We start from the raw sequence: 57,671 nt of genomic DNA, 5'->3' as shown, positions 1-57,671 counted from the left end.
TGATAGCCATTATCGTGCTGCAATTTGCCGGCGCGAATTTGGGTGCGCATCAGTTACATGCGGGCAATGGCGCGGAAGAAGCTGAGAATCATCCCCATCTGCAATTTAGTGCTCAAGTGACCACTTTGGCCCAATGTGTTGATTGCGTTTGTCCAAGCGAGCAAGCCTTAGGTTTTGCGGACTCCACGGGTGTCACCAGTAATCACGCGGGTGAAAACCAAAGCAGCGGATTTCATTCCCACTTAGTTAAAACCACTGAAATACAAGATTTTGACCTATGCCTCGACTGCCAATGCCATGGCGGTCATGTGGCGTTGTTATCTCAGGCAGTGAGTCAGCCTGTACAGGCGTTAGAAAGCGTCTATCTGCCTACCGATGTATCCTATTTTCCGCCTGAAAATTTACCTAAATACCGCCCTCCTATCGCTTAATTCTCCAATATTCGGCTTATTTCTCGGCTTAGGACGATTGATTCATCTGATTGGATCTCATTCTATTTTGCCGCGTGATAAGCCCGTTATGTTCATCCCCCAAAAGATACGCTTGAACTGATGCTCGCAGCGTTAACTGTTGGAGCCGTCATTGGCTTTTTAGCCGTTACTGTATTGCTTGGCGGGATGATTCGATCGGCGCTTATTTGCCATGCCCAGAACGATATGATTGCTTTGCATTGAGCTATTTAAATGAAGCTCACATTTAGCCGTTTCGCTTTGGGCGCAAAAGTCAGCCGATCCACATTCGATATTGTTAGGATTTGCGATGAAAAAAACGATTCTCGCCCGTACTTTAGTTTGTCTGTTTAGATCGGGCTTGTTTAGCTGCGGATTAGTATTGGCCGCCGGATTGCTAGCCTTTGCCCTCGCGGCAGAAAATGACTCTCTTGAAGTTAATGTCCTTGAAACCAAAGCCTCTGAAGCTAATGCCTCTGAAGTTGAGGCATTTAAGGCGCAATCACTGGGTTTACCCGCCAAAGAAACCGACACGGCACATGTCAACTTTGGCCAATGGTTGCCTGAGTTACTCACACAGTTCAATCAGTTACCTGAAGTTCAGGCACAGCTTGTAAGGCAGCAACAGGCCAAACTGGCCATTCAGGCGGCAGATCGCGCTGTGTATAACCCAGAACTTGGGCTTAATTATCAAAATGCTGATACAGATGCTTATAGCTTAGGGCTGAGTCAAACCCTCGATTGGGGTGACAAGCGCGGCGTGGCGACACAGCGTGCCGAGCTTGAAGCGCAAATCCTTTTAGCGGACATAGGGTTAGAGCGTAGCCAAATGTTAGCCGAACGCTTGCTGGCCTTGGCAGAACAGGCGCAAAGCCGTAAGGCGCTGACCTTTGCCGAGCAGCAATTAAGGTTCACCAAGGCGCAGCTCAATATTGCTGAGCAGCGATTGGCGGCGGGGGACTTATCCAACGTCGAGCTGCAATTGATACAACTCGAAGTCGCCTCTAATACTGCCGACTACGCCTTAGCCGAGCAGGTGGCCTTAGTGGCCGATGGCAAAGTAATTGAATTACTTGGGGATAATAATTTCGCTTTTAGTGAATTTATCAAGGAGATCCATTTCTTTGTGACTCAGGCTAAGCAAGCGCCAGCGGCCGAGTTGGGCACTTCTAAATCAGCCTTGCCAGCCCTGGCGAGTGCTTATCAGCAAGTGCTGCTCGCCAGAGTTAATGTCATGCAAGTCAAAGCGGAAGCTTCAGCTGACCCGACTATTAGCCTAGGCGCTGAAAAGGAGGGCACGGACAATAAGCTCGGTGTCGGCGTGTCGATTCCTCTACAAGTTCGCAATAACTACAGTGAGTTGCAAGCCGTAGCCGATAAGGGCATCGCTATCGCGGAGCAAGGCTATCTTGCCCGTGAGCGAGTGCTTACCGCTAAGCAGAAACAATTCCTCTATGCGTTACCGCGTTTACTCGAACGTTACCAAGACTGGCGTGAGTTAGTGCAAGTGTCAGGTGCTAAAGCCGCTAAATCCTTAAGCCAACAATGGCAGGCGGGGGATGTGAGTACTAGCGAGTACTTACAGAGCCGTCGTCAGTTAGCCGCCAGTTATTTGGTGGGCTTAAACCTAGAAACGGCTATCTATCAAAGTTGGTTAACTTGGATGGGCGAAAGCGGCCAGCTTATGCCTTTTATCGAAAAGCTCATTATAGAAAAGCTAAATGCAGCCCCTTCGATAACATCTAATGCCGCCGTACGCACAGTAAACCCATGAGGTCACAATAATGAATTCAAATACTCACCACGAAAATATCCTTCAACTGGATGCTGTAACGACGTCTGAAAAGCGTCGGTTTAACCTATCAAAAATTGCGCTCGCATTATTCGTGCTGAGCACGCTGGCATTTCTCGCTCAGCCTGTATTGGCTGGCGGTGATCACGCACCCGTCGTTAAGGAAAGCGGCGATTCGGTAACGCAAACGGCGCCGACGGATGAACACGGCGAACAGGCGTTGAAATTGACCGAAGCGCAGCAAGCCTTGGCGGGGATTAGCTTGTTACCTCTGTCGAGCGATAGCTTGAACCTCGCCAATTTAAATCTCGATATTAGGGCGACGGCGACCTTAGTGGTGGATCGCGATCGAACCGCGACCCTTGCGCCGCAGCTCGATGTGCGTGTGTTGGCGCGCCATGTGGTGCCGGGACAAGAAGTGAAAAAAGGTGAGCCTTTACTTACCTTGGGTGGCGCCGCCGTTGCGCAGGCACAGGCGGACTACATTAATGCCGCTGCCGAATGGAGCCGAGTCAAACGCATGAGTGAAGGTGCGGTTAGCGTCAGTCGGCGGATGCAGGCGCAGGTGGATGCCGAACTTAAACGGGCGATTTTAGAGGCAATTAAGATGACGCCTGCGCAAATTCGTGCACTGGAATTGACGCCCGAAGCCATAGGCAGTTATCAACTCTTAGCGCCAATTGACGGTCGAGTGCAGCAGGATATCGCCATGCTAGGTCAAGTTTTTAGCGCGGGCACACCCTTAATGCAACTGACCGATGAATCCTATTTATGGGTTGAGGCGCAGTTAACCCCAACTCAAACTACGTATATCCAGGTTGGCAGTTCAGCTTTAGTGCAAGTAGGGGATAAGACGTTGGCAGGTAAGATAATCGGTCGCTCCCATGAACTCGACAGCGTAACGCGCACCGAGCAAGTGCTGGTGAGTATGCCCAATCCTGATCATGTGTTGCATGCGGGGCAATTTGCTGAATTGTACTTTGCTGGCTCTACTACCGATCCAAACGGCAGTGGCATAGTGCTGCCCGATGCGGCGTTGACCCGTGGCGGCGATGGCGATTGGCAGATTTTTATTCAAGATGAGGATGGCTTTGAGTCCATTGAGGTAGAAGTGGTGCAACGTCAACGCGGCTTGAGTCTAGTGCGTGGACCTGAGCTTGAAAAAGCCCAACAGGCACAGCTCAAGGTTGTGGTGGCTGGCGCGTTCTTCTTGGCATCCGAGCAGGCGAAAGCGGGCTTTGATATTCACGCCCACTAATATGAGCGCCCTCATTTTGGAGATTTTCTATGTTGCAAAAGTTAATCGAAGCCGCGATTAAAAATCGGCTGTTAGTGGTATTGGCTCTGCTCGCCGTGATTGTGGGCTGTGTGGCCATGCTGCCAAAGTTGAATCTCGATGCCTTTCCTGATGTGACTAACGTGCAAGTGACCATCAATACTGCGGCCGAAGGCTTAGCCGCTGAAGAGGTGGAAAAACTTATCAGTTATCCGGTGGAATCGGCCATGTACGCCTTGCCAGCAGTGACTGAGGTGCGCTCGTTATCGCGTACTGGCTTGTCGATTGTGACTGTGGTATTTGCTGAGGGGACGGATATTTACTTCGCTCGTCAGCAAGTGTTTGAACAGTTGCAGGCGGCGCGGGAGATGATCCCAAGCGGCGTCGGAGTGCCTGAAATCGGCCCCAATACCTCGGGATTAGGGCAGATTTATCAGTATATTCTGCGTGCAGAACCTAACTCTGGCATTAATGCCGCCGAGCTGCGTAGCTTAAATGATTATCTGGTGAAGTTGATATTGATGCCCGTGGGCGGCGTGACTGAAGTCTTGTCTTTTGGTGGCGATGTGCGCCAATACCAAGTGCAGGTCGACCCGAATAAACTGCGTGCCTATGGCTTGTCTATGGCGCAGGTGACAGAAGCGCTAGAGAGCAATAACCGCAACGCTGGCGGTTGGTTTATGGACCAAGGCCAAGAGCAACTTGTGGTGCGCGGCTATGGCATGTTGCCCGCAGGAGACGCGGGATTAACGGCGATCGCGCAGATCCCTCTGACCGAAGCCAGCGGCACGCCAGTGCGTATTGGCGATATCGCTCAGGTGGATTTCGGCAGCGAGATCCGTGTCGGGGCTGTGACTATGACGCGCCGCGATGAATCAGGCCAAGTGCAAAATCTCGGTGAAGTGGTGGCTGGTGTCGTGCTCAAACGCATGGGGGCAAACACTAAGGCGACGATTGACGATATTGGTGCACGGGTGAGCCTTATTGAGCAGGCCTTGCCCGATGGCGTGTCCTTTGAGGTGTTTTACGACCAAGCGGATCTGGTCGATAAGGCTGTGACCACAGTGCGCGATGCGCTGCTAATGGCCTTTGTGTTTATCGTGGTGATCTTGGCGTTGTTCCTCGTCAATATCCGTGCGACCTTGTTGGTGTTGCTGTCGATTCCAGTGTCTATCGGGCTCGCGCTTATGGTGATGTCCTATTATGGTCTGTCGGCAAACCTGATGTCGCTCGGCGGCTTAGCAGTGGCGATTGGTATGTTAGTCGATGGCTCTGTGGTGATGGTAGAGAATATTTTCAAACACTTAACCCAACCGGATCGCCGCCATTTACCTGAGGCGAGGGCGCGTGCCGATGGTGAGGACGATCCCTATCACAGTGAGGAGGATGGCGCTAAAGCCAGTGGTGATGTCAGCGAATCGAATATGGTTATTCGGATAATGCTCGCGGCAAAAGAGGTGTGTAGTCCAATCTTCTTCGCCACCGCCATTATTATCGTCGTATTTGCGCCGCTGTTTGCACTCGAAGGCGTTGAAGGCAAGCTGTTCCAGCCGATGGCGGTCAGTATTATTTTGGCTATGATGTCGGCGCTGCTGGTGGCGCTGATCGCCGTGCCAGCCCTTGCCGTGTATCTGTTTAAGCGCGGTGTGATGCTTAAACAAAGTGTTATTTTAGCGCCACTGGATGCCGCTTATCGCAAGTTACTGACGGCAACGCTTGCTAGGCCAAAGGTGGTGATGCTCAGCGCCTTGGTGATGTTCGGCTTGAGTCTATTATTGCTACCAAGGCTGGGTACCGAATTTGTGCCTGAACTGGAGGAAGGCACGATTAACTTGAGGGTGACGCTGGCACCAACGGCGAGTTTAGGCACTTCGCTCCAAGTCGCACCTAAGCTTGAGGCTATTTTGCTAGCATTTCCCGAGGTGGAATATGCCCTGAGCCGCATTGGTGCGCCTGAACTGGGCGGCGATCCTGAGCCTGTGAGTAATATTGAAGTCTATATTGGCTTGAAACCGATAGCAGAGTGGCAGTCGGCAAGCTCGCGCTTGGAACTGCAACGCTTGATGGAGGAAAAGCTCAGCGTGTTCCCTGGACTCTTGTTGACCTTTTCGCAGCCGATTGCGACTCGGGTAGATGAATTGCTCTCGGGGGTAAAAGCCCAGCTAGCGATCAAAATCTTCGGCCCAGATTTAGCGGTATTGTCACAGAAAGGCCAAGCGCTTACCGATCTCGTCGCGAAAATCCCCGGCGCCGTGGATGTGTCGCTTGAGCAAGTGAGCGGCGAGGCGCAATTGGTCGTGCGCCCCAAACGCGAGCTATTGGCGCGTTACGGCATCAGTGTCGATCAAGTGATGAGCCTCGTCAGCCAAGGTATTGGCGGCGCGAGTGCAGGGCAAGTGATCGATGGCAATGCCAGATACGACATCAATGTGCGACTCGCGGCCGAGTTTCGCCAAAGCCCTGATGCGATTAAAGACTTATTACTCAGTGGTACAAATGGCGCCACAGTGCGCTTAGGGGAAGTCGCCAGCGTCGAAGTGGAAATGGCGCCGCCGAATATTCGCCGTGACGATGTGCAGCGCCGTGTTGTAGTGCAGGCCAACGTGGCGGGGCGCGATATGGGCTCGGTTGTAAAAGATATTTATGCCCTAGTGCCAAAGGCGGATTTGCCTGCGGGATATACAGTGATCATTGGCGGCCAATATGAGAATCAGCAGCGGGCGCAGCAAAAGTTGATGCTAGTGGTGCCGATTTCTATCGCTTTGATTGCCTTGTTGTTGTACTTCTCCTTTGGTTCATTCAAGCAAGTGTTGCTCATCATGGCGAACGTGCCCTTAGCTTTAATTGGCGGCATAGTGGCCCTGTATGTCAGTGGTACTTATTTATCTGTGCCTAGCTCTATTGGCTTTATCACTCTATTTGGGGTTGCGGTGCTCAACGGTGTGGTGCTGGTGGATTCGATTAATCAGCGCAGGCAAAGCGGCGAAGCACTCTATGATTGTGTTTATGAGGGCACGGTTGGGCGTTTACGGCCGGTATTGATGACGGCACTGACCTCGGCCTTAGGCTTGATCCCGATTTTATTATCATCGGGTGTTGGCAGTGAGATCCAAAAGCCGCTGGCAGTGGTGATTATCGGTGGCTTGTTTAGCTCGACGGCGCTGACCTTACTCGTCTTGCCGACCTTGTATCGCTGGTTATATCGCGGCGATAAGCGCATTGATGAGCTTAGTTAACCTCAAGTAAGCCGTCATCGTGGGCAATAATTTGTTATGTTTCGGGTTATTGCCTTCGTTGTAGGCAGGGTTATCACATTGACTAAAAGGCTTAAAATCAGTGAGCTAAAGAGTGATAGATGGGCTAGTCTTAGAGTCGACATTAAGGACATTCATTTCTGGAGAACATTATGATTGCGGTAATTTTTGAAGTCATCCCGACAAAGGAAGGGAAGGAAGAGTATCTGCACGTGGCGGCTGAAATGCGCCAATATTTAGAAGGCCGCAAGGGATTGATTTCGATCGAACGTTTTCAGAGCTTAACCGACGATGGCAAAGTACTGAGCCTGTCGTTCTGGGAGGATCAAGCTTCTATCACCCAATGGCGCAATCAGATGGCCCACAGCATTGCTGAGCAAACGGGTATAGTGCCCTGTTTGTTTAACTCTTATCGCATTCGGGTGGCAGAAGTAGTGCAAGATTACAGTGAAACTGTGCATGTTGAAGCTGAGTAATCACTTATCTCGCTGATGTAAAAAACAAAACCCATCTCTAGAGATGGGTTTTTTATGCGTGACACTTAAGTTTGAGATTATTTTTCTTGTTGAGCTTTCAATAGATCGCGGATTTCAGACAGCAATTCTTCTTCTTTGGTCGGTGCTGGTGGCGCTTTAGGCGCATCTTCTTCCTTGCGTTTTAGGGTGTTAATGGCTTTTAAACCCATAAAAATGGCGAAGGCGATAATCGTAAAGTCGATAATAGTTTGAATGAATTTGCCATAGGCAATGACCACAGAAGGCGCATCGCCTTGAGCTGCCTGTAGCACTATGCTCAAATCACTAAAATTCACACCACCTAGGATGATACCTATCGGTGGCATGATGACATCAGCCACGAAGGACGAGACGATTTTGCCGAATGCGGCACCTATAATAATACCAACGGCCATGTCGATCACATTGCCACGGGACGCAAAAGCCTTGAACTCTTTAATTAAGCTCATTAGGTTTCCTCCAAAATTGAGATTAAATGTTAAATTTTATTGTGCAAACTGTATCAGGAAAACCTAAGGTCTTTTGCAGCCTGTTACCTTGCCAAGCTTATAGGGGCTTATGGATTAAGGCAATTCTGACATAGAGGATTTTCCTTAAGGCAATGATTTACACTTTACAAAGTAACAATTGTTACTGTTTGGGGTATTCGATTTATTCATCTAGATCGGCATGGCCGATAAAATCAGGGACTTCTAAGACTTGCGATCCCCAACGTTTAAATAGGGAGCTATAGATGAATTCGATAAAGACGCGGTATTTTCGCGGTAGATACGCCCGCTGTGGATAGCTAAGCACTACCTTAGTTTGCACCATTGGATAGTCATCTAGTAGCGGGATTAAATCGCCTTTTTCTAATGCGACTTGGGCTATGATGGACGGCACCGCAGTGATCCCAAGCCCCGCAATGGCGGCCTCGCGAGCGAGGGTGACATTGTTTACCGTCAGTTGAGTCTTGGGCTCGGCGACAATCCAAGTTTTGCCATCGAATAATTTCCACGCACCTTCAATATGCGCCGACTGCAAGCGAATCGCTTTATGTTTGGCTAAGTCCTGTGGCACCTTGGGCGTTCCATGGGCAGCTAAATAAGCTGGGCTTGCCATAAGCGATTTATGGGCGTTGACTAAGGCATAGCTTTGCAAGCGAGTGTCGCCAGAATCGGCAATTTGAAATAACAGATCTATGCCTTCTTCTATCACATCAACCTTTCGATTGGTGAGTTCAGCCTCTATGGTGATTTCGGGATAAAGCGTTAAAAACTGCGCGAAAATCGGCCCTAAAAACAATTGGCCTAATTCAATTGGGCAGACAATTTTTAGATTGCCTTTAATCAATTGTTGTTGGGCGCTGAGCTGATTTTCGGCGCTCTGCAGATCGCAGAGGATCTTATTGATCCTGTTGTAATAACTTGATCCTGCTTCGGTGAGTTTTAGGGCTCTTGTGGTGCGAAACAGCAGTTGTGTGCCGGTATCGGCTTCGAGCTCGGCTATCTTGCGACTGACGGTTGCCTTAGTGAGCCCAAGGGCTTTAGCTGCGCCAGTAAAGCTACCTTGCTCGACCACTTGAGCGAAAATTTGCACGCGATTGAGATCCATCATTGTTACACCTGTGAAACAGTGGGTTGATTTTTTACTGACTAATAAACTTAGTGAGACAGTAGTACACTAGATATCACTAATCAAGGAGTCATTCATGTCCAAAAGTAAACTCATTATCGCCGTTCCACTGTTACTCGCTGCAGTTGCAGGAGGCGGTTATTACTGGTGGACACAGGTACGTTTTATCGAAACCACGGATAACGCTTATGTTGAGGCCGATATTTCCCATATCAGCGTGAAAGTGCCTGGCTACGTTGTGTTAAGCGATGTAACCGATAACCAGCATGTGCAAAAGGGTGAGTTATTAGCTCAGCTAGAAGATAACCAGTTTAGTGCCAAAGTGAGTCAAGCCGAAGCCTCACAGGCGAGTGCGAAGGCGGACTTGCAAACCTTAGCCGCAAAGGTTGAGTTGCAACGGGCGTTAATCACTCAAGCCAGCGCAGGCGTGGTAGCGGCAAAGGCCGATAAAATACGGGCACAACAACAATTGAGCCGTTCAAAAAAGCTTAAAGTCAGTAATTACAGCTCCCAAGATGATGTCGACCAACTACAGGCAGGATTTGATTCTGCCGCCGCCCGCCTCGATGAAGCTCAAGCCGTGTTAGTGGCAAAGCAACGGGAGTTAGCGGTTTTTAATGCCCAATTAGATCAGGCGGGTTCAGTAGTAGAGCAGGCCGATGCGACTTTAGAACTGGCGAAAATTCAGTTAAATGATACCCGTGTGACCGCACCTTTTTCTGGGGTGATTGGTAAACGTGGCGCTATGGTGGGGCAGTACGTGCAGCCCGGCCAAGCACTCTACAGTTTGGTTCCGGATGGGGCTGTGTGGATCACGGCGAACTTTAAAGAGACCCAGATCCAACATATGCAACCAGGACAGTCGGTGCAGGTCAGTCTCGATGCGTTTCCCGACAAAACCTTTATAGGTGTTATCGATAGTCTGTCACCGGCGTCCGGAGCCAAATTCAGTCTACTGCCTGCGGAAAACGCCACAGGTAATTTCACTAAAATCGTGCAGCGTATTCCCGTGCGTATTCGCTTAGATTTATCTGAGGAAGAAGCACACATGCTACCGGGCTTAAGTGCGGTCGTAAAAGTGGATACGGCGTCGGGTACTGCAATATCGGCAATCGCTGCAAATACAGGTCGTTAGTATGAGCGCAACTGGCTCTATCACTGCGTCTGCCGATATGGAGGCGCAGGGCATCAGTGTACCTAGAAAGCCTACCGATTATGAACGTGGCAGTCGCCGTTCATGGATTGCGGTATTTGGTGGTTTGATCGGCGCCTTTATGGCGATCCTCGATATTCAAATCACCAATGCATCGATGAAGGAGATTCAAGGCAGCCTTGGGGCAACGCTCGAAGAAGGCAGCTGGATTTCAACCGCGTATCTGGTTGCTGAGATGATCGCGATCCCGCTCTCTGGCTGGCTCAGTACGGGATTGTCGGTCAGGCGTTATCTGTTATGGACCACGGCTGCTTTTATCTTTGCTTCTGTGCTTTGCTCAATCGCGTGGAACTTAGAGGCCATGATCGCCTTTCGGGCGCTACAGGGTTTCTTTGGTGGCGCACTAATTCCGCTGGCCTTTAGGCTTATTCTTGAGTTTTTACCCGATAACAAACGTGCCGTCGGCATGGCGTTATTTGGCGTGACGGCGACTTTTGCGCCTTCAATCGGCCCGACCTTAGGCGGTTGGCTGACCGAGCAATTTAGCTGGCATTATCTGTTTTATATCAATGTGCCACCGGGTTTGTTGGTGATGGCCATGTTGGCCTACGGTTTAGAGAAGCAGTCGGTCGTTTGGGATAAGCTGAAGAATGTCGATCTGGCGGGCATAGTCACTATGGCGCTGGGGATGGGTTGCCTTGAAGTGGTGCTCGAAGAAGGTAACCGCAAGGACTGGTTTGGCTCGGAACTCATTCGTAATCTGGCCATTATTGCCGTCGTGAATCTGGTGTTATTTGTTTGGATCCAGTTAAGGCGTAAAGAGCCGTTAGTGAATTTGCGCCTGCTCGGTAAGCGTGATTTTGTGCTCTCCACCGTGGCGTACTTTTTACTGGGCATGGCATTATTCGGCGCTATTTATTTGATCCCGCTTTATCTATCACAAGTCCATGATTACACACCGTTAGAAATTGGTGGTGTGATTATGTGGATGGGATTTCCGCAGTTATTAGTCTTGCCCTTAGTGCCTAAATTGATGGAGCGCTTCGATGGCCGTTATCTCGCTGCCTTTGGCTTTTTAATGTTCGCCATTAGCTATTACATGAATAGCCAGATGACCGCAGATTATGCGGGGCAGCAGATGATCGCCTCGCAAGTAGTACGGGCATTAGGTCAGCCCTTTATTCTGGTGCCAATTGGAATGCTTGCGACCATGCATTTAAAACCCCATGAAAATGCCTCGGCATCGACGGTATTAAACGTGATGCGTAACTTAGGTGGTGCTTTTGGTATCGCACTGGTGGCGACCCTGACTGACACTTTGTCGCGCGGGCATTTGGCTCATATTAAGGAATCTTTACCCGCAGTGAGCACGCAGGCGCAGGACTATTTAGCCCAAAGCGCAAGTATGTTGCAGGCGGGAGGTTCAGATCCCTATGCCGCCGCCGCGCAGGCGAAAGCTTTACTGGGCAAAACCATGAGTCAGCAAGCTTATATTCAGGCCTATAACGATGTGTTTTACATCATGGGCGCTCTGCTACTCATCGCCGTATTCGCTGTGCTGCTGATCCGTAAACCGACAGGGCCTGTGGCCCACGATGCCATGGTCGAGTAATAACGTTTTTCGTTATCCTGTTGTCGCCATAGATTTCCCCAGATCTATTGGTTTGCGCAACAGCTTTGCGCCTTAGTCCTCGCGGATTAAGGCGCTTTTTTATGGTCTTTATGCTGTGGTAGACTCAAAGCTCTTTTTCGATGATTTGCAGAGGGATATCGTTTGCAGTGGCAAAATCTTACATTTAATCAATTAAATGCCAATAGGCTATACGACATATTGAAGCTAAGAGTCGATGTGTTTGTGGTAGAGCAGGCCTGTGCGTATCCAGAGCTTGACGATAAGGATAGGCACCCAGAAACCCAGCATTTATTCGGCTTATCGTCAGACGGGAAACTGCTTGCCTACGCGCGTATTTTGCCGCCGGGATTGAGTTATCCAGAGGCGAGTATCGGTCGTGTGGTGGTATCGCCAGCGGGACGAGGCAAAGGGCTAGCCATGCCTTTAATGCAGCACGCCATTGAATCGGCACTGACGACTTGGCCCGATGCGGGGATCCAAATCGGTGCTCAAGATTACCTCAAAGCTTTCTATCAAAAACTCGGCTTTGTCGCCTGCTCTGAGATGTACTTAGAAGATGGTATTCCCCATTTAGATATGCGCTACCAATCAGCATAAGCGGCTATCAATATGAGTTATCTACATCAATTATCAACATAAGCGATCAACAAAATCTTGGCACATAAACATTCAATATTAAGCCAATAAGGAACTGAGATGTCGACTTCAACGGACTATAGAATCAATCAACAACAAATTGCCTGCGTGGCGAGTTTTCTGGCTAAAGAGGGCAAAACCGAAGCGCTAATCGCTGCGCTCGCGAGCCTTATTCCTGATACGCGCCGTGAAGCGGGTTGTATTCGTTACGAACTCAATGTGAGCCGTGATGAACCACGTCGCGTGACGTTTGTAGAGAAGTTTGTCGATATTGCCGCCTTTGATGAGCACTGCGCTAAAGATGCAATTCAACACTATTTCCACCAAGTGATGCCCGAATTAGTCGAGTCATACCATGTGGAAACCTATCATCAAGTGATTGTTTAGCCATGAGATAAACGATTAGGAGCTTGCAGTGTTGATTAATGCTATCGAGCCAGTATTTAGATCTCTATCCGAATGGATCTCATTGATACTGCAAGTGACTAATGGCCGCAGCTGGAACCATTGCACTTTAACTCTTTAGTGCTAAAAGGCGTATTAGGTAAGGATAAGGCAAAGTTGCTGGCTTAAGTTGCATTTGTCATCAATGTACCGAGTAGTTATCTACGACAAGAATGACAACCTAGACTTTGATTGTATGACTTCACTGGGATTAATAAAGCTGCCTTGCTACTTTGCTTAATTGAACCCATTCGAATTTCATCGCAGAGTGAGTTTTATATCCATTCCAATCTAAAAAGCCGAGTGGTTTATCACTCGGCTTTTAATATATCTTAGATATCGCTTTATTTAGTGAAAAACACTAATGTCCAAGGGACTACGTATGCTTGGAGTACTGTGATCACGCCAATGAAAGTACAGAAAAATAGACTGTGCTTTAGCGTAAAGCGGAAAAGATCTGATTCTTTACCCGCCAATCCCGTTGCAGCGCAAGCAACGGCAATAGATTGTGGCGAAATCATTTTGCCCGTTACTCCTCCCGTAGTGTTTGCGGCGACTAATAACTCCGGTGTTACACCTATTTGGTTTGCTGTATTGGCTTGCAGCGCGCCAAATAGGGCATTTGATGAGGTGTCTGAACCTGTTAAAAACACACCTAACCAACCTAAGAATGGTGAGAAGAAGGGGAATGCTACGCCAGTGCCAGCGAGCACGAGTGCTAAGGTTGAAGATAGACCTGAATAGTTTGCGACAAAGGCAAATGCTAATACTAATCCAATCGACAATATCGGGAATTTTAATTCAATTAAAGTGTCTTTAAAGGATGTCAGTGCATTACTTACTGACATTTTAAGGACCACAATTGAGATCATTGCTGCGATTAAAATGGCTGTTCCAACAGCGCCTAATAAATTAAGTTTATATATTGCTGCATAAGGGGTTTCCTTAGCGACAATAGGTGCACTTTTGATAACGAGATTATGTAAGTAAGGTACTTCAATACTGATAGTGGCAAAACTTAATGCCAGTTGTACATCTTTAAGACTCCACAGGGTTACAATCGCTGTGAGAATAATAAAGGGAGACCATGCTTTAAATATCTGGCTATTAGAAAAAGTAGATTTAGGGGTAGTAACTCTTTGTTTCATTCCTGAGAAAGTGAATATTTCTTTTGGTTGCCAGACTTTTAAAAATAACGTTAAACAAATTAGACTGACTAACGCTGAAGTAATATCGGGTAATTCGGGGCCGATAAAGTTTGAGGTTAAAAATTGGGTAATCGCAAATGAAACGGCTGCTACTAATGTTGCGGGCCAAGTTTGACGTATTCCCCTGATGCCATCCATCATTGCGATGAGCCAGAAGGGGACAATAATCGATAAAATTGGCAACTGACGGCCAGCGAGTTGTCCAATATGGAATGGGTCTAGTGATGAAACCTGACCTGCTACGATAATTGGGATACCCATAGCTCCAAAGGCGACGGGTGCCGTGTTTGCGATTAAACAAAGTCCTGCTGCATACAATGGATTGAATCCAAGCCCGACAAGTAACGCAGCTGTAATAGCAACAGGTGCACCAAAACCAGCAGCACCTTCGAGGAAGGCTCCAAATGAAAAGCCAACCAATAGCATTTGTAATCGTTGATCTTCCGTGACTGAGATGACTGACGAGCGAATAACCTCAAATTGACCTGTTTTAACGGTGATTTTATATAAAAATACTGCGGTAATAATAATCCAAGCAATTGGCCATAGCCCATAACTAAAACCATATATAGCAGAAGCAAGCGCGATACTAATAGGCATTTTGTAGGCGAGTATCGCGACTGCTAAGGCAATTAATAAGGTTAATGCCCCAGCGATATAGCCTTTAAGTTTTAACACAGTTAAGGCTAGGAAGAAAAACACAATAGGCAGTAAAGCAACCATTGCGGTTAGCCACAAGCTACCGAGTGGCGTGTATGTTTGGGTCCAGGTCATAGGGAAGTTTCCGTATTGTTATAATATGTTGATAAATCGTGTCTCAGCCGCAACATAGCAGATACTAGTGTTTAGTGATGTAGGATCAATCTTAAATGTTGCAATAAGTGATGTGGGTCACGAGATGTGTGGATAAATGATGACGGGGAAATACCTAAATAATAATCAAGTAAAATATTGACTGTTTTAGCTATATTCACCAAGCATCTAATTTAGGTTTTATTAATATTTGTTATGTTATCAATATTATTTTTTGTGAGTCGTGAAATTAACTAGAGTATTGTGATTTTATGAAAAACTAGGCTGTACTGGTTTGGTTTTTTTGTAGTGTTTATAACAGAGCGTTTATAAATATTTGTTTATCTTTAGATATAGAAATTAATAGCAATCAATGCAATGCAACTAATAATGCAGTTATCTTATTGTGGCATGAATTGAGCTATAGATGTTGCCATACTCTTGTCTATGAGTTTGCTTGGCTGGAAATTTACCTTGCTATATGTGGCTGTGAGTATGACAGTAGGTTGAAATTTTTAATTTTGCAGCACAGTTCGTTGAGGAAGTAACATGAAACAAGTCAAAGTATTAGGCAGTGGTTGCGCTAAATGTAGCAAAACCGCTGAGATGATTGCGGACATATCAGAAGAAATGGGTGTGGATGTGATTGTAAAAAAGGACACAGATCCTCAAAGCCTATTGAAATTTAAAGTGATGAAAACCCCTGCGGTAGTGATCGATGGTGAGCTCATACATAGCGGCTCAGTACCGACGCGCGATGAAGTTGAGGGGTGGTTAAGGGACTAGCTGTTGTAAATATAGGCTCATATTAGTGAGTTCGCTGAATAGTTGCACGGATTATGCTCGTTAGAAAGCGCTTAAGCTAAAAATGCACACCATTGTCATCCTGAATCCTTGGCAATGGTGGTGTAATATCATCAGTATACGATTAATGATATTAAATATAATGTGTTTAAAAACAATGCATTGATGCTTTGCGTAGTCATTTTATTATGGGGTTTTATTGGCAACGGTTTAGTCGGCATTGCATTATCTGGGCGAGTTTATTAAGTCTATGTCGTAGGAGATTGTTTGCAGATTTCGACTTCTTTTATCAGTATCACTGCTATGATTTTGATTCAGTAACCTCGTCAAGTTGCGGGATGAGTGCCAATGCAAAAGTGGCTTAGGGTATTAACACGTTTCTACAGTTGGTTATTTTTTACTGCACGTCTGTTTCGTTTAGGGCTTTTTCTAACGCTAAGTTTATTAGCTTTACCTTTATTTGCTGCTCAAACATCTCCCAGATTAACCCAAGTATTAACGCCCACTACGGATTGGAAAAACTCCGCTTATATCACCCAAGCATTTAGTGAAGTCGCCCTAAAAAATGAGTATGACCTTGCTAAACATAGCGTGCGTAAGTGGCGCATACCGGTACGAGTGTTTATTGAGCATCAAGTGGGTGATAAGGCGCTGCACACTCAATTAGTGTTGATGCACTTAACACACTTAGGCCAGATCACCGGCCTCGATATTCAACGGGTAGATACGCTCTCAGAGGCGAATCTGCACTTAGTGTTTACCCGTCAATCTCTATGGGCAAGTGAGGTGATGCGCTTAATGGGACCGAGCTCGGTGAAAAATGTCCATGGCTCTGTGTGTATGGCAAAGTTTGCTCTCAATTCACGGCAAGAGATTGAACGTGCTTGGATTATTATTCCTGTAGATCAAGCCAAAATGCACGGTAAGTTAGTGGCTTGCGTAGTGGAAGAGATTACCCAAGTGCTTGGTTTACCTAATGATTCAGAGAAAGTATTTCCCTCCATCTTTAACGACAAAACCCCGCAGGACTTACTCACCGGGCTCGATTTCATTTTGCTTAAATTACTCTATAGCCCAAGTATTAGCGCTGGAATGACGGCGGCAGAAGTCAAACAGCCTTTGCAGAGCTTGCTCGAACAATGGCTGCGCGATGGCACTATTGCTAACGCTGGCAAAACGGTACGTCAAGGTCAGTTGTACCCATTGTTAGGTTATTGATGACTAAGCATTACAGCTAAAGTTGACATTGCTCGAACGTGACTAATTAATCCTTTTTGTTTTAGGAATAAGGGCATAGTCTATCTTTATATGAGATAAACACCTTGGAGGGACACCATGCGAATGACATTGCAGTTTTTAGGGGCGACAGAGGAAGTGACGGGTTCGTGTCATTTACTCTCGGTTGATCATGAACACTTATTGCTCGACTGTGGTTTGATCCAAGGCGGTAAATCTGATGAGTTGCGTAATCATGATCCCTTCGCATTTGATCCTGAGTCTATTTCTGCTGTCGTGCTTAGCCATGCCCATATCGATCATTCTGGGCGTTTACCACTCTTAGTCAAAGCGGGTTTTGATGGGCCTATTTACACCCATAAAGCCACGGCAGAGCTGTGCGCCATCATGCTCAAAGATGCGGCTATGCTGCAGACCCGCGATACCGAAAGAGTCAATAAAAAGCGTGCTAAACATGATCTTGACCCCCTAGAACCGCTATTCACCGTTGAAGATGCTGAACTTGCGATAACCCAATTTGTACCATTGGAATACGGTCAAGTGACTCGGGTTATTCCCCATGTGGATATTTGCCTCTCAGATGCAGGGCATATTTTAGGTTCCGCCTTAGTCGAGTTGTGGTTAGGTGAGGGCAAATCACAGAAGAAAATCGTCTTCAGTGGCGATCTTGGCCGTGCAGGTATGCCGATTTTACGTAATCCTACCTTAGTGGATACGGCAGATTTAGTCTTAATGGAAAGCACCTATGGCAATCGTTTTCACCGTAGCTGGACGGATACCTTAGCCGAATTGAAAGCCATTTTTGCTAAGACAGTCAACGAGAGCCAAGGCAATATATTGCTCCCCGCTTTTTCGGTTGGACGAGCACAGGAGTTATTATATCTATTTCATTTATATGCTAAAGAATGGGATCTCGGCCGTTGGAAAATCTGCCTAGACAGCCCGATGGCAATTGAGGCGACCCGCGTCTACGTTAATAATTATCCGCTGATGGATGAGGACTTTAAACGCTTTACCCGCCAACATCCTGGGCAGCATCCGCTGTTGTCGAATGTCGAATTTATCCAAACGACCGAAGAGTCGATAGCGCTGAACGACGTGCATAAGGGATTGATCATTATCGCAGGGAGCGGCATGTGTAACGGTGGACGTATTCGTAGCCACTTAGAGCATAATTTATGGCGCCCAGAATGTGATGTGATTATTTGTGGTTATCAAGCGCTTGGAACACCAGGGCGTGCCCTCGTCGATGGCGCTGAGGAACTGTCTATTCATGGTAACAGCATTAAAGTCGCGGCTAAGTTACACACAGTGGGTGGACTTTCAGCCCATGCGGATCAAGCAGAGTTATTACGTTGGTATCACCATTTTGAAGGCCAGCCGCCGTTAATTTTAGTCCATGGAGAACCCGAGGCGCAGCATGGATTAGTCGATGTGATTAACCAAGATCCTCAGACTAAACCAAAGGCTATAGCAATTGCGACCCAGGGTGATCGATTGGATTTAAATGCACTGCCGCAGTTAGTGTGGAAGCCTTAAAAGATTTGAAAGTGCAAGTTCAAAAGTTGGGTGGAAATGCCATTATCTTCTACACGTGTGGCAAAGCGAGCTCGCGATGAGTTGTATTTTGAATGTAATGGTGAAGGTTTTTCTATCGAAGATTAGCGTTTAGTTTTATAAAAAAGCTCACATAGTTGTGAGCTTTTTTATTTTAAATCAATCAGGTTACTGTATTAGTCCGAGTTGTTGTCAAATTCAGTATCATCGAGTAACTCAAAGGCGGGGACGACATTCGGTACGTCTTTAAATAAGCGTGTGAAATGGCGCTGTACACCTTTCAAATCGATTCCTGCTAAACCTGATGCAAAACCAAACCAAGCATAAAGGCCACTAAAGTTATCAAACATGGGCGGTAGATATTTAGGCGTAGTCAGAATGCCCTCTTGGCAAGCTTGGTATAACACGGGGATATCTTCGATCGCCAATTTACCGAGGAATAGCATAGGGATGAGTTCAGGAAGGCCTGAGGTTATGGCGCTGCGGATAAAGTTAATGTTTTCCACATAGCCACGCACATAGGAAATATCCTTAGTGAAGAAACTGCCGCCTTCCACCATACCCCCACGGAAAACCCTTTGGGTGACACGGTAACTGTCTGTCGCACTTAGATTCAATCCTCTGAAATAATTGAATACCTCTATAAAGTCAGCACCATTTTCAGCCATATCGACCGCGGCAACACGGTCACTAATTCGCCGAGCCCGTCCTGGATTTGAGCTTAGCGTCAGCATTTCCAGTAAAACGGCTAGACCTTCTTGGGTTGCTGCTACGCGCGGAGAACCGACACTGAGCCAAGTGGCGTGGGGTTGAGCTCGGCCGTTTAGTGTTGTGCCGACATGCACCCAACCTTCGTGAACTTCATATACATTAAGATCCGATTCGCTGAACATTGCTTTGCTATTGAGCTTAACGGTATCGCCACCGACTGCAGCGTCAGAGACGATACCGTCACTAAGGCGTACACGCATATCATCGCTATGGAAGTATTTTTCTAAACGTTGGCTGAGCACGTTAACCGCTTCTGGCGCGCTAATAATTTTAGGGTGATGTTTATTCATGTGCCTCGCCGCGGGCAACGAGAAAATGTAGCTGAGTTTATCACCTAACTGGCGCAAGGTATGGCGATCGCCATGCAGTTTATGGCTAGCACTGCCGTACAATTCTTGGCTGAGCTTACCAAAGGTTGGCGTGCCTCTGTTCCCCAACATATCGATGACAAGGCGATACTGATCGACGTTTGCCACTAATATTTTGCCGAGTTTGTCTCGTTTACCCAAACGTCTATGGATGTCCTGCTTTAGGGAGGCTAGCTCAGCTTGGGTTTTAACAGGATCAAAAGGTAAAGCAATGTTTTGATAGAACTCTTGCTTGATAGCCGGAAGTACCGTGCCCTTATTGGAGAGAAAACGTTCCTCCATTTCCCGCGGCCATTTAATGGCATCTAAGATTTTTATTGGCGTTTGAATGCGAATTAATTCATCGGAAAAACGGCGTAGATCTTGTTGATATTGGGCTAACGACTCAGACATTCCCGTATATCCTGTAGGTAATTTCAGCGAGAGAGATGTGGCTAATCATAGCCTTAAACCTCATTTATTCATATTGATTCGCAGGCTAGCGGAGGAAATATACCGATTAAATAAATTAGCTGTTATCGATTTTGTGAATCATTTTGGTGTACTTGTTACAATTCTAGCGCTATGTCTATGGGACATAAATAAGTAACCATCTGTTTAATAATATTTTATTGATATGACATTCAAGCTGCTTTGTTCTTGATATAGAAATAGATTGATTGGAGCAAAACATGACAGCGATGAGTTATTTGAGTGTGCTAAGGCTGAATGCTTGTTAATCAAAACTCAAGCTGACAAGAGTGGTAAAAATGACCGTGATGACGCGATATTAAATCTGGAGGTTAGTGAGCTAAAGCAGAGTAACACCCAGCATTATTGACTGGGTGAGATATTCGATTTTAGTGGGCCAAAACTCAGTGAGTTCGAAACAAATGATCACCGACTGAGATCATCATCCCATCATTTTGACCACGAGATAGCGAGATAGAATTGGCTAGAAAAAATCGTCATCTCCTAATGCACGTTTTAACTCCGCCCGCTCGAGGTAGTCTTCTAAACGCTTTTTGACTTCGCGTCTATGCTGCATTGCCTCGGCGGCTTTGCTGTTTCTTGGTGTGGTCATTGCCTCAAGTTCAGTATCGTTGGGCACGACTTCAGTAATATGAGCCATAACGAATTCCTCTTGTTGTTCCTAACGACTTTCTAACTAAAAAGAGTATGGTAGAAAAGCAAATAATTTTGTGAGTTAGGGTGAAAAATTCTTCCCGTGAGTCGGATGATTCAGCTTACTGCTGTTTGGCGTAGGCACTAGACTGCAATTGAATATTTGATTAATTTAGTTTTTGCTTATTTTGTGATTAAGAGCACGGTATAGTCATAGATATATTCGCGTTAATTCCGAGTTAAATAGTAGGATAAACTTGAATTTAGTCATAATTACAACAACACTTGTACCTGTGTTTGTTGTTAATCGTTTGCTAGGGAATTGGCTTACATGGACAAGGATCAGTTTTCTAAATCACTCCCCCCATCTAATAATATCTACTTTAGCGTGCTGAGCTCTAGCTGGCTGATGATAGTGGCTGCCTTACTTTTCATGGGGATCTCTTGGTATGTGCTTGAGCAATATCTTAGGGATAGAGGTGAAGAGCGTTTCGAAAATAGCGTTCAAGAATTAACAGAAGCTGTGAATCGCAGAATGCTTGCCTATGAGCAAGTCTTACGTGGTGGCGTTGGCTTATTGTTATCGTCGAGTAATGTGACACGTCAGGAATGGCAAACTTATGTCATCAATGCTCATTTATCTGAGTATTACCCAGGTTTTCAAGGTTTTGGCTATGCTCAGTTACTTCAACCTGAAGCATTAAGTGCGCACATCCAACAAGTTCAAGCTGAAGGTTTTAAAGACTATAAAGTTTACCCAGAAGGAACGCGTGATCAGTATTGCGTGATTGTGTACTTAGAACCCTTTGATTGGCGTAATCAAAGAGCCTTGGGTTATGACATGTGCTCCGAGTCTAATCGATATAAAGCCATCACTCGCGCTATTACCACTGGACTGCCGACAGTTTCTGGCAAAGTCGTATTAGTTCAAGATACATCTGATGATGCTAAAGCGGGATTTTTAATGTATTTACCGCTTTATCAAGGCACTACAACAACAGAAGCTGAGCGTAAACAGCACGTGTTTGGACTTGTGTATGCAGCGTTTAGGATGGATGACCTCATGCAAGGGATTATGGGGGAGCGATTCTCAGGCTTGAAACTTGCCATTTATGAAAGTCCGCAGGCAAGCGCTGACAGTTTAATGTTTACCAGCAGCAAAGTGGCCCCGAATGAGCAGGATGTGTTTTATCACTCGCAGACTGACTTAGTTGGAGGGCAGTTGTGGCGTTTAGACATTTCATCACAATCGCGTTTTATCTCGAGAGCGGAACAGACCCAAGGTATGTGGCTCCAATTTATCGGTTGTGGTTTTATTTTGGCATTGTTTTACTCAGTGTTAATTATGGCGCGTAATCGATATAAGGAGTCTTTACTGACTTCAGAGTTAATTGCTAACGAAAAACGCTTTAGATTAGTAATTGAAGCCTCTCCAAGTGCGCTATTTATGGTGGATAAATCTGGATTTATTACTTTAGTGAATACCCATGCTGAACGTTTGTTCGGCTATACCAGAGACGAGTTACTCGGTCGTTCCATCAATATGTTATTGCCCGAAACCCTAAGGGATGCTCATCAGCAGCACATGAGTAACTATTTAGTGCAGCCTATTGCGAAAAATATGTCGATGCGGGATGACCTGTTTGGCTGTTGTAAAGATGGCAGTCGACTCGCAATTGAAGTGGGGTTGACGCCTATTCATTTTAGTAATGGCATTTCTATTCTCGCGACAATTAATAATGTCTCTGAACGTAAACGCATTGAAGTTCAGCGTGCAGAACATATGCTTGAGCTTGAGCGTATCAATCAAGAATTAGACAGGTTCGCCTATATTGCTTCCCATGATTTGAAATCCCCCTTACGTGGTATCGAGCAGCTAACCTCTTGGTTATCAGAGGATTTAGTCGATAACACCAATGAAAATGTACAGAAATACCTAGGGCTTATCCAAAGTCGTATTCATCGAATGGTGTTATTACTCGATGGACTATTGATGTTTTCTCGGATTGGTCGTGTTGATACCGAAACTACTGAAGTGAAAAGTCGGCAACTGGTTGAAGACATGTTTGCGCTCGTCGCGCCGCCACAGGGATTTGAATTAGTCCTAAAAGGTGAATTTCCAAATTTTTATACCGTAAGACCATTGTTGGAATTAGTTATACGAAATTTAATCAGTAACGCCATAAAACATCATGACTTAGGTACAGGTGTGATTACGGTTTCATGTGAGGCGGTTGATCAGCAGTATCGATTCAGTGTGATAGATGATGGTCCGGGGATATCAAGCTCATATCATGAAAAAGTCTTCGAGATGTTTCAAACACTTAAACCAAGGGATGAAGTTGAAGGCAGTGGTTTAGGCTTATCACTTGTGAGGAAAACGGTTGAAAGTTTAGGTGGAGAGATTCAGCTTAAATCGCAGGGCCGAGGTTGTTGTTTTTGCTTTAGTTGGCCTAAGCAAATAGTGAAAAAGGAGCTTCTATGAGCGCAGCAAATCACTATCAACAGGTCACCATTTTATTGGTTGATGACGATGACGTGGATTACATGGCCGTGCAGCGGGCGATGAGACAATTGAGGTTACTCAATCCCTTAGTGCGTGCTCGGGATGGGATCGAAGCATTAACTATTCTAACGAGTTTAGACACGATCAAAGGTCCGTATCTTATTTTGCTCGATCTTAATATGCCAAGAATGAATGGGTTTGAGTTCCTTGAGCGAATACGTTCAGATCCTTCTCTTTCTTCGTCTGTCGTTTTTATGCTCACCACGTCGAGTACCGATGAAGATAGGATGAAAGCCTATAGCCATCATGTGGCTGGTTACATGGTTAAAACTGATATGAAAGACGGTTTTAACAATATTTTTAATATGCTTGAAGGTTATTGGCGAATAGTGGAGCTCCCATCCGCATAAGGTGAGTATATGGATTTACTACTGATCGATGATGATGAAGTTGATAGAACTGCGATCATCCGAGCACTCAGACAGTCAAAGTTGACTTTTAATGTGGTCGAAGCAAATTGTGCATTTGATGGTTTAAATCTCGCATTAGAACGTCATTTTGACGGTATTCTATTGGATTATTTATTACCCGATGCTAATGGCTTAGAAGTGTTGATCAAGCTCAATGCCATGACGCAAGACCAGACCGTAGTCGTTATGCTTAGTCGCTATGAAGATGAGAAACTGGCTCAACGCTGTATTGAACTAGGGGCACAGGACTTCTTGCTTAAAGATGAGGTTAACTCGCGGATACTAACCCGTGCAATTCGTTATGCGAAACAAAGATCTTCAATGGCGTTGGCGTTACGCAATAGTCACCAAAAACTAAAAGAGCTAGCTGAACACGATTCGTTGACTAAGCTGGTTAATCGCTATGGTTTTGAACTTTGTCTTAATCGAGCGATAGCAAGGGCCAAACGTTGTCACGACTATTTAGCCGTTATCTTACTCGATTTAGATGATTTTAAAGCGATCAATGACACTCTAGGCCATCAGACGGGGGATATTCTTTTAGTTAAAGTAGCCGCTCGATTAAGTGAAGTACTACGAGATGGCGACATTATTGCCCGTTTAGGTGGGGACGAATTTGTCGTGCTAGTCACTGATAATGATTATAAATATTTCCCTATGATTGTGGCTAATCGATTGTTAAAAGTGTTTGAGGACGTGTTTTGTCTCGGTGATAACGATGTGCTTATTGGTGCCAGTATCGGCGTGGCTTTTTATAATGAAGCGGCTTCGAACAGTTCTGAGCTGATGAAATGTGCCGATATCGCTATGTATCGCGCTAAAAAAATGGGCCGAAACCAGATTCAGTTTTACTCAGAAGCTTTAGATAAAGAGGTGCGTTACCGTAATCATATCGAGTCGAGTTTGCGTACTGCCTTAAAAAGAAATGAATTTAAGGTTCATTATCAAGCGCAAGTGAATGCGAAAACCCATCAGCTGGTGGGGATGGAAGCCCTTATCCGATGGCAGCATCCTGTAGACGGCATTATCACCCCAGATCAATTTTTACCCATAGCCGAAGAAATTGGATTAATGGAGGACATTGATGATTGGGTGCTTGAACAAGCCTGTATTCAGGCACAGGTTTGGTTAACCCAATTACAGCCAACAGGGAGAGAATTTACCATTGCCGTTAACCTGTCTGCATCGCAAATTGGAAATGAGAACCTGTTTGATAAAATAGCGAATACGCTGACTAAGACAGGACTTCCTGCTGTAGCATTAGAGCTTGAAATTACTGAGAATTGCCTTATTGAAGATCCCCATGAACATGCCAAAATGCTCGATAGAATCGCAGAGTTAGGGGTGCGTTTTGCCCTTGATGATTTTGGGACGGGTTTTTCGTCCTTAGAACATATCAAATTGTTTCCCATTAGCGTGCTGAAAATCGATATAAAGCTTTGTCGCTTCCTATGATAAGGATGATAAAGACACTCGTTTGCTCGCTGCATTACTTAACTTCGCCCATGGGTTTAATGTCATATCAGTAGCTGAGGGCGTTGAAACGATTGAGCAGGCTGAGTTTTGCACTTCTCGCCATTGTACTGTATTACAAGGTTATTTGTTTTCTCGTCCCTTAGATGCAACGGAGTTTGAGGCTAAGTATATTCTGCCGCTGTTAACTTAAACCGAGTTCCGAGTGTGATAGGTCTTGAAGTATTTCATTAGCATAATGATTTCGTCTGGTGAGGAATATTTTCTTGCTTTACACTGAGCAATAGACAAATATCAGCCTCTTTTTCTGTCGCTGTGCTTTTGGTGCCGCAGAACGGTTTATTCACTCATGCTTAAGTTGGTCACTCAGCAATGAAAATAGGTATTTTATCCCAATTCCCCCAGTTGTATTCAACACAACGTTTAGTCGCGGCTTGCCAAAGTCGTGGACATGAAGCGGTCGTGATCAATACGCTGAATTGCTATATGAATATTAATTCTATTAAACCTAGCATTCATTATGAAGGTACTGAATTAGTTGGGTTTGATGCCATCATTCCGCGTATTCATGCTAGCGTGACTTTTTATGGTTGTGCCGTTGTACGTCAGTTTGAAATGATGGGCGTATATGCCGCGAATGATTCAATCTCCATTGCGCGTTCGCGGGACAAATTGCGGGCACTGCAACTACTTTCCCGCAAAGGGATTGGCATGCCAGTGACGGGTTTTGCCAATAAGCCAAATGATATCCCAGATCTCATCAATATGGTGGGTGGCGCTCCGTTAGTCATTAAATTACTCGAAGGCACTCAAGGGATTGGTGTCGTACTCGCTGAAACTAAAACGGCTGCTGAGAGCGTGATTGAAGCATTCTTGGGGCTCAAAGCGAATATCTTAGTGCAGGAATACATTAAAGAATCCAATGGTAGTGATATTCGTTGTTTTGTTGTCGGTGACAAGGTTGTTGCTTCGATGAAGCGTCAAGGTCCCGAGGGCGATTTCCGCTCTAATCTGCATTTAGGGGGTTGTGGTGAGGTGGTAAAAATCACCTCTGTTGAGCGTAAAATGGCTATTGCCGCTGTGAAGGCGATGGGATTGGTTGTCGCGGGAGTAGATATTTTACGTTCTAACCGTGGCCCACTGATCCTTGAGGTTAATTCGGCGCCAGGCATTGAAGGGATTGAGCAAACAACAGGGATTTCAGTGACTGAGCCTATTGTTGAATATATTGAGAAAATGGTTGCGGCCCGTAAAACAAACCGGTCAATTATTGCCTAGTAGGTGATGGTGATAAAACGACGCCACTTTTTAAGGTGGCGTTTTTTATGTTTAGAGCTTATAGATCAAAACTGTAGGAATATCCGAGTACTAGTTTGGCATCATCATCGGTGAGATCGGTATCTGAGACCATAAATGACACTGTGCCTATGCTGGTATCTGCGCTGAGAGTCACGTTATAGTCGGCATAATTATCTTCGCCAAACCAAGATTGGACGACATCACCGTTTGAGTAACCATAGTGCACTGATAAATTCAGCTTTTCAGTGAGAGGAACGGATACCGTCGCGGCAAGATAACTGAGATCTTTATTATCTAAAGGATCGGCGGCCAGATCGTCACCGGCATTGATGACTTGGGAGTAAGCAAGTTCGAGCCATTTCCACGTGACAGCAGCATGGAGCTCACCAAAATCAATACTGCCCGGCGCGTCTGGATAGGCGTAGTAGAGATAGCCAAAGTCGTAGCTGATGTCTTCGGTAATACTGCCGCCATAACCTGCATATAGATCAAGCTCGTAGCTAGTATCATCACCAAAATCCACATTCGATGCCCAAGTTCCCGCATAAAATCCAGAATCGTGGCTGTAGTCAAGGCCACCTTGGATTGCGACCGCATCTTTAGTTTGGGTCGCACCGCGCCATAGATAATTAGAGGTACCGCCAATGTTGCCTGATACGGCTGCAAAGGCGTTGCCTGCCAGTAACATTCCCGTCGATAAGGCCAAAACGCTGTACAGTGATTTCTTCATGCTCATCCCCTCGATTGACTTATTTATCGATTCACCATTGGCACACTCAAAGTCAGCTGTGGTCATTAGTGCATCTTGGTTTTTTTCTAAGGAAGGATTTGCTAATCACATGCCACTATTACAATGCCATGTAAAACAAGGTATTAGAACTTGCAATGTTAATGAAATGTTTTTATTTGCCAGTTTGTGGGGCAGAGGCGCACTTTTGTTGTGCAAAAAATATTCAGTGCTTCACTGGGATTGGGCAAAAAAAACGCCTCACAATGGAGGCGTTGTATTGAATTTTATAACTTAGTTTACGCTGTCACGTAGGGTTTTACCCGCTTTAAACTTAGGCACTGTCGCTTCAGCAATTTGAATTTCTTTACCCGTTTGTGGGTTACGGCCAGTGCGAGCGGCACGAGTCGCTGTTTCAAAAGAACCGAAACCTACGATGGAGATTTTGTCACCATTTTTCATTGATTCGGTAATAGCTGCTTCAAAAGACTTCAATGCGCGTGCTGCTTCTACTTTCGTTAGATCGGCATTTTCTGCAATTTTGGCGATTAGTTCAGTTTTGTTCATTTTTATTGTCTCTTCTTTCCGTAGATTTATTTGAAATAAGCGTGCCTAACATGCCATAAGGTTTAACACTTGGAAAGCCTTTTGCGTCTAGCGTGCAGCAGGATGTTCAGTAAAGCGCAGAATATTTACTCAGTTCGTGACTTAAGTTTTATTCTGGTTTTATTCTTCTAACAGTTGATAGAGTAATTTTTTAACAAGTTTGGGTTCAAAGGGTTTGTCACATAAGGCATTTACACCCGCTTGGGAGACATTGCTGAGGTGGGTATCGTTGGCTTCGGAAGACACCATCAAGATGGGAATGTGCGATTGTTGGCTTTCATTGCGGATAAATTGTGTCAAAGCTAGCCCATCTACACTCGGCATATTGTAATCAGTGATCACTAAGTCGAACATATTGTGTTTCATTAACGCTATGGCTTGCGCGCCATCCTCGGCCTCGGTAATCAGCTTCATCCCTAAGTTACCAATCGTACGTTTAATGACGTTTCTTGCCATACGGCTATCATCGACCACTAATACACGCACATCTTGTACATCGAAATTACTGAGGTCGAGTTCATCGTGGCTGAGTAAATCAATCGTGGCATTCAATGCTGTACCTAAATGGTCGGCACTGAAGGGTTTAGGTAGAATCGCTACTACACCCGATTGGCGGAATATTTCAAGTTGCTCACGGCGGCACTCACTCGAGACCAGCATAAATTGGATATCTTTGCAGTCAGCGTTGGCCCTTAAGTAGCCCAAGAGATCGATGGCAGTGCCATCATCGAAATGCATGGCGCTCGCAATAAGGTCAGGTTTATGGCGAGCAATAATATCTTTAGCCGCTTCTATGTTTTCTGCGGTTTGAATGCTGAGAATGCCTTCTTGTTGTAAGCGCTGAATAATAATTCGACGTTGTGTCTCTGAAGGTTCTACCAAAAGAATAGAAAGTTCGCTGGGTGATAAATGGCTCATAGTCTACTTCAAGTTAAGAGTCGTAAGTATTTTACTGGGTCGCTAAGCTACGCTATTGATAACAGCTTAGCAACAAAGTCCATTACTGAGTTTGGCGGGTCAAATAGTGTCTCGTGACCTTAGAAAATGCGATCCAATACTGCACGAGTAAAATAACAATAATGCTCACTGTGAGTGGCAACATAGGAATGTTGTGGCCAGAAACAACCACTTTTACATCCTCAGGGGTAATGCGATAGGCAATAATTGCTGTAATCCCCAGAGCCGAGAATCCTAAGGTTTGCATGCCAATATAAATTTTCAACACTAAGCTAGACCACGGCGCGCGTATGAGTATGCCAACGAGCACGGGGAGGACGCCTAGGGTGAATACATCAAAGGATTGCGTTGTCACAGCCCGTAAAAGTGCGGCAATGCTGAAGAGGCAATATAAAGCGATCAGTAGCATAAGACGTTTAGGCATAGATGGATATGTAGACAGGTAGAGAAGAAGATGAGCAAGTGTAGGAAATGCCCTAATCCGAGTCCAGCATAACCTTAATATCGTGTAGAATAAGCCTTTTGCGAAAGGCTTATTCTATTAGGTGAAGTTTATGACAGAAGTTGAGTTTTGGGGTTTAGTCACGCGTACGGAAGCGACGCAATCACAGGAGTCTTTGACTCAAGCACTGAAGCAGAAACTTGCCGAATTGAGTAATGAAGAGTTAAAAGCTTTCGATAAAATCTTTGGTCAGCAGATGCGTCGTAGTTATTTGTGGTCTGTTTGGGGGGCGGCTTACATTATTACGGGCTGTGATTCTGAATATGCTTTTGCCGAGTTTAGGTGTTTTTTGATTTCACTCGGTAAAGAAATTTTCGAAGGTGTGGTTAATCAGCCTGACACCCTAGCACGTTTAGTCGCTTGGCCAGAGCGAGATGCCTATGCTTACCCTTTTGTAGATGAATACGACCTTATCGCAGGGCAATTATACGAAGATAGAACCGGTGAGGAACTGCCCTTTATGCCATCGGGCAAGGCGACGCCCGTGGGTAAAAAATTTAGCACTAAGCCCAAGGATTTAAAGCTGCAATACCCTGAGCTGAGTGCCCGTTTTCCATTTTAATCTTGGCAATACCTTATGAGCGTAAGCAAGCGTTGGTAGTGACATCGAAGGTCATGCCGTATTTAGGGCAGATGTCGCTCATAAACTCATGTTCTTGCGCGGTTAATTGTTGACTAAAATCTTGCTTAAGCTGCTCTGTCATTTGATGTTCAGCCGCATTTTGCGCCTGAGCCAATTTGCTCAAATGAACAGTCACAGCCTGTTGCTGGCTGATGGTCAATGGTGCGGCATGGCTTGAAAGGCTGATACTCGTTCCAATTGTCAGCAGTGCCAATAAAGCGAGTTTTCGTGAATATGGGTTGAATAGATAAGCCGTTTTTAGGTTCATAGGTAAGCTCCAAGTTAAAAATTACGTTTAACACGTTAGTTCTAAATCGTGCATCCTTAGACGGTAAAGAAAACGAGTTTTACTGTGAGGAGCTGAGTTTATTGTATAAATATTGAACCTATGCTGAATGGTTAGTTAGTGCTCATTCTTCATTTCTTCGCATTGAAATCCTTGCTTACGAGTATCGAACTGGCACATAGATCCACATTCCCAAGGCACATTGTCGTAGAAGGCAGATTGTTCGCGTGCAAAATCGCGGCAGGTATTATAGCTGTCAAAGTTATCAGTTTTTTTATACTTTCCTGAATCATAGCCATGGTTGTAGATAAAGGCTGACCAAGTTTTAGGGCCAGTATTTTTGTCACTCGGGGAGATAAACCAAATCGCACTTACGACGCAGGTAAACAGGATAAGAATGAACACAGGTACAACAGGGAATTTCATTTTTTATTAAGTGGGCAATGTAAACAATAGCGGAAGGATAACGCTTTTTTTGTCGTTATGCGCGTGAAATGTTCACAAATTGATAACTATGCACTTACTTGGTGCAATTCAGATACAAAAAGATACGTATCGGTTGTGATAGTTAAATAATATTTACTTAATTATACAAAAGCTTACGACACATTTGCTGTACTTATATCAGTTTTGCGTTAAGCTCTAGTTCAGGTTAGATTTTGTACTGTGGTTCTCAGAAAGTTATCTAGGCCTTGGAGGCAAACATGAAAATTCAGTCCCTTTTACTCGCAGGTGTATTAAGTTGCAGTGCGGCTTGGGCGGCCGATGAAGCGCCTGTGGATCCCGTCACCGAAGATGGTGTGGTTAAAATTGTTTGGCAAAGTCCTAAAGATTATCGCGATATAAAATCATCAGGGGAGCTCCAATCCCGTTATGAGAAGCGCTTATTTGAAACCTTAACTGAAAACATCAATAAAGAAGCTGCAAAGATTTTAAAGCCAAATCAAAAGCTTGAAATGACCATTACCGATGTTGATCTGGCGGGTGATATGCGTCCAACATTTGGTGCGACCGCCAATGATTTACGCATTATCAAAGACATTTATCCGCCACGTATGACTTTTTCTTATCAAGTCATGGAAAACGATAAAGTGATTATCGCGGGCGATGAAAAACTGTCGGATATGGGGTTTATGGGTGGGATCCAATCTTTAAATGATAAACCTTTTATGTATGAAACCAAAATGTTAACCGAGTGGTTAAAGAAGACGATTGCACCACAACTTTAATGACCCATATCGGTCGCTAATGCTGAGTATTAAAGCTGTTTAGCTATGCCGTTAGGGCCTGAGTGTCGATAATTAGATGATTTTCTAACAGGTAAAATCCGTTATTTGCGGATTTTGCCTGTTTTTTTGCCCTAGCGCTTAAGGTCGATAGACTATGTTCATGGGCGTTAAAGGTGAGTGCGGGTGGTAAAATGCCTACACACAGACTGATCAATTGATGGTAACAGGCTTCACCTTTTCTATCGTCGGCGAGCATTTCCTGGGCCAGCCAATGATCTGCGCTATAAAACAAATGCTTATGGGTTTCAAAATCCGCTAGAATTCGCTGGCAACGGCTGATCATATGCTCACAGGTGCTGATAATGACAAAGTCATCGCCGCCGACATGGCCAACAAAGCAATTGTCGCTTTTATACTTCAGTAACAGATTCGCCACTTCACAAATCACTTCATCGCCACGGCAAAATCCATAAATATCGTTATAGGGCTTAAAGTTACACAGATCAAAATAGGCTAGATAAAAATGTTTCTTTTGGATCTTAAGGCGTTTTAATTCCTCTTGAATGGGCACATTACCCGGCAAGTCTGTAAGAGGATTTGCATGGCGCGCCATCTTAATTCTGTGCTCTGTGATCCTTTGTAGCAAATCCTTGGTATGGCCTATGCCGAGTAGTTTACCACGGCGAAGGATAATGAACTGTTGTGCTACCGTATTAGCACTCTCTGAGGTCAGTAATTGACTTACGGTGGATAACGGTTCGTTGGCCTCAATCTGGATAACTTGCGGATCCATCACTTCACTCACAGCATGATTTTCATGTAAGGCGCGACCATAGGGTGTGCTGAAGAGTTCAAGTAAGGTCGCGCGGCTGATAATACCGAGTGGCAACTGGTTATCGGCCACTACAACCGCCTGTAATGCAGGTTGCGAGATAAAGGTGTCACTTAAAAATTTGAGTTTAAGCGTGGGCACTACGGTTATGGCGCTCGTGCACAGGCTCTCGGCCGATTCGCTGTATCTAGGTTGAATTTGAGTATTGCTTGGCACTAAGGTCGCTTTCATCGCGCGGCAGGGGAGCACTTCTGGGCGACCGAGTAAGTAGCCTTGGCAATAGACGATACCCAGTTGTTTGAGTACGGCTAATTCCTCTTGCGTTTCAATTCCTTCGGCTATCACTTTGCAGGTTAAACTTTGGCATAACTCCACAATCGAGCGGACAAATTCCTGTTTGACGGGAGTCGAATCAATCTGATGGATAAAGTGACGGTCGATTTTGACATAGTCAGGTGACAATTCTGACCAGAGTCTCAGACCCGAATAACCAGCACCTAAGTCATCGATGGCCGTTAAAAAACCTTGGCTACGATAGTGATTTAAGCAGGATTTGAGTAAATCGATATCATCGGCGGGGTATTGTTCTGACAGTTCAATCACAACCTGTGATGGCGCTATGCCGAGTTGTTGCAACAGTTGTAAGGTCATGCCCTTGGGGTGGGCGGGATCTAATAATGCCTTGGGCGAGATATTGATAAACAGCTTGCCTTGAAACTGGCGCAACTTAAATTGCTCGAGTGAAATACGGCGACAAAGGGTTTCTAGCTCGCTTAATTTACCTTGATGTTCGGCGGTCTGAAATAGCGGGACTGGGGAGTATAACGGGCTGTGTTCAGGGCCACGGCTTAACGCCTCAAAACCATGAATTTTATGTTCTAATATATTGAAAATTGGCTGAAATAAGGGATTGATTGCAGCTTTAGAGATTATTTTATCGAGCTCTTTAGCCAGATCTAAACTTGTCATTACGTCAGCCCCTTCGTCTATGTGAGCGGAGTCTATGACTTAGAAATGACAAAATGATGACAGTTTTTGGGAAGCTTAGTGCTATCTATCTGTGTTGGTGGGCTTGAATAGATATACCATGGAAAGAGCTGAAATCTAAGGTGAGTTTCAGCTCCTAATCTCGGTTTAGCTTTGCTTCTTAAAGGCCTGCAATGTTTGCAGTAATGCGCCTAACTGACGCACATAGGTTTCGAGTTCTTTAGGATCGAGCGTTTGATGTTCTTCCATGCGAGTTAAGTCATCGACCAACTCTTGCACATAGGGCAGAAAGCGATTACTCGAAGCGATAAAACCTTGTTCTGCCGTGAATATGCTGGTGAAGTTTCCATGGCCAGCTTTCTTTAGCTCATCTAACTTAGCGTCGGCGTCTATGGCTTGGCGATAGGCGATTTGAAGATTTTCTTTCAGTTGCTCTACAACCTTGGTATGTGGCATAACAGCGTCTCATTGCAAAATTTGCAGGAATTATAAGGGGCAAAGGATATGGCAACAAGCCAATGGCGACTAATTGCATCAATCTGTTTTATGGCGTTAGCGGGTTTGAGCGCAAAAGTGGTGGGTGCAGAAACCGATAAACCACCATTTTATCAAGTGCAATGGCAAGGCAAGAGCGCGTATTTGCTGGGTTCGATTCATATTGGACGTGCCGACTTTTATCCTTTACCCACCCAAATTGAAACCGCGTTGGGTAAAGCTAAGGGCTTAGTTGTAGAAGTCGATATCAATAAAGTCGATAGCACAGCCTTACTGCAACAATACGGCCGCGCCGATAAAACTAAGGGTTTAGATTGGCAGAGCCGAGATAAGCAAACGGTCGAGAGCATGACGCCCTATTGCGCGGCCACGGCAAATGTTTGTCAGTCGATACAATCTTTTGCACCTTGGCTGCAGGCTACTCAAGTTAACTTATTGCGTTATAACGACTTAGGTTACAGCACGGATTATGGCGTTGATATGCAGTTGATGGCTCGATATGCGGCTTTGCCTGTGTATCCGTTGGAAACCGCCGAGTCACAATTTCAATTGTTAGCGTCTTTTAATAGTCAAGAGCAGTGGTCTATGGTGCGTGAGGCGATTAGCGCATCGGATGCGGAGCTTTTATCGTTAATAACGGCTTGGCGTTCAGGTAATGAAACTGAGCTTGATACCATAATGCAGGAGCAAATGGGCGGCGAGGGCGACACTAAAATGCTAGAGAAAATCCTCTGGCAGCGAAACCATGTGATGGCCGATGGCATTATAAAATTAATGGGCTCGACTGACGTGACTTCACCTTTGTTTGTGGTGGTTGGTGCTGGCCATGTGGTGGGGGATAAAAGCGTGGTGCAATTGCTAGAGCAAGCAGGCGCCAAAGTGAGCGCCTGCTGGAAACAGACTTGTCAGTAATCGTTTAGGCAGCGCGTTTGTAACGACGCGCGTTCACACTGCAAAGCTTTGCCCTAAAAAGTGCACATATCGGCCGAGGGAAATATAGGGTTCGCGTTGCGAGTACTCCAGCTCCATTTGTAGCAGCTTGTGATAGTCGAAATCCGCGGGCTGACTCTTTTTCAAATAGTCGTGGATTACACGCACGCCAGACTGGCTGATGAGCGACATTCGCCACTCGCTAAACCAATCTTTAACTTCTTGAATATAAAGAGGATGAGTGGGAGTTAGTCGCACTTTCTTCTTCACTTTTAAATCAGCGGCGACGTAATCGAAATTGCCCGACACTAAAGCATGAAAGCGCATGGCTTCTTTGTTGTAAAACATCAAAGAGAATAATCCGCCGGGTTTTAGCATAGTAAGTAAACCCGCTACAGTTGGCTTAGCATCCGTTAACCATTCAACGACCGCATGACACAGTATGATATCGAAATAACCATGGTTATCGACCGATAATGCTTGGATAGGCGCATGGATAAGCTGGATAGCTAATGGTTCAGGGGAGGCATCAATTTGTTCTTTGGCTTGAGCCAGCATCTCAGCAGAGATATCGCAGAGTACAACTTCGTGGCCGAGGCGCGCTAATCTTTGGCTAAAGTAACCAAAACCACCGCCCGCATCTAATACTCTGAGTTTTTTATCCCCCAGTTTTGCCAGCGCGGGGACGAGGTCGCGCCATAGCACTGCGGCACGAATTTCGCCCTTGGGCGTACCATAGATGTTTTTCGCAAATTTTTGCGCGAGCTTATCAAAATTCTTATCTTGCACGTGATAACTAGGTTAAAGAGAGTGGAACGATAGTGTGGCACAGTCGTAAATTTTTCGCACTCTGGAGATGTTATTGCCGAGTTGAGATGGATAAATTTGCATCGTTAATTTTTAATGTATTGATTTTATTAGTAGTAATTATTCCTACTAAACTTAGGGATACACAGAACTCAGTGCTCTGGGTTATAATCACGCCGTTTTCGCCAAACCTGACTCTATATACCCAAGCGACCTGAAGATACGAGTTTCAGAGCGCCTAGGGTGCTTCAATTCAAGGCGCATCAATGACAGAATGTCGGCCACCTTTTGAATTGATGCAACACGGAAGTGAAGTGCCCTAGGCGCTCCGTCCCGGCGGGTTTTAACGCACTTTATGCTGTGTTGGTTATTTTGAACTTAGTCCACTAGGTCCGCAAATAACCGCAATCGCCATGGATGGCGTGAATGCCATTTATGCAGGAGCAATAAAGGGCCTTGCCTAAAGTGCGTTAAATTCCCGCTGAATCCTGCATTTTCAGGTTGTTTGGGTATAGTTGTCCATTCGGAGAGTCAGCATCAGCCCTTATTAAGACGCAGTACTGCCTGTTTTACACTCGTTATCAGCTTGATTGATCAGACGTTACTCGTCTGTGCGGGGTAATTTATGACAATGTATTTTTGTGCCAAGGGATAGTTAATTAGAAGGTACTCAGACTTGAATAATGCATATTGTGTTGAATTGAACGCGATGCCGTCGCTGTTTTCTCTTTATCGCAAGATCTTCTTTGGCCGTAAGCCTGGTTGGGATCAACAGCCGTTGCCCCAAATCAAGGTGACCGCGCCGCATGTGACTGTGTCTGAAGCTAAAGTAAGCCAATATGCGCAGGTGTGTGGTTTTCAATTTGACGGTAAAGTTCTACCGCCAACCTATCTCTACGTGATGGCATTTCGCCTGCATGCGGTGATCTTTACCCACGATGGGATCACTTTCCCACTGCTTGGGATGATCCACCTTAAGAATCGTATTCAAGTGTATCGGCCTGTGACGGTGGACGAGACTTTCTCCCTCGAGTGCGCTTTGACCACGAGCCGCGAGACGGATTCTGGCTTAGAGTTTGAATTTGTGTCTAAGGCGTTTGTGGGTGAAGAACTCGTCTGGGAATCGCTATCCACCTATTTATATCGTATCGATGTTGCTGGACGTCGCGTTCGCCCACCTAAAGCCATTGATATGGCATGGGAAACACCACAAAGCTGGAGTTTGAGTGAAGATTTAGGTCGTCGTTATGCTAAGGCATCTGGCGACTATAACTTGATCCATCTGCATCCCGTGCTTTCAAAGCGTTTTGGCTTTGATCGAGTGCTCGCCCATGGCATGTGGTCTAAGGCCCGTTGTTTAGCAGAGTTGATGCCAAGTATTGGCGATCGTCCATTCACTGTGGATGTGACCTTTAAGCTGCCACTCTTGATGCCTGCCGATGTTGGATTTGGCTATGAGCAGAATGCTAATAATATGGTATTTGAATTACGTGACAGCAAAGGCCGTCGACCTCATTTAAGTGGCGATGTGCAGTTTTAAGCCGCACTCAATAATACATACAACCACGGCGCCTTCTGGCGCCGTTGTTGTTTATGGTTGTTGCTTTTGAGAAACAAAAATCAAGGTACGCTGTGACCCATAGATGCCTACCAGATACTGAACCATTGCTAATGACTGAGCTCGATCTCATTGGCGGCGACGGCGCTCTTGAGCCGCTCGAACGCAGGGCAGATTATTTGATGCAGATTAAGGAATCGCTCATTAACCCTTTCGACGGCTATATATCTTAAAGCCAATCACCTAATATCCGCCCTATTCAATGAGTGTTGTTAGTTGAACTCTCATACTAAACCAGAGTGTATCTGAAAGGGAGAAACCGACGCATGCTGACAGATATGGATATTTCGAATCGCGCTAGCCTAAAAGACATTAATGAACTGGGCGCCGACTTAGGTCTATTACCCGAAGAGATGATGCAATTTGGTCACACTAAAGCCAAGGTCGAGCTCAGTGTGTTGCAGCGTTTGGCTGGGCAGTGCAAAGGCAAATTGATTATCGTCACCGCAGTCACGCCTACGCCTCACGGTGAAGGTAAAACAGTGACTAGCATTGGCTTAACGCAATCGTTAAATGCCATAGGCAAAAAGGCCTGTGCCTGTATTCGCCAGCCCAGCATGGGGCCTGTATTTGGGGTAAAAGGTGGCGCTGCGGGTGGCGGTTATGCGCAAGTGGTGCCCATGCAGGAGATGAATTTGCATCTCACGGGTGATATTCATGCCGTGAGCAGTGCCCACAATTTAGGGGCTGCGGCGATTGCGGCGCGGCTATTTCATGAAGCGCGCTTAGGTAAGGCGGAATTTGAGGCGCAATCTGGGCAAGCGTTTTTGGATATCGATCCCAGTGAGATCCGTTGGCACCGAGTGGTCGATCACAACGATCGCTGTCTTAGGCAAATCCAGGTGGGCTTAGGCGATAATAATGGCCCAGAGTACGCCTCCAGTTTTGATATCACCGCCGCCTCAGAGTTAATGGCGATTTTAGCCTTAAGTCATAATTTGGCGGATATGCGGGCGCGGATCGGTCGTTTAGTGCTGGCCTTAAATACCCAAGGGCAAGTGATCACTGCCGAAGACTTAGGTGTCGCTGGCGCGATGACGGCCATCATGGCGGATGCGATAAAGCCGACGTTAATGCAGACTTTAAATGGTTCACCTTGCCTTATCCATGCGGGACCCTTTGCCAATATTGCCCACGGTAATTCATCCATTATTGCTGATGATATCGCCCTCAGACTGGCGGATTTTGTGGTGACTGAAGCTGGTTTTGGCTCAGATATGGGCTTTGAAAAGTTCTGTAATATCAAGGTGCGTCAATCGGGTCAGGTGCCGGCCGCCGCTGTGCTGGTCACCACCTTAAAAGCGCTGAAGGCCAATAGTGGTTTGGTGTCTGAGTCAGATATCAATCTACCAGATCAGGCTCGACTCGAAGCAGGCTTTGCAAATTTAAACTGGCATATCAATAATGTGGCTCGCTATGGTATTCCTGTGGTGGTTGCCATTAACCGTTTCGCCACTGACACTGATGCCGAGTTGCAATGGCTAACTGAAGCCGTCAACGCGAGCAGCGCCTTTGGCTGTGAGGTCAGCGATGCTTTTAGCCAAGGGGAGGCTGGCGCTGTCGCCTTAGCGCAGACTGTGGTTCGCGCCGCTGAAACCGAGAGTCAGTTCAAGCTGTTATATTCAGATGAAGCCTCATTGGAGGCTAAGTTATCCACCTTAGCCGAGGTGGGGTATGGCGCAGCGGGCGTTAGCCTTTCTATCGAGGCCAAACAACAGGCGCAGCAGCTGACCGTATTAGGTTATGGACATTTGCCCCTGTGTATGGCCAAAACGCCGTTATCAATTAGTCACGATCCTAGCTTAAAGGGCGTTCCTCAGGACTTTGAGATCCCAGTGCGTGGTTTAGTCTTGCATGCTGGTGCGGGGTTTATCACCGCCTTGGTGGGGAATGTGATGACTATGCCAGGACTAGGGCTGAAACCGGGTTACTTAAAAATTGATATTGATGCGCAAGGTGAGATAGTCGGCTTAGGCTAACACTTGATGCAGAGATTTATAGGCCAGAGATAAAAATAAGGGCGAGCTCATTGCAACGCCCTTCTTCTCTCGTTTAACGCTGGTTTAAAGCGGTGATTTCGTGGTTTGATAGATATGCACATCACGCTGTGGGAAGGGAATACTGATCCCTTCGGCGTCAAAGCGCATTTTCACTTCGCGGGTAATGTCCCAATATACTTCCCAGTAATCTTCCGGTTTTGCCCAAGGGCGAACGATAAAGTCGACCGAAGATTCGCTCAATAGATGTAGTTTAATCGTCGGTTCTGGCAATGGTTGTACCTTAGGATGCGCTTCGACGATGGACTTGAGAATCGCTTCAGCCTGTTCGATGCTATCGCTATAACTGATCCCAAAGGTCATATCGACTCGACGTTGATGCTCAGCTGTGATGTTGTTAATTGTGTCACCCCAAATCTTATTATTAGGAATAATAAGACGTTGGTTATCCATGGTTTTAATCGTAGTGGAGACCAGACTCATGTGACTGACGCGTCCGGTGACGCCAGCGGCGTTGATCAAATCGCCCACATCATAGGGACGGTAAATTAAGATCATCATGCCTGAGGCGAAATTCGACAGGGTATCTTGCAGGGCAAAACCAATAATAACACCCGCGATACCAAAGCCTGCGAGCAAGGGACCAAGTTCGATCCCAAGCTGTGAAAGGGCAATTAACAGCCCGATAGTAAAGACGGCTTTACCTGATAGCGAGGTGAAGAAGTCTTGTAATAACTTACTTAAATTCAACTTAGAATTGCTAACGGTATTTTTCACTATCTGTTTGGCTAACTTGCCGGCGAGACCCGCAATAAACAAGATCAAACAGAAAACAAATAACTTAAACACGACGGTAGGGCCGTGATTAATCGCTTGTTCTTGTGCCGTATTTAGCCACTGCTCAACGAGACTTGATGCCACATCAAAGTTCAACACATCTTGAGTGATATCACCTGAAACACTAAAGAGTGTCTTTTTCAGCGCGGCGGTATCATGGCCTAAAGCGTCGAGTAGGCTGATGTCGATATTTAAGCTCTGACTATTTTGTGCTAAGCGTTCCTTTAACATCATTACGTGGCTGGTTTGCGCCGAAGTGACATCTTTACCTGCATTGGTTGCGGTATCGATTGCTGCTTGTAGTTGCTGCTGGGTATAAGTCACTAAACTTTCTAGCGTATCGGCACGAGCTACTAAAATTTGCATCAGTGATTTTTGTGCTTCGCTAATATCTTGGCCAACTTGTTCGAGCCAAGTGAGCGTCTCGAGTTGTTGCTTGTAATAGGTGTCTTTTTCTAATTCGCGCTTTGATATTTCCAGTAGAGTCGCATCATCTGTGCTCGAACCTAATTGCTGTTCTAATTTACTAATGTTGTCATCGATATAAGCATCAATTTGTTGGATGTAGTTAAGTTGTCCTTGGATTAATGGTTGCAGAAAAGCTTTGTCGATTGGCGTTGCTTCGAGCAGATCTTTAATCTTATTACGTAACTGTAAGGTTTTGTTTTGAATTCGATATTCAACAATTGTCTTCAATTCGCCTTTGGCATTTTTTAGTTTACGTATATCCGTATCGATAGCCTGTTGCAGCATTGCCAGTTCAGCCTTGAGCGTTACAGGAGTGCTGGATGGGCTTTCGGTTGCAGCGACAGGTTCAGTTTGCGCTTGGGATGAAAGGCTGAGTAGTGGTATTAGCAGGGCAAACACGAGAGCGAGGTAGCGGTGCATAGGAGTGATCTTAAGTAGAAATATGTCTGAGTATGATAGATGTTGCCGGATCTACTGTAAAATATCTGCGAGTGAAATAGCCCTTGGAATTAAACTTTTTTAGGGTGGGGTTGATTTGAGCTTAACCTTGAGTGCGGTGCTTTATCTGCTTTTTCCGACATTTTGGGTATTTACAGGCCGAACTCTAGTCGGTATCTGGTAAACTTGCGCATCGTTATTTAGGAATCGTGTTTTCATGTTGTGTTCCCATTGTAATCAATACATCAAGGTCAGTGACATTAGCAAGCAAAGAGGCAAAGGTTTCGACGCTCAAGTGCGTTGTCCCCATTGTGCGGCTTGGTTAGGCCGCAGTCCAACATTGGCTAAACTCAAGTTATTAGGATTTTATTTGAGTGTGTTTACGGCGGGATACAGTTACTTTGATGCCTCTGTGCGGTATTTTGCGATCCCTGTAATGATTTTTTCGTTGATGTTGTTGTTTGTGAGCCATTTTATGGATCAAGTCATCACCATTGAAGCGCCCGAGCAAGTCGATGATAGCGATCAAAGACAGAAGTATCGTTAGGCTAATAAGTGGATTCGTCATGGATAGGAAAATCAGCGGTACAATTTTCCAGAGATGAACATCATTTGAGCGCCTTTAGCAGGCGCTCAAAATGCAACTAAGAGGATTTAAGGGGCGAACTGCAGGCGCGCTTAATGAGTCTTTGTTTACTGCACGACTTGTTCTTGACTCGTTAAGGAGTGCTCAACGTAATAAATACCACCAAATATCACCGCGCTGAAGATGACTATCCCTAAGATAAGCCCTAAGTTTTCACGAAAAAATGCTAGCATAATAGTTGCCTTTAGGTGGATAAAACGGAGCCATATCGAGCTTGATTTCGTCATTGTGCTCGCAGACATAAAAACTAAATACACTATAGTTACACTCACTTAAGCTAATCTTAAATGCGTTTTTTTACCTGAGTTCTCGCAAGATCCTACCGCTATTGATACAAGGAGTTATTGGTAAGACTGGGTACCTCAAATATCTTGTAACCTTTTGCAAAGCGATTACCTTATTGCAACTTGCTATTGCACTGACATAGACTTATGCAACTTTTTAACTATGGGGACGACTGAGTGAGACTTAAAAGTCACATTAGACGCACAATTTCGGTATGGCTTGCTGCCGTACTGATATTGCTGTCTCTTGCTGCCTCAGCCCATAGTGTGACCCATCTTGATGATGGCGCTAAGACTCACTGTACCCTGTGCTTCCATCAGCACCAACTCAACAAGATTTTATTGACCCATCCGCTGACGCTGAATTTAGCTATACAGCATTTCGATGTGGTCGAATTTATTTTACCCTCCTCTATTTTTGAACACGTCAGTGTTTATCGCAGTCGTGCGCCTCCCTTCGCTCTCTAAATCAACTTAAAATTTTAACTTATTGTATTTCTTGATGACTTAACATCGGTCGTCGAGTGCTAGTTGTATTTTGGAGATATCATGACTGTTTTAAATACCCGAATTTCTTTGGTGGCTTTGGCGTGTGCGCTCGTTTCGCCTAGCTTATTTGCAGAAGACTCGAGCTTGACCAACCCTAATATCAGTGGTGTGCTAAATGGATATTATCAGACGGGAGAACGCCCATTAGCCGAGAGTCCAGATGGCTTTGGTTTAGGTGAAACTGAACTGGCGATGAGTGCCAATATCGATGATATGTTTTACGGTAAAATCACCGCAGTAGTTGAAATGCATGACGGTGAGACTGAACTGAATCTGGAAGAAGCCTTTATTCAAACCATGGCGATGCCAGCGGGGTTTTCTATCCGTGGTGGCCGTTTCTTATCGGACATTGGTTACCTCAATAACCAACATTTACATACTGATTCCTTCACCGACCGTCCTGTGGTTTACCGTGCATTTTTAGGGGGACATTATTTTGATGACGGTATACGTTTTAACTACGTAGCGCCGACGGACTTGTATTGGACCATGGGCGTTGAAGCCTTTAAGGGCGATAGTTTACGTGCTGCCGATGAGCATGGTGAGCGTGAGTTTAAGAAGGTCGGTGTTTATACCTTGTACTCAAAAATAGGTGGCGACATAGGCGATAATAGCTCATGGCAAGCGGGGTTGAGTTACTTGCGCAACGAAAATGGCCAAGTGACTGCCCATGAAGAAGGGGAACATGAAGATGAGCATGCCCATGGTGATGAGCACGAAGGTCATAGCCATGCCGCATCTTACACAGGTAAAAATACCTATGGTGCTGATTTTGTTTATAAGTGGGCGCCTAACGGTAACTACAAATATCAAAATCTCACTGTGAGCGGTGAGTACTATCGCGTGAGCGATTTTACACCTATCGATTTACATCCTGAGGATGCTCCGAGCCAAGATTACCACCAAGGTTGGTATCTGAGCAGTGTGTACCAATTCACGCCGAGCTGGTCAGCGGGTGTGCGTTACGGTGAAGCTGATACGCAAGAGCTCCATGGCGATCATTTTCATGGGCAAAAGTTGAAGGAATCTGAGGTGAGTTTGGCTTGGCATTCTAGCCACTTCTCGACGGTTCGTTTCCAGTATACCAATCAAAAGGGTACTAACTTCGACGGAATTGAAGACGATAACATCTTCACTATTCAATACATTATGTCTCTGGGGGCTCACGGTGCGCATCAATTCTAATTTAGCTAAATTGGCCGCTGTGGCCTTATCTGTCACTTATACTGGTTTGGCCCATGCCGAGCTGAATGTGTTTGCCTGTGAACCTGAATACGCGGCATTGACCAAGGAGCTTGCTCCAACGGCTAGCATCTATTCGGCAACGACGGCATTACAAGACCCTCACCAAGTGCAGGCGCGTCCGAGTTTGATCGCTAAAATGCGTCAGGCGGATCTTGTGGTGTGCGCAGGTGCCGATCTTGAAGTGGGTTGGTTGCCTATGCTGCAGATGAAGTCGGCAAACGCAAAAGTGCGCTCGACCGATCAAGGCTTATTTTTCGCCGCCGATCAAATCGAGACCTTAGATAAACTGGCCACTGTCGATCGCAGCATGGGTGATGTGCATGCTCAAGGCAATCCACATATTCATTTTGACCCGACGCGACTGTTAAAAGTCGCCACGGCATTGAGTGCGAAGCTGACTCAGTTAGATCCTGCTGGTGCGGCCGATTATCAACAGTCACTGACAGATTTTACCACTCGCTGGCAAGCTGCTGTCCCGCGTTGGGAAGCGCAAGCTAAGGGATTACAAGGTAAAAAAGTGATCGCTTACCACTCAAGCTTCAGATACTTATTCAACTGGATTGGTATCGAGCAAGTGGCAGATTTAGAGCCAAAACCGGGTTTAGCTCCCACTAGCGGCCACTTAGCGAGTCTGCTGACGCGCGCCGAGCAGGGGGATATTCTGGCCGTAGTTGTGGCATCTTATCAGGATGAGCGCGGTGCAAAATGGCTGGGTGAAAAAGCGAACTTGCCCGTGGTAATGCTGCCTATGTCTGTGGGGGGGAATGATAAGAGCCAAGATTTATTTAGCCTGTATGACAGCGTGATTTCCCTCTTAAATGGAGTGAAATAAACCTATGTTTGATCTTGAGCTGATGTCGATTCTGTTGCCTGCATTGGCTGCGGGGATCTTAGTGTTGTCGACGCATATTGTACTTGGGAGACAAGTACTTAAGCGTGGCATCATCTTTATCGATTTAGCGATAGCGCAAGTTGCAGCCTTAGGTGCCATCGTTGCTCACATGGATCACAGATTAGAAGATATCCCTTTTTCTAATGTGTGGATGCCCGCTGTATTTGCCCTTGCTGGTGCAGGTTTTATCGCTTGGTTAGCTAAGCGGATGGCGGGTGAGTTAGAGGCTATGATTGGCTGCTTTTACGTCTTGTCTGCGGTAGCCGCAATGCTGTTGCTGGCAAACGACCCACACGGCGCGGAGTTGTTAAAGCAATTGATGTCAGGTCAGATCCTGTGGGTGAGTTGGTCACAACTGATTTTGCCGGCTGTAGTGTATTCACTGGTGTTATTAGCGATATTCCTGCGCCCCCAGATGTTGGACGGGGCAGGATTTTATCTGCTATTTGCGCTAGTGATTACCTTATCGGTTGAATTAGTAGGTGTTTATCTGGTGTTCAGTACCTTGATATTGCCAGCTTTAGCGTTGAACAAGTACCGTGGTAAAGGTCGGCTATTTTACGCTTACCTCGTCGGTTTACTGGGCTATGTTTTGGGCTTAGTTCTATCGGCGACCTTAGACCTCCCTAGTGGTGCGGCAATTGTCGCGACTTTGGCCGTGAGTGCCTTAGTGATCCGCTTTGTGTTAAGTAAAGTCTCGCCTCAGGCAACTGAGTCTGAAATCCTACCCAAGCACCACGCTTAGTTCGATATTAATCTTAAAGCCCATCGATACACTGGAGGTTCAGTATATCGATGGGCTTTTTTTGCTTGCTTGTTAGCAAGTCAGCTTACAGATGTAAACAATATATTGAGTCCCAAAGCCATGGTGGCTATACTGTCGCCACTTTTACAGTCGGAGTAAATCGTGCTTTTAATCGTCAGATCAATGTTGTTGGCGGTATCTTTGTTGCTTGCCTTTATTTTTGGTGGCTTAGTGTGTTTATTAAGGCCTCGCCATCGCGACAATGTACATATGTTCGCCAAGATCTTCTCATCGGTTGCGCCAATCCTTGGGATTAAAGTGATTGTTCGCCGGCACGAAGATGTGCAGGACGGCCCGTATATTTTCTTAGCAAATCATCAGAATAACTTTGATCTCTTTACTCATACGACAGCAGTTCCTAAAGGTACAGTGAGTTTGGGCAAGAAGAGTTTGGCGTGGATGCCGCTATTCGGTCAAATTTATTGGTTGTCAGGTAATATTCTTATCGACCGTAAAAACCGTCACAGTGCCTTTGATACTATGGCTAAAACGGTTGAAAAAATTAAGCAGAAGAATCTATCCGTATGGATTTTTCCTGAAGGTACACGTTCGCGTGGTCGTGGTCTGTTACCTTTTAAAGCGGGAGCTTTCCATACTGCAATCGCGGCGGGAGTGCCAGTGGTGCCAGTGGTTGCTTCGTGTCAGAGCCATATTAAGTTAAATCGCTGGAATAATGGTGTCGTCATCATCGATATGATGGCACCTGTGCCGACCGCAAGTTTAGATAAAGCCGATGTGAAAAACTTCTCTGCGCAAATCCATGCCAGCATGTCGGCGAGATTTGCTGAGATAAATCAAGAAGCGGCAGCACTTATGGGTAAAACTCTCGCGAGTGATGACGTATAATAGCGCCAATTTGAGCCAGATTTACCTTAACGGAGACAAATCCATGTCTATTGAAAGTCAGTTAAAAGCCCAACTTGCAGAGAATCGTGACATAGTGCAAGCCCTGCTTGACGATGGCTCAGAGCCTGATGCGGAATATATTATTGAGCATCACTTTTCATCGACCAATTTTGACCGTCTTGAAAAAGCGGCTGTGGATGCCTTCAAATTAGGTTTTGAGGTAAACGACGCTGAAGAAATGGAACTAGAAGATGGTTCAATTATTTTCTGTTTCGATGCTGTCGCGCACCACAAACTAGAAGTTGAATTACTGGATAAAGCCGCAGAACAACTGCTGCAATTAGCGGTAAAACAGAAAGTGGAATATGACGGTTGGGGCACCTATTTCGTCGGCGATGAAATGGATGACGAAGAAGATGAAGAAGATGAAGACGATGGTTTCCCTCATTAATTCGTTGGCGGATCTCTAGTTTAATCTTCACTTGTTTTAAATAAAAATGCCCATCATTGATGGGCATTTTTATTGGGTATACTTAGGATTTACTTGTTTTACTCGTATGTAAAACACTGCAGTTACGGCCTTTTTGTTTCGCTTCGTACAGGGCTTTATCGGAGCAGGAGATCCAGCTAGAACTGCTGGTAATATGGGAGCCAATTTCACATACGCCTAAACTTACCGTCACAGTAATCTTCAGGCTTTCATACACTATGACGGATGCGGCGATTTTCTCCCTGAGTCGCTCGGTAAAGTTCATCGCATCTGCGCCGCTGGTTTTAGGCAATACAACCGCAAATTCTTCGCCGCCATAACGCCCTGCACAGTCGGTATCACGTAAGGATTGGCTGAGTAAGTGGGCGATATGCTGAATGACTTTATCACCCGCCACATGGCCATAGCTGTCGTTGATATGTTTAAAGTTATCGATATCTATCATGACTAAACTTGCCATACCTGAGTAGCGGGCATACAAGTCGTACTCGTGGTCTAAACACTCTTGCCAATGACGACGATTATGCAACTGAGTTAGACCATCGGTTTGGCTAAGGCGTTCGAGTTGCTCGTTGGCAGCTTTAAGTTGCAATTTGTTGATGGCGATATCTGTCACGTCATAAATAATCACACTGATATGGGTCACTTGTCCCGTGAGCGATGCCAGCGGCAGCAGGGTCACGTTCTGGTACATATAGTCTGCACGGCCTGTAATCGGGCGATAGTTTTTAAATTGGAAAACGTACGGACGTTGTTCCCAGCTGATAAAAGCACGGTTTTTAAGCATGAAAACCGATTCCATTTTCTGCTTTAACCAAGTGGCAGGCAGATCGGGGAAGCGGGTAAATAGGTTTTGACCTTTGATCGAATTAGGGGAAACACCGCTGTGATTCTCCATAAAACCGTTCCACAGCTGGATATTGTAATGGCGATCTAATACCACTAATCCCACCTCTATGGTTTGTACCATATCGATGAGCCAGTGTAGTTCGTTCATTGCGCTTTGGTCATTTGACATAGGATAAAATCCAACTGGTTAATCGAGTAAATAGCCGAGTTTATAGCTAAGTGTGGGGATAGAATCCTCGGTGAAGAGCAGTAGCAAATCGCATTGAATATTATGATCTTCAATCCGATAGTTGATCTCCATTGCCAAAGTTCGGTGCCATTTCTCTGAATTATCATGGATCAGATCGTTAACCGTGCAGTGCCGTCCTAGCACGACAGGGTGAGCCTGACTAAATTTCATGTCGAGCTGTTCAGAAATGCCGTTAAGGAAAGCGCCTATCAGTACGTTTCCAGTATCAATTAGAACTTCTATCTCAGTATTTTTGTCTTCTGGATTAGCTAATCCCATCAGCTTGGCCATGTCTTTAAAGCTGGAATCATGGAACAATAGCAGGGCCTCTCCCGCAATACCCGCCCCGATAAAACCTTGGCAGAGCGCGGATACCGTTGAGCTTTCTTCCGTGGCTTTGAGCGCCATGGTTAACTCACTGACTTCAAGCACGTTCACATTAGGGATAGGTAGTAACACGAATACATCGAGTAACTTAGCTAATAGATCGGCGGCGCGTCCCATGGCAACGTTGGCTATTTCTTGGCAAGCGTCGCGCATGTCGACTTTGATCATCGGGACTTCGTCGGTGAGATCTTTCTGCGTCAGCGTTAAGATGCCGTAATCTTGTAAAATGTTGCTGATGGCATCGGCGCTCACCGGTTTTTGAATAAAATCTAACGCACCCAAGGCTTTAACCCGCTCGTGAGCTTTGATTTGAATATCGCCGGATACCACAATAATCAGCGCGGGTAAGTCCTGTTGCTGCACTGTTTGCAGTACTTCATAACCGTCCATTACAGGCATGTTGAGATCGAGAAACACCACTTCGCCTTTTCCAGCGCGGATGGCATCAAGGCCTTCGGCACCATTGGTCGCATAAGTTATTTCCACATCCCACTCTTTGGGGAGTGTGCGGGCCATTTGCTTACGTGCCATGGCGGAATCGTCACAGATGAGTACAGATATTGACATGCTGACTAGTGATCCTTATTTGCCCATTTATTGAAGATAACACTTATTTTTTAGGTCTGACTGACGAATTGCGTTCTTCGGGCAAGTCTGATTAATATCTTTTATATGTAACTTATAGATATCATTGATAAATTTATATTTTCTGATGGCATTAAAATTTGAATCATTGTTGAATCAAATCATGCAGAATCTTAAATCGAACTAGCTAATGTTGAGTAAATAACAAGGATATAGTGACTAAAAAAGGACTATAGAATCCATATATTGCTGCCCAATCATCCTTCGCTGCAGGTAGCATTGCGATACTGGTGTCGATTATTAGTAGTTAAATAGCTAGCGGTTAAATACGCTTAATTATTGAGCTTGCTAAGGCTATCTAATCGAAAAATACATTAGGATTACTGCACGTAGTGATGACAGCCTAACATAAGTTGCCTTCAATCCATGATGGAATTGGCAATATTTTGACTCAAGTCAAAAAACAGGCTCATGTTATATCTTTTAGTGAATTATGCCAAACGTGTTAACATTTATTCTGGACTGACCAGTAACGGAATATTTCATGAGTGGCCAAAGTGTACAAGTTAAAATCGATGATGGCATCGCCTATGTGTTGCTTAATCGTCCTGAAAAAATGAATGCTATTAACTATTTAATGTTTAGTGAGCTTGACTGCGCGATTAAAAGTATTAAATCCAATCGTGCGGTGCGAGCCGTGATCCTCTCGGGAGCGGGTGGGCATTTTAGCTCTGGGCTCGATGTCAAAAGCGTCATGTCGGCACCGATGCAGGCAGTTAAGTTACTGTTTAAGGGCTTACCAGGGAATGCGAATTTGGCACAGCGGGTGTCACTAGGTTGGCAAACCTTGCCTGTGCCAGTGATTGCCGTGCTTGAGGGCTGTTGCTATGGCGGCGGTATGCAGATCGCTTTAGGCGCAGATGTGCGTATTGCTAGCCACGACAGTAAGTTATCTATCATGGAAGCGAAATGGGGACTTGTGCCAGATATGGCGGGGTTAGTCTCATTAAGGCAAATTATGCCTAAGGATCAAGCCATGTTACTTAGCCTGACGGCAAAAGTGCTGGAGAGTCATGAAGCGCTGGCCTTAGGACTCGTGACACAAGTGAGTGAGACGCCCATGGAAGCGGCGCAACAACTGGCGCGGCAACTGATGCAAACCTCACCGGATGCGGCTGCGGCCATCAAACTTAGTATTAATCGCAGTTGGACTGCTTCTATTCGTAGCCTGCTGTGCCGCGAGTCTATTAGTCAGATTCGGTTATTGTTAGGCAAAAATAGCAAGATAGCGGCGACGCGTCAGTTGAAAGATCCGCAGAAGCCCTATCGGGATCGCCAATCGGGTTGGTAATACTATTTTGTCTGAATTAGCTTAAATCGCCGTTTTTACTGCGCGCCGCTCATTCGGGCTGAAAAGCCTTTAATCGCATTTAAGCAATTTTGCCATGCGCTCTCGTTATCTAAATTGAGCGCTAGGGTAGTTTGGCGATAGTTAGGGCTTTCTAAGGTCACCGCGAGTTTTTTGCGATTGTCGGCCGTCTCCAATGAGGCTGGGTGACCGTCTGGCGATTGAATATCTAAAATGGGCAGCGTAAGTTTTGCTAGTTGTTCTGCGAGTGCTTGATTACGCTGTTCGTCCTCACGATAGGGATTAATGACGATCAGCACATCAGGATCGGCAATCTTCTTCTGGCTTAATAGGCTAATCAATAATCCTGCACTTTGGTCGGCGGTGATCAAAATACGTTTTCCCGCATAATCTGCACCGACGGCATCTAACTGCGACATGCTTTTGACGAGAAAATCTTCCTGCTCTTGCAGATGCTTGCTGTTATCTTCGGGCTTGATTTTAGGGCTTGGTTTGTTGGACGGTGAGCTTAATTGCGCGGCGCCAGGCGAGGTCACTTCAGTGGCGGCGGTAGCAAAGTTAGCTGCGGGCATTTCAGTTGGCGGAGTTAAACTTAAGCTGGCCCAACCGGCAGGATTGATATTGCGGCGTACAAACGCCATCAATCCCGGCGCGTCTGCGGTACCATTGGTGGCGGGCAGGATTATCGCCGCACCAAGTTTCTTTTTACCTTCCCATGGTCGCACTAACAAATCGTAGGGCTGATTATCAATCGTGATTTGTTTAATTTCATTTGTGGGTAGATAGCTGTGATTCGACTTTTTGGCACTGATTTCGGCTGGCACAGATGTTGGCGGAGTTGTTGTCGTGTCTGCCGCGTAGGTAGCGATGGTTGTGATGCCGAGAATGAGGCAAAAGAGGAGTGAAAGAATGCGCGGCATAGAATTGATAACCACCTGTGTAGTCTCATAAATTCATCAGTGTTTGAGTATAACCTGAACAATTACCAAAAAGTGAATTTTCCTCGCCAAAGAATTGCACCTGTTATTTAGTATAAAAAGTCACTTGTAATAAAAGGCCACTTGGAATCGAAAGCCACAGGGCATAAAAAAGCCCAACGCTGAGGCTGGGCTAATTGATGGAAACCTGCTGTTCCGCTTGGGTCTATACGTGGCTGACGAGCACCATACGGATCGCATCGAGTTGTAACTGGCTGGCATCTAGATAAGTGTTTAACTCTTGCATCTGATTGCGCAGGTATTCCAATTCTTCCTCACGGATATTGGGGTTCACCGCCTTGAGTGACTCTAAACGATCAAGCTCTGCGCCCAGTTGCTGAGTCATTTTCTCTCTGGCTTGGGCGACCATTTCATCGACAACCACTTGAGCATATTCTTCACCCTTAGCAAATAGCGGATGCAAAATAGGCTGAGATGCCGTGACTAACTTGCCGCCAATGTGACGATTCACCGCGCTTAATTGCTTATCGAAACTGGCGTAATCCACTTTTGCCGATAGGTCGTTACCGTTTTTATCCAGCAGCACGCGAATGGGGGTAGGCGGTAAATAACGGTACAACTGGCTCGACTTAGGTGCTGAAGCATCGGCCATGTAGATGAGTTCTAAGAATAAGGTACCTGCTGGCAGGGCTTTATTTTTTAGAATTGCGACGCTGGTGGTGCCAGTTTCAGAACCTGTGATCAGATCGAGTCCCGTTTGCACCAGCGGATGCTCTTGGGTGATCAGCGTAATATCATCGCGTGATAACGCTGTGTCACGATCAAAGGTCACTGTTACGCCATCTTCTGGCAAGCCAGGGTAAGTTGGGAACATCATGTGCTCACTCGGGCGCAGAATAATCGAGTTTTCACCCTTATCTTCTTGATCAACACCGATAATATCCCACAGACGGATCACTGAGCCGATTAAATGAGTATCACCGTCACTTTGGGCAAGGCGGTTGACGATTGCCAGTGCCTTCTCGCCGCCGTGTGAGTTGATTTCCAGCAGCTTATCGCGGCCTTGCTCCATGGCGTGCTTGAGTTCTTTATAACGGCTCTGGGTGTGATTGAGCAGGTTTGTCAGCTCATCGCTGTCATCACCCACAAGCACGTTTAATAGATCCTCGGCAAATTCACTGTAAAGCACATGACCACTCGGACAAGTGAGTTCAAAGGCGTTCAGCCCTTGGTGATACCACTGCATCAAACGTTCTTGGGCAGTATCTTCAAGGTATGGCAAGTGAATTTGAATATCATTTTTCTGGCCGATACGGTCTAAACGACCGATTCGCTGTTCCAATAGATCGGGGTTTAGTGGTAGATCGAACAGCACTAAGTGGCTGGCAAACTGGAAGTTACGGCCTTCAGAGCCAATTTCAGAACAGATCAGCGCCTGTGCGCCGCCTTCCTCTTGGGCAAAGTAAGCGCCGGCTTTATCGCGCTCGATAATCGACATACCTTCGTGGAATACCGTTGCTTGAATCCCTTCGCGGGTACGCAGGGCTTCTTCTAAGCTCAGGGCGGTTTCCGCTTGGCTGGCGATGATCAGCACTTTTTTGTTACGGTGGGATTTTAAGAACTCGATTAACCAATCCACACGGGGATCGAACTTCCACCAACTGGCGCTGTTATCTTCAAATTCTTGATACAGTTTTTCAGGGCTTAGGGCTTGCGCCGCTTTCGCCTCTAATGACTTGTGTCCGCCCATCATGCCGCTGACACGTGCGGCAGTTTGATATTGATCTGGCATGGCATGGGGATAAGCGTTAAAGAAACGCTTTGGAAAGCCTTTTACCGAGGCGCGGCTGTTGCGGTATAAGACGCGGCCAGTACCGTGACGGTCGAGTAATTCTTGCAGTAATTCGCTGCGAGCAGTTTGCTGTACTTCGGCATCAATACCGTCTGCTTGGATTAAACGAATACTTGGGCTGATGTCTTTCTCGCCCAGTAATTCGGTCAAGCTGTTGATGGCGGCATCGGGTAATTTAGCGTTACCAGCCAAGGCTTCGGCGGCAATGGCGACGTCTTTATAGCTGTCTTCTTCGGCTAGGAAGGCATCGTAATCGTAGAAACGATCCGGATCGAGCAGACGCAAACGGGCGAAGTGACTCTCATGGCCGAGTTGATCCGGCGTTGCGGTTAACAGTAAAACGCCTGGGATTACTTCGCTTAATGCTTCAACCACTTGATAGGCGCGGCTTGGCGCTTCTTCGGTCCATTCTAAGTGGTGCGCTTCGTCAACCACTAACAGATCCCAATCGGCATCTAGGGCTTGATCAAGACGTTTTTTCTTACGCAGTAATTCGAGTGAACAAATCACTAACTGTTCTGTGTAGAAAGGATTGTCGTGATCGGCATAGGCTTCTACACAACGGTCTTCATCGAATACCGAAAAGCGCAGATTAAAGCGGCGCAGCATTTCCACTAACCACTGATGGCGCAGAGTATCGGGCACGATAATCAGAATGCGTTCGGCGCGGCCGGTCAGCAGTTGTTGGTGAATAATCAGACCTGCTTCAATGGTTTTACCTAAACCCACTTCATCGGCTAACAGTACACGCGGTGCATAGCGACGGCCGACTTCATGGGCAATCCACATTTGATGCGGAATAAGTCCAACGCGTGGACCTTGCAGACCCAGCAAATCCGATGAGGCCAGTTTGTGGCGCAACATTTGGCATTGATAACGCACACCAAAACGGTCGAGGCGATCGATTTGGCCAGCAAATAAACGGTCTTGGGGTTTGTTGAAACGAATATTGTGGTTCAGCAGGGTTTCACGCAGTGTAGCTTGCTCGCCTGTCTCACTGTGAATGCCGTGATAGATCACTATCCCGTCTTTCTCGGTCAATTCACTGACCGCAAGGCTCCAGCCTTCATGGCTTTCAACCGAATCGCCGGGATTGTATATAACGCGTGTCAGAGGGGCTTCTGCTCGGGAGAACATACGGTTCTCACCCGTGGCAGGGAATAATACAGTGACCATACGGCCTTCTACTTGAACCACAGTTCCTAAACCAAGCTCTGACTCGGTATCACTTATCCAACGTTGACCTAAGGCGAACGGCATCTTAAATTCTCATTTCTAGGCGGACTCTAACAAAGGGCGCGTATGTTATACCAATACTCGTGATATTTAAATCGCCCTCTCACCCGTTAGAGCCTAATTCCCAGAGTGCTAGATTACAAATTGTACAAGCGACAAAATTGTCATGCCAGTACATGAAACTGTCACGCTAATGTCACATCCGCGGTTATACACTGCTTCGAGTCTGTAAGGTAAACAATGGTTGCTGTATTGTTATCTCGTGAGTTTGGTGCCAATATCAACTTAAGGTTTAAGTGCGAGTAAAGTGCTATCAACTTGAACCTTATGATCATTCTTTGCCATAAGCTTTGCCAGTAATAGGAGCCGTGTAACTTTTATTGAGACTCAAAAGTGTGTTTAAACTTTAATGAAGCACTCTGGAGGCGCCATGGAACAAGACGACAGAAAGTTGTTTGTACTGGATACCAATGTGTTACTACATGAACCTTTGGCGATCTATTCGTTTAAAGAGCACGATGTGGTCATTCCGATGACAGTGCTAGAAGAGTTGGACCAGATTAAAGATCGAAAGAGTGATGTGAGTCGTGATGCTCGGGTTGCTATCAGGGCATTGGAAGATACCCTAGGCGGTGAAACTACCCCTGAGCAGATTATCAATGGCGTCCCTTTACCCAGCCGAGAGGGTCATGCCGATGCCGTCGGTTCGCTCTCAATTTTCCCTGATCACCTTGTCGATTTTACCTTAGGCGCACTGCCAGGAGATGGAAACGACAATCGCATTATCAATACCGCGCTACATCTACAAAACCTACATCATCCCCGTACCGTTGTCTTAGTCACCAAAGATATCAATATGCGCCTTAAAGCCAAAGGTGCGGGTATTCAATTGGTTGAGGATTATCGAACTGACCAGTTGATTGATGATATCCGCTTCCTCAGTAAAGGCTTTTACCAGTTTGAAGGTAATTTTTGGGAGCACTTGAACAAGGTCTCCACCGAGCGCCACGGTAGACATACAGTGCATGAAGTACCGCTCAAAGACCTCGAAAATGATAATTTTTATATCAACCAATATCTTATCGACACAGAGTCTGATTTTTGCGGTCGTGTTATCGAGCGCACAGACACCCATTTACATATTTTAGATTTAGGCCGTGAGCGGGTGAAAAACCTCGAGGCATGGGGTGTTAAACCTAAAAACGTCTATCAAGGCATGGCATTGCAGGCGCTGCTCGATCCCGATATCGATCTGGTTATCTTAACCGGCCCTGCGGGTTGCGGTAAAACCTTGCTCGCCATGGCGGCGGCGTTGGAACTGGTGGTCGAGCGTAATCGCTACGACAAAGTGATTGTCACCCGAAACACCCCTGAAATCGCCGAATCTATCGGCTTCTTGCCCGGCACGGAAGAGGAGAAGATGATGCCGTGGCTGGCCGCGATTACCGATACGCTCGAAGTGCTGCATAAGAATGATGTGAATCCCACGGGCAGCATGAACTACATCATGGAGAAGGCTAACATTCAGTTTAAGTCGATAAACTTTATGCGCGGGCGGTCGATCCAAAACTCCATAGTGCTATTAGATGAATGCCAAAACCTCACTGCCTCGCAGATCAAAACCATGATCACCCGTATGGGCGAAGGCACAAAATTGATTTGTTGCGGTAACTTAGCGCAAATTGACTCTAACTACTTAACTGCTGTTACCTCAGGTTTAACCTATATTGTCGAACGTTTTAAGGACTTTGAAGGCAGTGCCAACGTGTATCTGAATGGCGTGGTGCGTTCACGCTTAGCGGAATACGCTGAAGAGCATCTGTAAAGCAGGTCAGTTTAATTTAGGGTAATGACTAAGGCCTCAGATATGGAGGCCTTAATTTTATGGAGTAGTAGATTTTTAATCGACTTATCAGTGGTATGAGTAGGCTTTATCTGACAATTATTTTATGTGATTGGCAGTTCCTTCCTGCTACTATATGGAGCTCATAGTTTTTGCCGCCGTAGGCTGAAATTAAGCGCTGCAATCAAGGGTAGTGGATGAAATCGAGTGAGCCGGATCTCCAACTAAAATCGCCGATCCAGAAGAACTACAACCGTGCCGTTTTTTATACGTACATCGGCGTTATCGTCATGTCTTTGTTGACTGCATGGATGTTTTTCGACCGCCAAAAAGCACAGCAGATGGAGCAGCGTGAAGAGCAGGTTCAACGCCATGTATTGCAAATCGATCTGCTACTTGAGTCGAGCATTAGAGCGGTAAAAAGCTTACGCAACGTTGCTGTGGATCATTTACGTTTGGGCGAACTCGTGCGTAAAGAACGCTTACCCCAATACGGTAAATTCAACGAAAGCGGCCAGTATTTTACCTTAGAACCTAGCTACGCCCAGAGCGGTGAGCCTTTTACCAACATGGGGAGGATTACTGGTGCGGGTTCCCTCGACGGCCGCGACGACAAGTTCTATCAAGAACTTGAGATGTTGTTTGAGCTGTCACTGTCCTTCCCCGTCGCCAAAGAAGCCGCCCCGAAAGCCTCGGCGATTTATTACCTGTCGAAACGTAGGATCATGTCCTACTTCCCTTGGTCGAATGACGATCAACGTTTTAGGGACGAATTACTCAACAAGAAACAGTTCCAATACGCTACCCCAGCAATGAATCCGCAGCGCAGTGTATTTTGGAGTGAAGCCTATGTTGACTCCACGGGCAAAGGCTTATTGACCACTTTAGGTGTGCCCATTTATTTGGATGATGAGTTCATTGGCTCAATCAACTTAGACATGACGCTTGCCTCGTTAGCGCGGCAAATTCGGGTTTACTTTAAGATGCCGGGCACAGTGATTTTGCTCGACCAACAGAACAATATTTTATCCCACAGCGATTTTGATAGCTCAGATATCAATCGGGTCTATCACATCAGCCAACGTATTCCCTCTGAGCTGCATTCTTTACCTGAGTCGGAATTGTTCGATGCCCACGACGGCATCATTCGTAACGGCTATTACATTCACTCGGTTGCCCTGCATAACGCGCCTTGGCGTTTACTGTATTTGCAGGATGAAGACGACCTATTCCAAGACTCGTGGGAAAAACTGCAGCTGACCTTTATTTTAGTGGTTATCGCCCTGTCGGTGTTGGTGACCATAGTGCATTGGCAGACGCGTCGATCTTTTGTGAGTCCAGCCTCGCGACTACTGTCGCACCTTGAGGGCTGCTCCCAAGAGCCACGTAAGCCACCGGAGAAAATCACCCGTGGCTGGGAGCCTTGGTTCTTGTTGGTCAGTCGGATCTTTGAGGAAAACAAACAATATACCCACCATCTGGCTGAGCAGAATAAGCGGCTCGATAAGCTAGTGGCGCGGCGTACTGAACGCTTAAAAGACACCACAGAGCGGCGTGAGCGCGAATATGCGCTACTGCGATCCCTGCTTGACTCGATTCCTGAAGCGATTGTCTTTAAAGATAAAGAAGGCAACTATTTAGGTTGTAACAAGGCGGCTGAACGCATGCTGGGTTACACAGAGCGCGAGATGATAGGTTTATCATCTGAGGATCTGACCTCGCCTGAAATGGGCATACGTATCCGCGCCGAAGACGAACAAGTCTTAAAAGATCGCACGCCGCTGCGCTACCAAGAAAAGGTCGAGCTTGCGGGCAAACCTGTGCTGCTCGATACCCTTAAGCTGCCTTTCTACAATCGCCGCGGCGAACTGCAGGGATTGATTGCCGTGTGGCGTGATGTGACGCGGGAATACGAATCCGCTGAACAATTACGC

50 protein-coding genes and 1 pseudogene (2 of these 51 running past the window's edge) are annotated in these 57,671 nt (G+C 46.0%); 31 read left to right on the top strand and 20 right to left on the bottom strand.

Translation table 11 applies throughout. From position 1 onward, the window contains the following. The 5 genes from L5M51_RS04960 to L5M51_RS04940 form a co-directional block, all read left to right on the top strand. Positions 1 to 431 carry the 3' portion of a hypothetical protein gene (locus L5M51_RS04960; RefSeq protein ID WP_168827374.1) on the top strand. The gene continues 13 nt to the left of window position 1, outside the view, so only the last 431 of its 444 coding nucleotides appear in the window; the start codon falls outside the window, past its left edge; the stop codon is at positions 429 to 431. Positions 432 to 759: 328 nt separating this feature from the next. Beyond that, on the top strand, positions 760 to 2,223 hold the full coding sequence (locus L5M51_RS04955) for a TolC family protein (protein WP_263171834.1): 1,464 nt from the start codon (positions 760 to 762) through the stop codon (positions 2,221 to 2,223). A gap of 10 nt (positions 2,224 to 2,233) precedes the next feature. After that, entirely contained in the window at positions 2,234 to 3,499 is a 1,266-nt protein-coding gene (locus tag L5M51_RS04950) for an efflux RND transporter periplasmic adaptor subunit (protein WP_263171832.1), read from the top strand. A gap of 29 nt (positions 3,500 to 3,528) precedes the next feature. Beyond that, the gene (locus tag L5M51_RS04945; protein WP_263171830.1) at positions 3,529 to 6,753 is read left to right on the top strand and encodes an efflux RND transporter permease subunit; all 3,225 of its coding nucleotides are present in this window, start codon (positions 3,529 to 3,531) and stop codon (positions 6,751 to 6,753) included. A 170-nt stretch (positions 6,754 to 6,923) separates the two neighbouring features. Beyond that, positions 6,924 to 7,247 (top strand): antibiotic biosynthesis monooxygenase family protein, encoded by a 324-nt coding sequence (locus L5M51_RS04940; protein WP_025008611.1) that lies wholly within the window; start codon positions 6,924 to 6,926, stop codon positions 7,245 to 7,247. Positions 7,248 to 7,324: 77 nt separating this feature from the next. Here the strand turns inward: L5M51_RS04940 and mscL are convergent, their stop codons facing one another. Together mscL and L5M51_RS04930 are read right to left on the bottom strand one after the other, a co-directional pair. Next, on the bottom strand, positions 7,325 to 7,735 hold the full coding sequence (mscL, locus tag L5M51_RS04935) for a large-conductance mechanosensitive channel protein MscL (protein ID WP_105250328.1): 411 nt from the start codon (positions 7,733 to 7,735) through the stop codon (positions 7,325 to 7,327). Between the two features lie 202 nt (positions 7,736 to 7,937). Then, positions 7,938 to 8,882, bottom strand: coding sequence for a LysR family transcriptional regulator (locus L5M51_RS04930; RefSeq protein ID WP_263171828.1), 945 nt, complete (start codon positions 8,880 to 8,882; stop codon positions 7,938 to 7,940). Between the two features lie 94 nt (positions 8,883 to 8,976). On the opposite strand from L5M51_RS04930, the gene L5M51_RS04925 reads away from it, so the two are divergent. From L5M51_RS04925 to L5M51_RS04910, 4 genes are all read left to right on the top strand, one after another. Further along, positions 8,977 to 10,035: an HlyD family secretion protein gene (locus L5M51_RS04925; RefSeq protein WP_173247738.1), complete on the top strand. Its 1,059-nt coding sequence runs from the start codon at positions 8,977 to 8,979 to the stop codon at positions 10,033 to 10,035. A 1-nt stretch (position 10,036) separates the two neighbouring features. Then, positions 10,037 to 11,665 (top strand): DHA2 family efflux MFS transporter permease subunit, encoded by a 1,629-nt coding sequence (locus L5M51_RS04920; protein ID WP_263171827.1) that lies wholly within the window; start codon positions 10,037 to 10,039, stop codon positions 11,663 to 11,665. 162 nt (positions 11,666 to 11,827) lie between these two features. Beyond that, entirely contained in the window at positions 11,828 to 12,283 is a 456-nt protein-coding gene (locus L5M51_RS04915; RefSeq protein ID WP_263171825.1) for a GNAT family N-acetyltransferase, read from the top strand. A 99-nt stretch (positions 12,284 to 12,382) separates the two neighbouring features. Next, complete coding sequence (locus tag L5M51_RS04910; protein ID WP_113939190.1) at positions 12,383 to 12,709, top strand: putative quinol monooxygenase; 327 nt, start codon at positions 12,383 to 12,385, stop codon at positions 12,707 to 12,709. 401 nt (positions 12,710 to 13,110) lie between these two features. On the opposite strand, the gene L5M51_RS04900 is transcribed toward L5M51_RS04910, so the two are convergent. Further along, positions 13,111 to 14,748, bottom strand: coding sequence for a lactate permease LctP family transporter (locus tag L5M51_RS04900; RefSeq protein WP_263171823.1), 1,638 nt, complete (start codon positions 14,746 to 14,748; stop codon positions 13,111 to 13,113). Positions 14,749 to 15,315: 567 nt separating this feature from the next. Between L5M51_RS04900 and L5M51_RS04895 the strand changes: the two genes are divergently transcribed. The 3 genes from L5M51_RS04895 (at position 15,316) to L5M51_RS04885 (ending at position 18,345) form a co-directional block, all read left to right on the top strand. Continuing rightward, on the top strand, positions 15,316 to 15,552 hold the full coding sequence (locus L5M51_RS04895; RefSeq protein WP_028761824.1) for a thioredoxin family protein: 237 nt from the start codon (positions 15,316 to 15,318) through the stop codon (positions 15,550 to 15,552). A 366-nt stretch (positions 15,553 to 15,918) separates the two neighbouring features. Then, positions 15,919 to 16,788: a DUF2927 domain-containing protein gene (locus L5M51_RS04890; protein ID WP_263171821.1), complete on the top strand. Its 870-nt coding sequence runs from the start codon at positions 15,919 to 15,921 to the stop codon at positions 16,786 to 16,788. A 117-nt stretch (positions 16,789 to 16,905) separates the two neighbouring features. After that, a complete protein-coding gene (locus tag L5M51_RS04885; RefSeq protein ID WP_212599622.1) occupies positions 16,906 to 18,345 on the top strand; it encodes an MBL fold metallo-hydrolase RNA specificity domain-containing protein in 1,440 nt (479 codons plus the stop codon). A gap of 194 nt (positions 18,346 to 18,539) precedes the next feature. Here L5M51_RS04885 and L5M51_RS04880 read toward each other — a convergent pair whose 3' ends face one another. Together L5M51_RS04880 and L5M51_RS04875 are read right to left on the bottom strand one after the other, a co-directional pair. Beyond that, positions 18,540 to 19,895: a flavohemoglobin expression-modulating QEGLA motif protein gene (locus L5M51_RS04880; RefSeq protein WP_131523937.1), complete on the bottom strand. Its 1,356-nt coding sequence runs from the start codon at positions 19,893 to 19,895 to the stop codon at positions 18,540 to 18,542. A 541-nt stretch (positions 19,896 to 20,436) separates the two neighbouring features. Next, a complete protein-coding gene (locus L5M51_RS04875) occupies positions 20,437 to 20,613 on the bottom strand; it encodes a PA3496 family putative envelope integrity protein (protein ID WP_006079984.1) in 177 nt (58 codons plus the stop codon). A 324-nt stretch (positions 20,614 to 20,937) separates the two neighbouring features. Between L5M51_RS04875 and L5M51_RS04870 the strand changes: the two genes are divergently transcribed. The 4 genes and pseudogenes from L5M51_RS04870 to rimK all read left to right on the top strand — a co-directional run bounded on the left by L5M51_RS04870 (position 20,938) and on the right by rimK (position 26,333). After that, positions 20,938 to 23,091 carry a CHASE domain-containing protein gene (locus L5M51_RS04870; RefSeq protein WP_173496253.1) on the top strand — a complete coding sequence of 718 codons (2,154 nt, stop codon included), beginning with the start codon at positions 20,938 to 20,940 and terminating at the stop codon, positions 23,089 to 23,091. Continuing rightward, positions 23,088 to 23,522 (top strand): response regulator, encoded by a 435-nt coding sequence (locus L5M51_RS04865; RefSeq protein ID WP_105250317.1) that lies wholly within the window; start codon positions 23,088 to 23,090, stop codon positions 23,520 to 23,522. The genes L5M51_RS04870 and L5M51_RS04865 overlap by 4 nt, the downstream gene beginning before the upstream one ends. A 9-nt stretch (positions 23,523 to 23,531) precedes the next feature. Beyond that, positions 23,532 to 25,248: pseudogene (locus L5M51_RS04860) on the top strand (putative bifunctional diguanylate cyclase/phosphodiesterase). A 179-nt stretch (positions 25,249 to 25,427) separates the two neighbouring features. Next, positions 25,428 to 26,333, top strand: a complete 906-nt coding sequence (gene rimK / locus L5M51_RS04855; RefSeq protein WP_113939182.1) for a 30S ribosomal protein S6--L-glutamate ligase — start codon at positions 25,428 to 25,430, stop codon at positions 26,331 to 26,333. Positions 26,334 to 26,391: 58 nt separating this feature from the next. Here rimK and L5M51_RS04850 read toward each other — a convergent pair whose 3' ends face one another. The 4 genes from L5M51_RS04850 to L5M51_RS04835 all read right to left on the bottom strand — a co-directional run bounded on the left by L5M51_RS04850 (position 26,392) and on the right by L5M51_RS04835 (position 29,068). Further along, entirely contained in the window at positions 26,392 to 27,084 is a 693-nt protein-coding gene (locus L5M51_RS04850; RefSeq protein WP_263171819.1) for a TorF family putative porin, read from the bottom strand. Positions 27,085 to 27,375: 291 nt separating this feature from the next. Beyond that, a complete protein-coding gene (locus L5M51_RS04845) occupies positions 27,376 to 27,648 on the bottom strand; it encodes an HU family DNA-binding protein (protein WP_006079990.1) in 273 nt (90 codons plus the stop codon). 159 nt (positions 27,649 to 27,807) lie between these two features. Beyond that, positions 27,808 to 28,605, bottom strand: a complete 798-nt coding sequence (locus L5M51_RS04840) for a response regulator (protein ID WP_105250312.1) — start codon at positions 28,603 to 28,605, stop codon at positions 27,808 to 27,810. An 82-nt stretch (positions 28,606 to 28,687) separates the two neighbouring features. Further along, positions 28,688 to 29,068, bottom strand: a complete 381-nt coding sequence (locus L5M51_RS04835; RefSeq protein WP_263171816.1) for a hypothetical protein — start codon at positions 29,066 to 29,068, stop codon at positions 28,688 to 28,690. A 130-nt stretch (positions 29,069 to 29,198) separates the two neighbouring features. Here L5M51_RS04835 and L5M51_RS04830 point away from each other — a divergent pair, with 130 nt between their 5' ends. Next, positions 29,199 to 29,708 carry a DUF4240 domain-containing protein gene (locus L5M51_RS04830; RefSeq protein WP_263171815.1) on the top strand — a complete coding sequence of 170 codons (510 nt, stop codon included), beginning with the start codon at positions 29,199 to 29,201 and terminating at the stop codon, positions 29,706 to 29,708. A gap of 13 nt (positions 29,709 to 29,721) precedes the next feature. Here the strand turns inward: L5M51_RS04830 and L5M51_RS04825 are convergent, their stop codons facing one another. Beyond that, positions 29,722 to 30,036, bottom strand: coding sequence for a hypothetical protein (locus tag L5M51_RS04825; RefSeq protein ID WP_198571976.1), 315 nt, complete (start codon positions 30,034 to 30,036; stop codon positions 29,722 to 29,724). 135 nt (positions 30,037 to 30,171) lie between these two features. After that, positions 30,172 to 30,480, bottom strand: a complete 309-nt coding sequence (locus tag L5M51_RS04820; RefSeq protein ID WP_105250308.1) for a hypothetical protein — start codon at positions 30,478 to 30,480, stop codon at positions 30,172 to 30,174. A 278-nt stretch (positions 30,481 to 30,758) separates the two neighbouring features. On the opposite strand from L5M51_RS04820, the gene L5M51_RS04815 reads away from it, so the two are divergent. Further along, positions 30,759 to 31,283 carry a DUF3016 domain-containing protein gene (locus tag L5M51_RS04815; RefSeq protein WP_113939176.1) on the top strand — a complete coding sequence of 175 codons (525 nt, stop codon included), beginning with the start codon at positions 30,759 to 30,761 and terminating at the stop codon, positions 31,281 to 31,283. A gap of 43 nt (positions 31,284 to 31,326) precedes the next feature. On the opposite strand, the gene L5M51_RS04810 is transcribed toward L5M51_RS04815, so the two are convergent. Both L5M51_RS04810 and L5M51_RS04805 read right to left on the bottom strand, forming a co-directional pair. Further along, on the bottom strand, positions 31,327 to 33,084 hold the full coding sequence (locus L5M51_RS04810; protein ID WP_263171812.1) for a GGDEF domain-containing protein: 1,758 nt from the start codon (positions 33,082 to 33,084) through the stop codon (positions 31,327 to 31,329). A gap of 165 nt (positions 33,085 to 33,249) precedes the next feature. Further along, entirely contained in the window at positions 33,250 to 33,558 is a 309-nt protein-coding gene (locus L5M51_RS04805; protein WP_263171810.1) for a prephenate dehydrogenase, read from the bottom strand. Between the two features lie 48 nt (positions 33,559 to 33,606). Between L5M51_RS04805 and L5M51_RS04800 the strand changes: the two genes are divergently transcribed. Then, positions 33,607 to 34,509 carry a TraB/GumN family protein gene (locus L5M51_RS04800; protein WP_263171808.1) on the top strand — a complete coding sequence of 301 codons (903 nt, stop codon included), beginning with the start codon at positions 33,607 to 33,609 and terminating at the stop codon, positions 34,507 to 34,509. Between the two features lie 33 nt (positions 34,510 to 34,542). On the opposite strand, the gene L5M51_RS04795 is transcribed toward L5M51_RS04800, so the two are convergent. Then, positions 34,543 to 35,316: a methyltransferase domain-containing protein gene (locus L5M51_RS04795; RefSeq protein ID WP_219234758.1), complete on the bottom strand. Its 774-nt coding sequence runs from the start codon at positions 35,314 to 35,316 to the stop codon at positions 34,543 to 34,545. 727 nt (positions 35,317 to 36,043) lie between these two features. Here L5M51_RS04795 and L5M51_RS04790 point away from each other — a divergent pair. Together L5M51_RS04790 and L5M51_RS04785 are read left to right on the top strand one after the other, a co-directional pair. Further along, a complete protein-coding gene (locus L5M51_RS04790) occupies positions 36,044 to 36,874 on the top strand; it encodes a MaoC/PaaZ C-terminal domain-containing protein (protein ID WP_081729006.1) in 831 nt (276 codons plus the stop codon). Between the two features lie 344 nt (positions 36,875 to 37,218). Then, positions 37,219 to 38,931, top strand: a complete 1,713-nt coding sequence (locus tag L5M51_RS04785) for a formate--tetrahydrofolate ligase (protein WP_263145474.1) — start codon at positions 37,219 to 37,221, stop codon at positions 38,929 to 38,931. An 84-nt stretch (positions 38,932 to 39,015) separates the two neighbouring features. On the opposite strand, the gene L5M51_RS04780 is transcribed toward L5M51_RS04785, so the two are convergent. After that, the gene (locus L5M51_RS04780) at positions 39,016 to 40,674 is read right to left on the bottom strand and encodes a mechanosensitive ion channel family protein (RefSeq protein ID WP_263145476.1); all 1,659 of its coding nucleotides are present in this window, start codon (positions 40,672 to 40,674) and stop codon (positions 39,016 to 39,018) included. 235 nt (positions 40,675 to 40,909) lie between these two features. On the opposite strand from L5M51_RS04780, the gene L5M51_RS04775 reads away from it, so the two are divergent. Next, on the top strand, positions 40,910 to 41,239 hold the full coding sequence (locus tag L5M51_RS04775; RefSeq protein ID WP_263145479.1) for a hypothetical protein: 330 nt from the start codon (positions 40,910 to 40,912) through the stop codon (positions 41,237 to 41,239). A gap of 146 nt (positions 41,240 to 41,385) precedes the next feature. Here the strand turns inward: L5M51_RS04775 and L5M51_RS04770 are convergent, their stop codons facing one another. Then, positions 41,386 to 41,511: a hypothetical protein gene (locus tag L5M51_RS04770; protein ID WP_105250299.1), complete on the bottom strand. Its 126-nt coding sequence runs from the start codon at positions 41,509 to 41,511 to the stop codon at positions 41,386 to 41,388. A gap of 288 nt (positions 41,512 to 41,799) precedes the next feature. Here L5M51_RS04770 and L5M51_RS04765 point away from each other — a divergent pair, with 288 nt between their 5' ends. From L5M51_RS04765 to rraB, 6 genes are all read left to right on the top strand, one after another. Beyond that, positions 41,800 to 42,090, top strand: a complete 291-nt coding sequence (locus L5M51_RS04765) for an ABC-type zinc uptake system zinc chaperone (protein ID WP_219234755.1) — start codon at positions 41,800 to 41,802, stop codon at positions 42,088 to 42,090. An 81-nt stretch (positions 42,091 to 42,171) separates the two neighbouring features. Beyond that, positions 42,172 to 43,356, top strand: a complete 1,185-nt coding sequence (locus L5M51_RS04760) for a hypothetical protein (protein WP_105250297.1) — start codon at positions 42,172 to 42,174, stop codon at positions 43,354 to 43,356. Then, positions 43,340 to 44,248, top strand: a complete 909-nt coding sequence (locus L5M51_RS04755) for a metal ABC transporter solute-binding protein, Zn/Mn family (protein ID WP_263145484.1) — start codon at positions 43,340 to 43,342, stop codon at positions 44,246 to 44,248. The genes L5M51_RS04760 and L5M51_RS04755 overlap by 17 nt, the downstream gene beginning before the upstream one ends. Positions 44,249 to 44,252: 4 nt before the next feature. Next, positions 44,253 to 45,053 (top strand): metal ABC transporter permease, encoded by an 801-nt coding sequence (locus L5M51_RS04750; RefSeq protein ID WP_168827353.1) that lies wholly within the window; start codon positions 44,253 to 44,255, stop codon positions 45,051 to 45,053. Between the two features lie 162 nt (positions 45,054 to 45,215). Next, positions 45,216 to 45,959 carry a 1-acylglycerol-3-phosphate O-acyltransferase gene (locus L5M51_RS04745; protein ID WP_219234754.1) on the top strand — a complete coding sequence of 248 codons (744 nt, stop codon included), beginning with the start codon at positions 45,216 to 45,218 and terminating at the stop codon, positions 45,957 to 45,959. Between the two features lie 43 nt (positions 45,960 to 46,002). Beyond that, entirely contained in the window at positions 46,003 to 46,410 is a 408-nt protein-coding gene (gene rraB / locus L5M51_RS04740; protein WP_263145488.1) for a ribonuclease E inhibitor RraB, read from the top strand. Between the two features lie 82 nt (positions 46,411 to 46,492). On the opposite strand, the gene L5M51_RS04735 is transcribed toward rraB, so the two are convergent. Both L5M51_RS04735 and L5M51_RS04730 read right to left on the bottom strand, forming a co-directional pair. Beyond that, entirely contained in the window at positions 46,493 to 47,467 is a 975-nt protein-coding gene (locus L5M51_RS04735) for a sensor domain-containing diguanylate cyclase (RefSeq protein WP_113939163.1), read from the bottom strand. Positions 47,468 to 47,485: 18 nt separating this feature from the next. Next, complete coding sequence (locus tag L5M51_RS04730; RefSeq protein ID WP_028759518.1) at positions 47,486 to 48,481, bottom strand: response regulator; 996 nt, start codon at positions 48,479 to 48,481, stop codon at positions 47,486 to 47,488. Between the two features lie 562 nt (positions 48,482 to 49,043). Here L5M51_RS04730 and L5M51_RS04725 point away from each other — a divergent pair. Then, positions 49,044 to 49,850, top strand: coding sequence for a crotonase/enoyl-CoA hydratase family protein (locus L5M51_RS04725; protein ID WP_263145490.1), 807 nt, complete (start codon positions 49,044 to 49,046; stop codon positions 49,848 to 49,850). Between the two features lie 35 nt (positions 49,851 to 49,885). Here the strand turns inward: L5M51_RS04725 and L5M51_RS04720 are convergent, their stop codons facing one another. Beyond that, complete coding sequence (locus L5M51_RS04720) at positions 49,886 to 50,788, bottom strand: alpha/beta hydrolase family protein (protein WP_263145658.1); 903 nt, start codon at positions 50,786 to 50,788, stop codon at positions 49,886 to 49,888. A gap of 223 nt (positions 50,789 to 51,011) precedes the next feature. Then, the gene (gene rapA / locus L5M51_RS04715) at positions 51,012 to 53,918 is read right to left on the bottom strand and encodes an RNA polymerase-associated protein RapA (RefSeq protein WP_263171806.1); all 2,907 of its coding nucleotides are present in this window, start codon (positions 53,916 to 53,918) and stop codon (positions 51,012 to 51,014) included. Between the two features lie 406 nt (positions 53,919 to 54,324). On the opposite strand from rapA, the gene L5M51_RS04710 reads away from it, so the two are divergent. Together L5M51_RS04710 and L5M51_RS04705 are read left to right on the top strand one after the other, a co-directional pair. Continuing rightward, entirely contained in the window at positions 54,325 to 55,719 is a 1,395-nt protein-coding gene (locus L5M51_RS04710) for a PhoH family protein (RefSeq protein WP_105250289.1), read from the top strand. A 215-nt stretch (positions 55,720 to 55,934) separates the two neighbouring features. Next, on the top strand, positions 55,935 to 57,671 hold the start of the coding sequence (locus L5M51_RS04705; RefSeq protein WP_263171804.1) for a response regulator. The gene runs 1,980 nt beyond the window's last position; the window shows 1,737 of its 3,717 coding nt (coding positions 1-1,737); its start codon is at positions 55,935 to 55,937; its stop codon lies off the right edge, out of view.

It is taken from the genome of Shewanella sp. SM73 (genome assembly GCF_025653795.1).
Lineage (GTDB): Bacteria > Pseudomonadota > Gammaproteobacteria > Enterobacterales > Shewanellaceae > Shewanella > Shewanella oncorhynchi.
Note: the sequence above shows the minus strand (reverse complement) of the source record. Positions and strands in the feature narration are given on the sequence as shown.

Bases quoted from the DNA above. Each gene is read 5' to 3' on its own strand.
- L5M51_RS04955 (WP_263171834.1), top strand. From the start codon at position 760: ATGAAAAAAACGATTCTCGCCCGTACTTTAGTTTGTCTGTTTAGATCG.
- L5M51_RS04950 (WP_263171832.1), top strand. From the start codon at position 2,234: ATGAATTCAAATACTCACCACGAAAATATCCTTCAACTGGATGCTGTA.
- L5M51_RS04945 (WP_263171830.1), top strand. From the start codon at position 3,529: ATGTTGCAAAAGTTAATCGAAGCCGCGATTAAAAATCGGCTGTTAGTG.
- L5M51_RS04940 (WP_025008611.1), top strand. From the start codon at position 6,924: ATGATTGCGGTAATTTTTGAAGTCATCCCGACAAAGGAAGGGAAGGAA.
- mscL (WP_105250328.1), bottom strand. From the start codon at position 7,735: ATGAGCTTAATTAAAGAGTTCAAGGCTTTTGCGTCCCGTGGCAATGTG.
- L5M51_RS04930 (WP_263171828.1), bottom strand. From the start codon at position 8,882: ATGATGGATCTCAATCGCGTGCAAATTTTCGCTCAAGTGGTCGAGCAA.
- L5M51_RS04925 (WP_173247738.1), top strand. From the start codon at position 8,977: ATGTCCAAAAGTAAACTCATTATCGCCGTTCCACTGTTACTCGCTGCA.
- L5M51_RS04920 (WP_263171827.1), top strand. From the start codon at position 10,037: ATGAGCGCAACTGGCTCTATCACTGCGTCTGCCGATATGGAGGCGCAG.
- L5M51_RS04910 (WP_113939190.1), top strand. From the start codon at position 12,383: ATGTCGACTTCAACGGACTATAGAATCAATCAACAACAAATTGCCTGC.
- L5M51_RS04900 (WP_263171823.1), bottom strand. From the start codon at position 14,748: ATGACCTGGACCCAAACATACACGCCACTCGGTAGCTTGTGGCTAACC.
- L5M51_RS04895 (WP_028761824.1), top strand. From the start codon at position 15,316: ATGAAACAAGTCAAAGTATTAGGCAGTGGTTGCGCTAAATGTAGCAAA.
- L5M51_RS04890 (WP_263171821.1), top strand. From the start codon at position 15,919: ATGCAAAAGTGGCTTAGGGTATTAACACGTTTCTACAGTTGGTTATTT.
- L5M51_RS04885 (WP_212599622.1), top strand. From the start codon at position 16,906: ATGCGAATGACATTGCAGTTTTTAGGGGCGACAGAGGAAGTGACGGGT.
- L5M51_RS04880 (WP_131523937.1), bottom strand. From the start codon at position 19,895: ATGTCTGAGTCGTTAGCCCAATATCAACAAGATCTACGCCGTTTTTCC.
- L5M51_RS04875 (WP_006079984.1), bottom strand. From the start codon at position 20,613: ATGGCTCATATTACTGAAGTCGTGCCCAACGATACTGAACTTGAGGCA.
- L5M51_RS04870 (WP_173496253.1), top strand. From the start codon at position 20,938: ATGGACAAGGATCAGTTTTCTAAATCACTCCCCCCATCTAATAATATC.
- L5M51_RS04865 (WP_105250317.1), top strand. From the start codon at position 23,088: ATGAGCGCAGCAAATCACTATCAACAGGTCACCATTTTATTGGTTGAT.
- rimK (WP_113939182.1), top strand. From the start codon at position 25,428: ATGAAAATAGGTATTTTATCCCAATTCCCCCAGTTGTATTCAACACAA.
- L5M51_RS04850 (WP_263171819.1), bottom strand. From the start codon at position 27,084: ATGAAGAAATCACTGTACAGCGTTTTGGCCTTATCGACGGGAATGTTA.
- L5M51_RS04845 (WP_006079990.1), bottom strand. From the start codon at position 27,648: ATGAACAAAACTGAACTAATCGCCAAAATTGCAGAAAATGCCGATCTA.
- L5M51_RS04840 (WP_105250312.1), bottom strand. From the start codon at position 28,605: ATGAGCCATTTATCACCCAGCGAACTTTCTATTCTTTTGGTAGAACCT.
- L5M51_RS04835 (WP_263171816.1), bottom strand. From the start codon at position 29,068: ATGCCTAAACGTCTTATGCTACTGATCGCTTTATATTGCCTCTTCAGC.
- L5M51_RS04830 (WP_263171815.1), top strand. From the start codon at position 29,199: ATGACAGAAGTTGAGTTTTGGGGTTTAGTCACGCGTACGGAAGCGACG.
- L5M51_RS04825 (WP_198571976.1), bottom strand. From the start codon at position 30,036: ATGAACCTAAAAACGGCTTATCTATTCAACCCATATTCACGAAAACTC.
- L5M51_RS04820 (WP_105250308.1), bottom strand. From the start codon at position 30,480: ATGAAATTCCCTGTTGTACCTGTGTTCATTCTTATCCTGTTTACCTGC.
- L5M51_RS04815 (WP_113939176.1), top strand. From the start codon at position 30,759: ATGAAAATTCAGTCCCTTTTACTCGCAGGTGTATTAAGTTGCAGTGCG.
- L5M51_RS04810 (WP_263171812.1), bottom strand. From the start codon at position 33,084: ATGACAAGTTTAGATCTGGCTAAAGAGCTCGATAAAATAATCTCTAAA.
- L5M51_RS04805 (WP_263171810.1), bottom strand. From the start codon at position 33,558: ATGCCACATACCAAGGTTGTAGAGCAACTGAAAGAAAATCTTCAAATC.
- L5M51_RS04800 (WP_263171808.1), top strand. From the start codon at position 33,607: ATGGCAACAAGCCAATGGCGACTAATTGCATCAATCTGTTTTATGGCG.
- L5M51_RS04790 (WP_081729006.1), top strand. From the start codon at position 36,044: ATGCCGTCGCTGTTTTCTCTTTATCGCAAGATCTTCTTTGGCCGTAAG.
- L5M51_RS04785 (WP_263145474.1), top strand. From the start codon at position 37,219: ATGCTGACAGATATGGATATTTCGAATCGCGCTAGCCTAAAAGACATT.
- L5M51_RS04780 (WP_263145476.1), bottom strand. From the start codon at position 40,674: ATGCACCGCTACCTCGCTCTCGTGTTTGCCCTGCTAATACCACTACTC.
- L5M51_RS04775 (WP_263145479.1), top strand. From the start codon at position 40,910: ATGTTGTGTTCCCATTGTAATCAATACATCAAGGTCAGTGACATTAGC.
- L5M51_RS04770 (WP_105250299.1), bottom strand. From the start codon at position 41,511: ATGCTAGCATTTTTTCGTGAAAACTTAGGGCTTATCTTAGGGATAGTC.
- L5M51_RS04760 (WP_105250297.1), top strand. From the start codon at position 42,172: ATGACTGTTTTAAATACCCGAATTTCTTTGGTGGCTTTGGCGTGTGCG.
- L5M51_RS04750 (WP_168827353.1), top strand. From the start codon at position 44,253: ATGTTTGATCTTGAGCTGATGTCGATTCTGTTGCCTGCATTGGCTGCG.
- rraB (WP_263145488.1), top strand. From the start codon at position 46,003: ATGTCTATTGAAAGTCAGTTAAAAGCCCAACTTGCAGAGAATCGTGAC.
- L5M51_RS04735 (WP_113939163.1), bottom strand. From the start codon at position 47,467: ATGTCAAATGACCAAAGCGCAATGAACGAACTACACTGGCTCATCGAT.
- L5M51_RS04730 (WP_028759518.1), bottom strand. From the start codon at position 48,481: ATGTCAATATCTGTACTCATCTGTGACGATTCCGCCATGGCACGTAAG.
- L5M51_RS04725 (WP_263145490.1), top strand. From the start codon at position 49,044: ATGAGTGGCCAAAGTGTACAAGTTAAAATCGATGATGGCATCGCCTAT.
- L5M51_RS04720 (WP_263145658.1), bottom strand. From the start codon at position 50,788: ATGCCGCGCATTCTTTCACTCCTCTTTTGCCTCATTCTCGGCATCACA.
- rapA (WP_263171806.1), bottom strand. From the start codon at position 53,918: ATGCCGTTCGCCTTAGGTCAACGTTGGATAAGTGATACCGAGTCAGAG.
- L5M51_RS04710 (WP_105250289.1), top strand. From the start codon at position 54,325: ATGGAACAAGACGACAGAAAGTTGTTTGTACTGGATACCAATGTGTTA.